Origin of the sequence: Actinomadura chibensis NBRC 106107 (genome assembly GCF_001552135.1) — a bacterium.
In the GTDB taxonomy this organism is placed as follows: Bacteria; Actinomycetota; Actinomycetes; order Streptosporangiales; family Streptosporangiaceae; genus Spirillospora; species Spirillospora chibensis.
Genome location: NZ_BCQP01000056.1, coordinates 1 through 57,671, shown reverse-complemented (window position 1 = coordinate 57,671; position 57,671 = coordinate 1). Strand labels below are relative to the sequence as shown.

General features: G+C 72.3%; 48 protein-coding genes and 1 CRISPR repeat array (1 of these 49 running past the window's edge). Of the genes, 23 read left to right on the top strand and 25 right to left on the bottom strand.

What is annotated here, in order from left to right:
- A protein-coding gene (locus ACH01S_RS30830) for an alpha/beta hydrolase (RefSeq protein WP_169809386.1) crosses the window boundary here: on the bottom strand, window positions 1-567 show its 5' portion. Its footprint begins 258 nt before the window's first position; only the first 567 of its 825 coding nucleotides appear in the window; the start codon lies at window positions 565-567; the stop codon falls past the left edge of the window.
- Between the two features lie 291 nt (window positions 568-858).
- Window positions 859-2,358: an APC family permease gene (locus ACH01S_RS30825; RefSeq protein WP_083981323.1), complete on the bottom strand. Its 1,500-nt coding sequence runs from the start codon at window positions 2,356-2,358 to the stop codon at window positions 859-861.
- A 220-nt stretch (window positions 2,359-2,578) separates the two neighbouring features.
- On the opposite strand from ACH01S_RS30825, the gene ACH01S_RS30820 reads away from it, so the two are divergent.
- Entirely contained in the window at window positions 2,579-3,910 is a 1,332-nt protein-coding gene (locus tag ACH01S_RS30820) for a flavin monoamine oxidase family protein (RefSeq protein WP_067899598.1), read from the top strand.
- A gap of 79 nt (window positions 3,911-3,989) precedes the next feature.
- On the opposite strand, the gene ACH01S_RS30815 is transcribed toward ACH01S_RS30820, so the two are convergent.
- Window positions 3,990-5,642 carry a long-chain fatty acid--CoA ligase gene (locus tag ACH01S_RS30815; protein ID WP_255220355.1) on the bottom strand — a complete coding sequence of 551 codons (1,653 nt, stop codon included), beginning with the start codon at window positions 5,640-5,642 and terminating at the stop codon, window positions 3,990-3,992.
- Window positions 5,643-6,012: 370 nt separating this feature from the next.
- Here ACH01S_RS30815 and ACH01S_RS30810 point away from each other — a divergent pair, with 370 nt between their 5' ends.
- Entirely contained in the window at window positions 6,013-8,355 is a 2,343-nt protein-coding gene (locus tag ACH01S_RS30810) for an ATP-binding protein (protein WP_067899592.1), read from the top strand.
- A 134-nt stretch (window positions 8,356-8,489) separates the two neighbouring features.
- Here the strand turns inward: ACH01S_RS30810 and ACH01S_RS30805 are convergent, their stop codons facing one another.
- The 9 genes from ACH01S_RS30805 to ACH01S_RS46855 form a co-directional block, all read right to left on the bottom strand.
- Window positions 8,490-9,644 carry an aromatic ring-hydroxylating oxygenase subunit alpha gene (locus tag ACH01S_RS30805; RefSeq protein ID WP_067899589.1) on the bottom strand — a complete coding sequence of 385 codons (1,155 nt, stop codon included), beginning with the start codon at window positions 9,642-9,644 and terminating at the stop codon, window positions 8,490-8,492.
- The gene (locus ACH01S_RS30800; protein ID WP_067899586.1) at window positions 9,634-10,734 is read right to left on the bottom strand and encodes an LLM class flavin-dependent oxidoreductase; all 1,101 of its coding nucleotides are present in this window, start codon (window positions 10,732-10,734) and stop codon (window positions 9,634-9,636) included. Before ACH01S_RS30800 ends, ACH01S_RS30805 begins: the two co-directional genes overlap by 11 nt.
- Window positions 10,735-11,067: 333 nt before the next feature.
- Window positions 11,068-11,877, bottom strand: a complete 810-nt coding sequence (locus ACH01S_RS30795) for a GntR family transcriptional regulator (RefSeq protein ID WP_169809385.1) — start codon at window positions 11,875-11,877, stop codon at window positions 11,068-11,070.
- Window positions 11,878-11,922: 45 nt separating this feature from the next.
- Window positions 11,923-13,959: a glycoside hydrolase 5 family protein gene (locus ACH01S_RS30790; RefSeq protein WP_067899584.1), complete on the bottom strand. Its 2,037-nt coding sequence runs from the start codon at window positions 13,957-13,959 to the stop codon at window positions 11,923-11,925.
- 2 nt (window positions 13,960-13,961) lie between these two features.
- Window positions 13,962-15,011: an SIS domain-containing protein gene (locus tag ACH01S_RS30785; RefSeq protein WP_067899582.1), complete on the bottom strand. Its 1,050-nt coding sequence runs from the start codon at window positions 15,009-15,011 to the stop codon at window positions 13,962-13,964.
- 2 nt (window positions 15,012-15,013) lie between these two features.
- A complete protein-coding gene (locus tag ACH01S_RS30780; RefSeq protein ID WP_148344743.1) occupies window positions 15,014-15,850 on the bottom strand; it encodes a carbohydrate ABC transporter permease in 837 nt (278 codons plus the stop codon).
- Window positions 15,847-16,707 (bottom strand): carbohydrate ABC transporter permease, encoded by an 861-nt coding sequence (locus ACH01S_RS30775; protein WP_067899710.1) that lies wholly within the window; start codon window positions 16,705-16,707, stop codon window positions 15,847-15,849. The genes ACH01S_RS30780 and ACH01S_RS30775 overlap by 4 nt, the downstream gene beginning before the upstream one ends.
- Window positions 16,697-17,965: an ABC transporter substrate-binding protein gene (locus ACH01S_RS30770; protein WP_083981319.1), complete on the bottom strand. Its 1,269-nt coding sequence runs from the start codon at window positions 17,963-17,965 to the stop codon at window positions 16,697-16,699. Before ACH01S_RS30770 ends, ACH01S_RS30775 begins: the two co-directional genes overlap by 11 nt.
- Before the next feature lie 1,064 nt (window positions 17,966-19,029).
- A CRISPR array of direct repeats spans window positions 19,030-20,770; the repeat unit is 29 nt; unit sequence GGGACCATCCCCGCGTGCGCGGGGAGCAC.
- A 502-nt stretch (window positions 20,771-21,272) separates the two neighbouring features.
- Entirely contained in the window at window positions 21,273-21,389 is a 117-nt protein-coding gene (locus ACH01S_RS46855) for an AMP-binding enzyme (protein ID WP_370671590.1), read from the bottom strand.
- Window positions 21,390-21,821: 432 nt separating this feature from the next.
- On the opposite strand from ACH01S_RS46855, the gene ACH01S_RS30760 reads away from it, so the two are divergent.
- A complete protein-coding gene (locus ACH01S_RS30760) occupies window positions 21,822-22,340 on the top strand; it encodes a proline dehydrogenase (protein WP_067899563.1) in 519 nt (172 codons plus the stop codon).
- A gap of 201 nt (window positions 22,341-22,541) precedes the next feature.
- Here the strand turns inward: ACH01S_RS30760 and ACH01S_RS46850 are convergent, their stop codons facing one another.
- Complete coding sequence (locus tag ACH01S_RS46850; protein WP_222869224.1) at window positions 22,542-22,895, bottom strand: DUF6247 family protein; 354 nt, start codon at window positions 22,893-22,895, stop codon at window positions 22,542-22,544.
- Window positions 22,896-23,485: 590 nt separating this feature from the next.
- Between ACH01S_RS46850 and ACH01S_RS30755 the strand changes: the two genes are divergently transcribed.
- The 4 genes from ACH01S_RS30755 (at window position 23,486) to ACH01S_RS43915 (ending at window position 27,982) form a co-directional block, all read left to right on the top strand.
- Complete coding sequence (locus ACH01S_RS30755) at window positions 23,486-24,994, top strand: substrate-binding domain-containing protein (protein ID WP_067899550.1); 1,509 nt, start codon at window positions 23,486-23,488, stop codon at window positions 24,992-24,994.
- 738 nt (window positions 24,995-25,732) lie between these two features.
- Window positions 25,733-26,389 carry a class F sortase gene (locus tag ACH01S_RS30750; RefSeq protein WP_067899548.1) on the top strand — a complete coding sequence of 219 codons (657 nt, stop codon included), beginning with the start codon at window positions 25,733-25,735 and terminating at the stop codon, window positions 26,387-26,389.
- A 382-nt stretch (window positions 26,390-26,771) separates the two neighbouring features.
- The gene (locus ACH01S_RS30745) at window positions 26,772-27,815 is read left to right on the top strand and encodes a glycosyltransferase family 2 protein (protein WP_067899546.1); all 1,044 of its coding nucleotides are present in this window, start codon (window positions 26,772-26,774) and stop codon (window positions 27,813-27,815) included.
- Window positions 27,816-27,817: 2 nt separating this feature from the next.
- Entirely contained in the window at window positions 27,818-27,982 is a 165-nt protein-coding gene (locus ACH01S_RS43915; protein WP_157406333.1) for a hypothetical protein, read from the top strand.
- Window positions 27,983-28,165: 183 nt separating this feature from the next.
- Here the strand turns inward: ACH01S_RS43915 and ACH01S_RS30740 are convergent, their stop codons facing one another.
- The 3 genes from ACH01S_RS30740 to ACH01S_RS30730 all read right to left on the bottom strand — a co-directional run bounded on the left by ACH01S_RS30740 (window position 28,166) and on the right by ACH01S_RS30730 (window position 30,969).
- Window positions 28,166-29,614 carry an amidase gene (locus tag ACH01S_RS30740; protein ID WP_067899544.1) on the bottom strand — a complete coding sequence of 483 codons (1,449 nt, stop codon included), beginning with the start codon at window positions 29,612-29,614 and terminating at the stop codon, window positions 28,166-28,168.
- A gap of 63 nt (window positions 29,615-29,677) precedes the next feature.
- Window positions 29,678-30,151, bottom strand: coding sequence for an allene oxide cyclase barrel-like domain-containing protein (locus ACH01S_RS30735; RefSeq protein WP_067899541.1), 474 nt, complete (start codon window positions 30,149-30,151; stop codon window positions 29,678-29,680).
- 32 nt (window positions 30,152-30,183) lie between these two features.
- Window positions 30,184-30,969 carry a 2-keto-4-pentenoate hydratase gene (locus ACH01S_RS30730; protein WP_067899530.1) on the bottom strand — a complete coding sequence of 262 codons (786 nt, stop codon included), beginning with the start codon at window positions 30,967-30,969 and terminating at the stop codon, window positions 30,184-30,186.
- Between the two features lie 172 nt (window positions 30,970-31,141).
- Between ACH01S_RS30730 and ACH01S_RS30725 the strand changes: the two genes are divergently transcribed.
- The 10 genes from ACH01S_RS30725 to ACH01S_RS30680 all read left to right on the top strand — a co-directional run bounded on the left by ACH01S_RS30725 (window position 31,142) and on the right by ACH01S_RS30680 (window position 40,643).
- Window positions 31,142-31,936, top strand: coding sequence for an alpha/beta fold hydrolase (locus ACH01S_RS30725; RefSeq protein WP_067899523.1), 795 nt, complete (start codon window positions 31,142-31,144; stop codon window positions 31,934-31,936).
- Window positions 31,933-32,583 carry a pyroglutamyl-peptidase I gene (locus ACH01S_RS30720; RefSeq protein WP_067899521.1) on the top strand — a complete coding sequence of 217 codons (651 nt, stop codon included), beginning with the start codon at window positions 31,933-31,935 and terminating at the stop codon, window positions 32,581-32,583. The genes ACH01S_RS30725 and ACH01S_RS30720 overlap by 4 nt, the downstream gene beginning before the upstream one ends.
- A 121-nt stretch (window positions 32,584-32,704) precedes the next feature.
- Window positions 32,705-34,006 (top strand): aromatic ring-hydroxylating oxygenase subunit alpha, encoded by a 1,302-nt coding sequence (locus ACH01S_RS30715; RefSeq protein WP_067899519.1) that lies wholly within the window; start codon window positions 32,705-32,707, stop codon window positions 34,004-34,006.
- Window positions 34,003-34,551 carry an aromatic-ring-hydroxylating dioxygenase subunit beta gene (locus tag ACH01S_RS30710; protein ID WP_083981317.1) on the top strand — a complete coding sequence of 183 codons (549 nt, stop codon included), beginning with the start codon at window positions 34,003-34,005 and terminating at the stop codon, window positions 34,549-34,551. The genes ACH01S_RS30715 and ACH01S_RS30710 overlap by 4 nt, the downstream gene beginning before the upstream one ends.
- A gap of 17 nt (window positions 34,552-34,568) precedes the next feature.
- On the top strand, window positions 34,569-35,786 hold the full coding sequence (locus ACH01S_RS30705; protein WP_067899516.1) for an oxidoreductase: 1,218 nt from the start codon (window positions 34,569-34,571) through the stop codon (window positions 35,784-35,786).
- Entirely contained in the window at window positions 35,783-37,186 is a 1,404-nt protein-coding gene (locus ACH01S_RS30700; RefSeq protein ID WP_067899514.1) for an FAD-binding oxidoreductase, read from the top strand. Before ACH01S_RS30705 ends, ACH01S_RS30700 begins: the two co-directional genes overlap by 4 nt.
- Complete coding sequence (locus tag ACH01S_RS30695) at window positions 37,183-38,391, top strand: aromatic ring-hydroxylating oxygenase subunit alpha (protein WP_083981316.1); 1,209 nt, start codon at window positions 37,183-37,185, stop codon at window positions 38,389-38,391. Before ACH01S_RS30700 ends, ACH01S_RS30695 begins: the two co-directional genes overlap by 4 nt.
- Entirely contained in the window at window positions 38,381-38,908 is a 528-nt protein-coding gene (locus ACH01S_RS30690; protein WP_218010455.1) for an aromatic-ring-hydroxylating dioxygenase subunit beta, read from the top strand. The genes ACH01S_RS30695 and ACH01S_RS30690 overlap by 11 nt, the downstream gene beginning before the upstream one ends.
- Before the next feature lie 18 nt (window positions 38,909-38,926).
- Window positions 38,927-39,817 carry a VOC family protein gene (locus ACH01S_RS30685; protein ID WP_067899511.1) on the top strand — a complete coding sequence of 297 codons (891 nt, stop codon included), beginning with the start codon at window positions 38,927-38,929 and terminating at the stop codon, window positions 39,815-39,817.
- A gap of 19 nt (window positions 39,818-39,836) precedes the next feature.
- Window positions 39,837-40,643, top strand: a complete 807-nt coding sequence (locus ACH01S_RS30680; protein ID WP_067899700.1) for an SDR family NAD(P)-dependent oxidoreductase — start codon at window positions 39,837-39,839, stop codon at window positions 40,641-40,643.
- A gap of 74 nt (window positions 40,644-40,717) precedes the next feature.
- Here ACH01S_RS30680 and ACH01S_RS30675 read toward each other — a convergent pair whose 3' ends face one another.
- The 8 genes from ACH01S_RS30675 to ACH01S_RS30640 form a co-directional block, all read right to left on the bottom strand.
- Window positions 40,718-41,068 (bottom strand): bifunctional 3-phenylpropionate/cinnamic acid dioxygenase ferredoxin subunit, encoded by a 351-nt coding sequence (locus tag ACH01S_RS30675; RefSeq protein ID WP_067899508.1) that lies wholly within the window; start codon window positions 41,066-41,068, stop codon window positions 40,718-40,720.
- Window positions 41,065-42,312: an NAD(P)/FAD-dependent oxidoreductase gene (locus ACH01S_RS30670; protein WP_067899506.1), complete on the bottom strand. Its 1,248-nt coding sequence runs from the start codon at window positions 42,310-42,312 to the stop codon at window positions 41,065-41,067. Before ACH01S_RS30670 ends, ACH01S_RS30675 begins: the two co-directional genes overlap by 4 nt.
- Before the next feature lie 13 nt (window positions 42,313-42,325).
- The gene (locus ACH01S_RS30665; protein ID WP_067899504.1) at window positions 42,326-43,501 is read right to left on the bottom strand and encodes an ABC transporter substrate-binding protein; all 1,176 of its coding nucleotides are present in this window, start codon (window positions 43,499-43,501) and stop codon (window positions 42,326-42,328) included.
- A gap of 71 nt (window positions 43,502-43,572) precedes the next feature.
- The gene (locus ACH01S_RS30660; protein ID WP_067899501.1) at window positions 43,573-44,499 is read right to left on the bottom strand and encodes a branched-chain amino acid ABC transporter permease; all 927 of its coding nucleotides are present in this window, start codon (window positions 44,497-44,499) and stop codon (window positions 43,573-43,575) included.
- Window positions 44,496-45,212: an ABC transporter ATP-binding protein gene (locus ACH01S_RS30655; RefSeq protein ID WP_067899498.1), complete on the bottom strand. Its 717-nt coding sequence runs from the start codon at window positions 45,210-45,212 to the stop codon at window positions 44,496-44,498. The genes ACH01S_RS30660 and ACH01S_RS30655 overlap by 4 nt, the downstream gene beginning before the upstream one ends.
- Complete coding sequence (locus tag ACH01S_RS30650) at window positions 45,205-45,957, bottom strand: ABC transporter ATP-binding protein (protein WP_067899496.1); 753 nt, start codon at window positions 45,955-45,957, stop codon at window positions 45,205-45,207. The genes ACH01S_RS30655 and ACH01S_RS30650 overlap by 8 nt, the downstream gene beginning before the upstream one ends.
- On the bottom strand, window positions 45,950-46,813 hold the full coding sequence (locus ACH01S_RS30645; protein ID WP_255220356.1) for a branched-chain amino acid ABC transporter permease: 864 nt from the start codon (window positions 46,811-46,813) through the stop codon (window positions 45,950-45,952). Before ACH01S_RS30645 ends, ACH01S_RS30650 begins: the two co-directional genes overlap by 8 nt.
- Before the next feature lie 289 nt (window positions 46,814-47,102).
- Entirely contained in the window at window positions 47,103-49,487 is a 2,385-nt protein-coding gene (locus ACH01S_RS30640) for an ATP-binding protein (protein ID WP_148344742.1), read from the bottom strand.
- Window positions 49,488-49,766: 279 nt separating this feature from the next.
- On the opposite strand from ACH01S_RS30640, the gene ACH01S_RS30630 reads away from it, so the two are divergent.
- From ACH01S_RS30630 to ACH01S_RS30610, 5 genes are read left to right on the top strand one after another with little or no spacing between them, the layout of a single operon-like run.
- Entirely contained in the window at window positions 49,767-50,627 is an 861-nt protein-coding gene (locus ACH01S_RS30630) for an IclR family transcriptional regulator (RefSeq protein ID WP_083981313.1), read from the top strand.
- Between the two features lie 37 nt (window positions 50,628-50,664).
- Window positions 50,665-51,471 (top strand): aldolase/citrate lyase family protein, encoded by an 807-nt coding sequence (locus ACH01S_RS30625; RefSeq protein WP_067899487.1) that lies wholly within the window; start codon window positions 50,665-50,667, stop codon window positions 51,469-51,471.
- On the top strand, window positions 51,468-52,280 hold the full coding sequence (locus ACH01S_RS30620) for a carbon-nitrogen hydrolase family protein (RefSeq protein ID WP_067899484.1): 813 nt from the start codon (window positions 51,468-51,470) through the stop codon (window positions 52,278-52,280). Before ACH01S_RS30625 ends, ACH01S_RS30620 begins: the two co-directional genes overlap by 4 nt.
- A gap of 2 nt (window positions 52,281-52,282) precedes the next feature.
- Complete coding sequence (locus ACH01S_RS30615) at window positions 52,283-53,197, top strand: VOC family protein (RefSeq protein ID WP_067899481.1); 915 nt, start codon at window positions 52,283-52,285, stop codon at window positions 53,195-53,197.
- Window positions 53,198-53,200: 3 nt separating this feature from the next.
- Window positions 53,201-54,076, top strand: coding sequence for an alpha/beta fold hydrolase (locus tag ACH01S_RS30610; RefSeq protein WP_067899478.1), 876 nt, complete (start codon window positions 53,201-53,203; stop codon window positions 54,074-54,076).
- A gap of 16 nt (window positions 54,077-54,092) precedes the next feature.
- Here the strand turns inward: ACH01S_RS30610 and ACH01S_RS30605 are convergent, their stop codons facing one another.
- Complete coding sequence (locus ACH01S_RS30605; protein ID WP_067899692.1) at window positions 54,093-54,941, bottom strand: universal stress protein; 849 nt, start codon at window positions 54,939-54,941, stop codon at window positions 54,093-54,095.
- A 220-nt stretch (window positions 54,942-55,161) separates the two neighbouring features.
- Between ACH01S_RS30605 and ACH01S_RS30600 the strand changes: the two genes are divergently transcribed.
- Window positions 55,162-57,510 carry a heavy metal translocating P-type ATPase gene (locus ACH01S_RS30600; protein WP_246237173.1) on the top strand — a complete coding sequence of 783 codons (2,349 nt, stop codon included), beginning with the start codon at window positions 55,162-55,164 and terminating at the stop codon, window positions 57,508-57,510.
- The last annotated feature ends 161 nt before the right edge of the window (window positions 57,511-57,671 follow it).

Below are 57,671 nucleotides of genomic sequence, written 5' to 3'. Positions count from 1 at the left end.
GGGGTCGTCGCCCGCGGCTCCGGAGAGGTAGGTCTCCCCGAACCAGCGCAGGCCGCCCGGTGTCAGCATCGGGTCGCCGGTCTGCTTCTCGTCCGGCATGTCCGCGCGCACGCCGACGTCGATCCACGCGGAGAGCCCGACCACCGCGGCCGGCGTGGGCAGCTCGCTGCGCGCCAGCCACGCGGTCACGACGAGGGCCAGGCCGCCCCCGGCGGAATCCCCGATCAGGCTGGTCCTGGCCGGGTCCGCGCCGTTGTCGATCAACCACGCGTACGCGGTGACGCAGTCGTCGCGGGCGGCCGGCGCGACCGCCTCGGGCGCGCGCCGGTAGTCGACGAGAGCGACCCGCGAGCCGGTCGCCGCCGAGACCCGTCCGGCGTACTCGCGGTAGGCGCGCACCGAACCCAGGACGTACCCGCCGCCGTGGACGAACACGACGGTCTTCGCGGGATCGGTTCCGGGGGCCGAGATCAGCTCCACGCCGACGTCGCCGGCGGACTCGGAGGTGACGGTCGTCCCCCCGTCCGGGTCGAACGGCACCAACAATCGATCGTAGTTCTCGCGCATTTGGTCCAGCGTCGGATCGACCGGCGGCGTGGCATTCTGCAATGCCCGGACTATGGCTTCATGTTCCGCACTGGGCATGGGGCTGTTCCTTTCGGCTCCGGTCGGCGCTCGCACCGTTTCTGCGTCCCGCGATCCGAACTCTCACAGCGCCCGCCCGCACGGAGTAACGGGAGGAATCCCCGACCGGGTACCCCATCGGCCGAGCCACGGGCCGTCGTCGTTTGGTGAGGAACACCGAAAGGACCGGGACGAGATCGCTCGTCCCGGTCCTTTCGGATCGACTCCGCGGGTTCACACCTGGCTGCGCCCGATTCGCCGGTACGTCTCGGGCCGGACGGCGCGGAACACCAGCGCGACGACGACCCCCAGCACCGCCGTGCACAGGACGACGGCGACGTAGGCGTTCGAGGTGTTGAGGACATCCAGGTTCAGCAGACCGAAGACCGTCAGCGTCGCCATGAGCAGGGCGGCGAGCACCGGCGCCACGGCGGTCCGCCACAGGCCCGCCTCGCCGCCGGAACGGCGGAAGTAGGCGATGACGGCGACACTGCTCATGGTCAGCAGCAGCAACAGGGCCAGGACCGCCGCCGCCGACAGCACCGTGAAGGGCCGCTCCGGGGCTCCGCCGACGAACGGCACGAACAGCACGGCCAGCAGGGCGGTCGCGAGGACGTTGGCGACGTGGGGCGAGCCGTGCCGCGGGTGGACCGTCCCCACCTTCCGTGCGAGCACGCCGTCCGCGCCCAGGGCGTGGAGATACCTCGCGAGGATGTTCTGCTCGGCGATCACACCGCTCAGGTAGCTCATCACCAGCATCAGCGACACCAGGTCGGCGGCCACCGAGCCGAGGTAGCTCCGGACCGAGTCGGGGAAGAAGCCGGCCGGATCGGAGACGGCGGCGCCGACCACGTTGTCGGGCCCATAGGCGACCGTCGAGGCCCAGTAGGAGAGCACGTAGAAGACCCCGATGGTGATGATCGCCGCGTACGCGGCCCGGGGGACCGTCCGTTCCGGGTCGCGCACCTCGTCGCGGAAGACGGCGGTGGACTCGAAGCCGACGAAGCCGGTGACCGAGAGCAGCAGGGCGATCGGGAGCGACCCCTCCAGCAGGTTCGCGGGGACGAAGGAGTCCAGCGGCCTGCCCTCGGGACCTCCCTTGACGAGCACGACGGCGTTCCAGACCAGGACCACGATCACCTGCACGGCCATCAGCTTGGTCATGATGCCGGCGGAGACGTCGACGCGGAAATGGCCGAGCGCGCAGGTCACGGCGAGCGAGAGGAGCACCAGCGGCTGCCACGGGATCTCGGGCCCGCCGAGCGTGACGACGAACCCGCGCACCACGATCGCCAGGCCCGCGTGGTAGGCGACGCCGAACATCAGGTACGTGAGGTTGGCCAGAAAGGCGGAGCTCAGCCCGAGCGGACGCCCGAGCCCGGCGGTCACGTACGTGTACAGGGCTCCCGGCCTGGGCAGCCGTTCGCTCATGGCCACGTAGCCGACCGTGAACAGGCACAGGCCGGCGGCGACCATCACCACCGCGAGCGGGGCCGCGGGGCCGACGCCGTAGCCGATGACGAAGGCGCCGTAGAGTCCCACGACCGCGAGCGGGCCCGCGTACGAGAGCACCATGATGACGAGGTCGAGGGTCCCGAGGTCGCCCTGCAGACGAGCGCCCGCGGTGCCTCCGGGCGTCCCGGCGTCTCCGGGTGCTCCGGCGTCGCCGGGTGTTCCGGGCCGCGTCCGCGCAGGCCCCTCGGGCGAGGGTGCCGGATTGTTGGTTTCGGACATTGATGCCACCTCTTGCTTCCTGCGTGGCCGGTCGCCTTCCGGTGCTTGCCAACGCCATCCGGATACTTCACGGGGTGCGGCCCGATGGCTCGGGGAGCAATCCCCCTTTCGCTCCCCGAGTGGAGCCGCCGGGCGGCACGGGTGCGCGAACCGGTATTCCTCCCCTATCGACGCGCTCCGGCCCCGCTTACCGTCACCTCACCCAGCCGAAGGAGTAGGAATGACCCACGACCACGACGTGATCGTCATCGGGGCCGGGTTCGCGGGAGCGACGGCGGCGCGCGAATGCGCGTCCAGGGGCCTGCGGACGCTGCTGCTCGAAGCGCGTGACCGCGTCGGAGGACGCACCTGGACCTCGCGCCTTTCCGACGGGGAGGTCGTCGAGATCGGCGGGACGTACGTCCATTGGACCCAGCCGCATGTCTGGTCGGAGATCACCCGGTACGGACTGGAGGAGTCGGTCGTGCCGGCGGCGGTCGCGCCCGAGTGGGCGCTGCTGCCGACGGCCTCCGGTCTGGAGTGGTGCGACATCGAACAGGCCGAAGCGCGCGAGAAGGCGGTGCTCGACCTGTTCCTCGAACCGTCGCGGACGGCCTTCCCGTGCGCCCACAGCCCCCTCGCCGGGGGCGACGCCGTGACCGAGCTGGACAAGCTGACGCTGCGGGACCGGCTCGACCAGCTGAACCTCTCCCCGGACGACCGGGCCCACCTCTCGGCCCTGGTGAGCATCGAGTCGGCCGGGTCGATGGACGAGGGCGCGTTCCTGTCGCTGCTGCGCTGGCGGGCCCTGAGCGGCCACAGTCATGAGGCCATGCAGGAGGCGGTGTTCGGCTTCAAACTCGCGGACGGCACGGTGAGCCTGTTGAACAGGATCCTTGCCGACGGTGGCTCCGAGCTGCTCCTGGGCGAGCCGGTCGTGAGCGTCGCAGCCGATGGTCGGGCGGTACGGGTGACCACGGCGAACGGCCGCGTCCGCAGCGCCTTCGCCGTGGTCGTCGCCACCCCGTCCGGCGGTTGGGCGCACATCGACTTCTCCCCCGGCCTCTCGCCCGAGCGGCTCGGGGCCGCGCGGAACGGCCTGCAGTCGCCCGGCGTGTCCAAGATCGTCGCGGTGGTCAGGGGCGAGCGCCGCCGCGTCCTCGTCCTCCCTCAGGCCGGCCATCCGATCGGCCTGATGTGGACGAGCCACCAGCGTTCGGCCGACGAGCAGGTCCTGGAGATCTTCGGCACGTCCGCCCTGAAGGACGCCGGCGATCCGCGGGAGGTGGAGGCGGCGCTGCGGGACCTGCTTCCCCGGATCGAGCTCGTCGACATGGCCGCGGGCTCCTATCTGGAGGACGACGAGTTCGCCAAGGGCGGCTGGGGCTTCTACAAGCGGGGCCACCTGAGCGGCCTCGCACCGCACGAGACCTTCGCCAGGCCCGAAGGACGCCTGGTGTTCGCCACCTCGGACATCGCCGCCGGCTGGTACAGCTTCATCGACGGGGCGATCGAGTCCGGGCTCCGCGCCGGCCGGCAGGTGCGGGAGATCCTCCGCGACGGCACGGCGTAGCCCCGGCGGCCCTGGACGAGTCGGACGACCTGGTCCAGGGCCGCTCTTCGCCGCTGTTCCGCCGCGCGGCCCGGCCGGTCTAGCCGGAGCGCCGCTGCGGGCCCGGCAGTTCGACGATCAGCAGCTCGCCCCGCTCGCGCGCCAGCCGTAGGCGCTTCTTGTCGTACTTCCCGACGCTGGTCCGTGGCAGCGACTCGACGAACGTCCAGTACTCCGGCACCTGCCAGCGCGGGAGGCGATCGGCGAGGCGGCCGTGCAGGTCCGCCGCCGCGGCACGGGCGCCGTCACGGAGGACGACGCAGGCGAGCGGGCGTTCCCCCCACAGCGGATCGGGGATCGCGACGACCGCGGCCTCGGCCACCTCGCCGCAGGTCAGCAGCACGTTCTCCAGGGCCACCGAGCTGATCCACTCGCCCCCCGACTTGATCACGTCCTTGGTCCGGTCCGAGACGGCCAGATATCCGTCGGAGCTGATCGCGCCGACGTCCCCCGAGCGCAGCCAGCCCTGGTTGAAGCGGTCCGTGCCCGCGGCGCCGTGGTAGGCGCCGGTGACCCAGGGCCCCCGGAACTCGATCTCGCCGGCCACCGCGGATCCGGGCGGCAGGACGGTCCCGTCGGCGGCGGTGATCCGGGCCTCCACCCCGGCGAGGATCCTGCCGGCGCGACCGCGGTAGTCCCAGTACCCGGGCGATCCCGGTTCGCGGTCCCGGGGCGGATGAGCGACCGCGACGACGGGCGAGGTCTCCGTCATGCCGAACGCCTGGATCAGGTCCACCCCGTACTCGTCGTGGTAGCGCCGCATCAGGGTCTCCGGCACGGCCGACCCCCCGGAGAAGATCGCCCGGATGCCGTCCAGGCGGACCTCGCCCCCCTCGTCGGCGTACCGCAGCAGGTCCGCCCAGACCGTCGGCACGCCGGCCGTCACCGAGACGCGCTCGTCCGCGATGAGGGCGGCCAGCACCGGAGCCTGGAGATGGCGGTCGGGCATCACCAGGTCGGCACCGGCCATCAGGGCGGCATGGATCATTCCCCAGGCGTTCGCGTGGAACATCGGCACGACCGCCAGGACCCGGTCGGACGGCCCGATCCCCATCCCGCCGGCGGTGGTCACCGCCATCCCCTGCAGATAGATGGACCGGTGGCTGTACACCACGCCCCTGGGGTCGCCGGTGGTGCCCGACGTGTAACACATCATCGCCCCGGTGTCCTCGTCGACCTCCGGCCAGTCGCCGGGCGGCGGGGCCGCGGCCAGCAGTTCCTCGTAGTCGTGCACGGCCTTGCCGGACGCGGCGAGCGCCTCCAGGGCGGGCGGACCGGCCTCGCCCACGACGACGACGTGCTCGACGGTCCCCATGCGGGGCAGCATCGGCGCCAGCGACCCGGCGAGCGCGGCGTCCGCGATCACCACGCGGTCCCGGGCGTGGGCGACGATGAACTCGATCTGCTCGGGCGGCAGCCGGACGTTGAGGGTGTGCAGGACGGCGCCCATCGAGGGCACCCCGACGTACGCCTCCACGTGCTCGGCGTTGTTCCACTGGAACGTCGCGACACGTTCGTCCCCGGCCACTCCGAGTGCGCGCAGGCCATGGGCGAGCCGTGCCGCCCGGGCCGCCGTCTCCGCGAAGGTCCTGGTGCGGACGCCCTCGCCGGTGCGGGTGACGATGACCCGATCACCGTTCACCGAGGCCGCGTGCCGCAGGATCGAGGACACCGTCAAGGGCCAAGAGCGCATGGTGCTCCGCATGAACGACTCTCCTAGGATCGCGGGCGGGCGGACCGGTCAGAAGATGATCCACGCGGTCGCCGCCCCCGGGCACCGGGAGGACTACCCGACCTGCTCCCCCAAAGCCCGCCGTTCCGGCCGGTCATGGACACGTGGCGGACGGGGATTTCTCCCCTGACCGTCCGGTGACGACGGCGCGAGACTCATCGAAGGCGCACGCGCCGCCGCGGGCACGAAGACTGGTGAGCGACTATTCGGTCGCCCAGAGGGCCCAATCTTCCCCATTTCTACTGTCGATGCCGCAAACTACACTCTTCTCCGTCGGAAAATTCGCTCTCAACGGTCGTATCGGCGATCTCTAGGGCAGAAGGGCCTGCCAGTGGGCAACGTTCCGCGGTCGATCAACACCCTCCCCGCCGACCTGACCCCGTTCATCGGCCGCCGCGACGCGGTGGCCGAGGTCCGGCGGCTGCTCGAGTCGAGCCGGCTCCTCACCCTGACCGGCACCGGCGGAATCGGCAAGACACGGCTGGCCGTCCACACGGCGCGGGAGCGGCACCGGGCGTTCCCCGGGGGCGTCTGGTCCGTCGACCTCAGCACGCTGAGGGATCCGAGCCTCCTCCCGCAGACGGTGTCCGCGGCGATGGGCCTGCCCGACGTGTCCACCACGTCCCGGACGGCGGCGCTGATCGCCTACCTGTCGGACCGGCAGGGACTGCTGGTCCTGGACAACTGCGAGCATCTGGTCGACGACTGCGCCCAGCTCGCCCGCGCCCTGCTCCGGGCGTGTGAGAACCTGCGGATCCTCGCCACGAGCAGGCAGCCGCTCGGCATGGCGGGCGAGCAGATCATCCAGGTCCCACCGCTCACGGTGCCGCCGGAGAGCCCCGGCGAGGAGTCCCCCGGCGTCCTGCTGCGCTACGAGGCGGTCAACCTCTTCGTCACCCGGGCCCAGGCCGTCTTCCCCGGTTTCCAACTGGACGCCGGCAACGCCGCACCCGTCACGCGCCTGTGCCGCGTCCTCGAGGGAATCCCGCTCGCCATCGAACTGGCCGCGGTGCGCATGCGCTCGCTGTCGGTGGAGGAGATCGTCGCTCGGCTCGATGACCGGTTCCAGCTCCTGACCATCGGGCACCGGGCGTCCGACTCCCGCCAGACCTCGCTCGCGGCGATGGTCGAATGGAGCCATGACCTGCTGGAGCCCCTCGACCGCACCCTGTGGGCGAGGCTGACCGTCTTCGCCGGCGGTTTCGACATGGAGGCGGCGGAGGCGGTCTGCTGCGACGACGGCCTCCCCGCGGAGTCGCTGCTCGACCGCCTCCACGGGCTGGTCGAGAGATCGATCCTGATCCGGGACGACGGCGGCACGGGCGCCCGCTACCGCATGCTGGACACGCTGCGCGAGTTCGGGCACGCCCGCCTCCAGGAGTCCGGCGAGCTGGACGCGACCAGGGCGCGGCACCGCGACTGGTGCGCCGCGCTCGCCGCGCGGGCGGTCGACGGGTGGTCCGAGTCGGAGCAGGGCCGTTGGAGCCGACTGCTCCGGTGCGAGCGGCACAACGTCCGGATGGCGATCGAGTACTGCCTGACCACCCCCGACGAGGCCATCACGGGGCTGCACATCGCGGCGAACCTGTGGCCCTATTGGGTGGTCAACGCCGTGAGCGAGGGCAGACGGCACGCGGAGCGCCTGCTGGCCGCCCTGCCGAGAGGCCCCGAGGCGGACGCGGCCAAGGTCCGGGGGCTGTGGCTGGCCGGGTGGCTGGCCTTCTACCAGGGCGACATCGAAGCCGCCCGCCGGCACGGCGAGCAGGCCGGGGCGCTGGCCGAGCACCTCGGCGACGACCGCACCCGCGGATTCACGACCTACGTCCTCGGGCTGATCGCCGCCTGCGACCACGACTACCCCAGGGCCGTGGAGCTGCTGGGCACGGCCCGCGACCAGCTGGAGGCGGTGGGCGACGCGCCGGGACGGTGGCTCAGCACCGCCGACCTGGCGGGGGTGCTTGGAGCGCTGGGCGAGATCGACGCCGGGGTGAGCATGTGCGGGCCCGAGATCGAACGGTCCGCCGAGCGCGGCGCGTACTGGAACCAGTCGTACCTGCTGTGGATCCTCGCCGACCTCAGAAGGCTGCAAGGAGACCTCGACGAGGCGACGCGCCTGCTCAAAGAGATCCTGGAGATCAACCGCGACTTCGGGGACCCGACCGTCATCGGTTCCTGCCTGGAGTCCCTGTCCTGGGTGGCGAGCCGCCGGGAGGACGCGGACGGGACGGCCTGGCTGCTCGGAGCGGCGAACGCGACCTGGGGGAACGCGGGCATCTCCCTCCTGCAGTACGCGGCCTGGGGAGAGGCGCACCAGCACGCGGACGGCTACGCGCGGGCGGCGCTGGGCGAGGCGGCCTTCGACAAGGTCTACGGCCGCGGCGCGCGGATGACGCCGACGGCGGCGATCGACCGCGTCCTCAGGACGGCGGCCGCGGCGTCGCCCCCGTCCCCGTCCTCGAACGGCTCCCGCACCACGGCCACCGTCGAGGAACTCACCCCGCGGGAACTGGAGATCGCGGAACTGATCAGCGAGGGCCTGACGAACAAGCAGATCGCGCAGCGGCTGGTCATCGCGCAGCGCACCGCCGAGGGGCATGTCGAGCGCATCCTGCGCAAGCTCGGCTGCGGTTCCCGGACGCAGGTGGCCACCTGGTGGACGACACGGGCCGGGTGAGAGGCCGGGTGAGAGGCCGGGTGAGAGGCCGGGTGAGAGGCCGCGCGGACCGGTCGCGACGTCCGCGACCGGCCCGCGCCGTCGTCAGGTGAGCGCATGCCCGGCGAAACCCTTCAGCGGAAGGCCGCGGCCGCCTACCAGGTCTCGGCGCCCTCGACCCCCTCCGCCATCCGGTGGACGTACCAGCGGTGGAAGGCCCACACGGGAAGTTCGCGCTGGTTGTAGGGTCCCGGCACGTAGTCGCCCGAGTTCATCGACTCCTGCACGGGCCGGGCGCAGACCGCGTCCTCCCCCTGCACGAGATCCGCGAAGTCCTCCTGCGCCTTCTTGAACTTCTCGTGGTTGGGCGATGTCAAGGCGCCCTGATGCGTCACGTAAGCCCACGTGAACGTCGACTCCTGAGGGCTGTGCGGAATGGTGATGTAGGTCTGGAGACCGTCCGGAGTCTGACTCATGATGAGGTTCGGATACACGGCCCAGAACACGAATTTCTCGGTCGCCCACGGCGGCAGCCCGGGAAGGGCCGGGACGACGGTGTCCTCGGTGAACAGGTTTCCGGCCGCCGGGTCGAAGGGAAGGTGGATCTCCGCGTAGTTGCGGCCGTCACCCGGTGCGCCATAGCTGATGCGCGTTGGAAGCGGGCCCTCCAGCGACGCGCGATGGGTGCCGAGAATGTGGTAGCTCTCGATGCCGTTCTCGAACATGATCTTCCAGTTCCAGTCGCACGAGTAGGGCCGCTCGTACAGCAGGTCCAGGTCCTCGGCGTTCCAGGGCCGGAGCAGTTCACCGAGCGGCGCCAACTGCTCGTGCAGATCGGGCGCGTCCTCCCGGAAGTTGACGAAGACAATGCCCTGCCACACCGCCGTGCGCACCTCGGGAAGCCTGATGCCGCAGTCCTTCAGCTCGGGCATCTCGGGCGCGGTCACGAGCTCGCCCGACAGGTCGTACGCCCACCGGTGGTACCCGCACTGGAAGACCTTCTTGTTGCCCTGGCCCAGTGCCACCTGCATCCCGCGATGCCGGCAGACATTGCTGTAGCAGCGGACGCGTCCCTCGGAGTCGCGCACGAAGAGCAGCGGCCGGCCGGTGAGTTCGACCGCCAGATAGTCCCCCGGCCGGGGGAGCTTGGCGGCGTGGAAGACCGCCACCCACTCGCGCCTGAAGACCCTCTCCATCTCCGCGTCGTAGACGTCCTGGTCGTGGTAGATGCGGCCGGGCAGGCAGCGGGCCTGGTCGAGCGGCTTGATCGTCGCCGCGATCTCGTCCGCGGTCAGCAGGTCAGTGCGCATCGCCGGCCTCCGGGGAGGTGGCCGCGCCCGTCCAGCTCTTCAGCTCGGGCAGGACCTTCTCGGCGAACAGCCGCATGCTGTCGCGTGCGTCCTCGATGTCGATGTCGCCGAAATTCACCGCCACGCCGAGCTCGAAGTCGCCGAGCAGTTCCCGTCGCTTTTCCAGCTGGTCGATGATCCGGGCGGGATCCCCCCAGAGATTCGCGCTCAGGTAACCCTCGAAGGACTGCTCCTCCGAGGTTCCGCGCATGACCTCGGCCATGCTCGCGTAGTGGGCGTAGGAGCCGAGCGTCTCCTTGAAATGGTCGCTCAGCAGCTCGTAATGGCGCAGGACGGAGACGTAGTAGTCGCGGGCGTGGACGCGCGCCAGCTCCTCGCCCCGCTTGTCGTCGCGGTGGCAGATCATGACGTCACCGGTGATCAGGGGCGGGGCCTCCGTCCCGTGGTGCGCGGTGAAGCTCTCGCGGTAGTGGTTCACCTCGTCGACCACGAACTCCCAGGGCGCCGCCGCGAACTTCATCGCGCCGAGACCCAGCCTCGCCGCCATGTCGATCGACGTGGGCGACGTCCCGACCATGTAGGAACGGTCGCGGAAGGACCGGAAGGGCCGCGGCCGGATCTCCGCGCGCGGCTGCGCGTAGTACGGGCCGTCGCCCTCGATGAAGCCGGTTTCCAGGGCTTCCAGCACCATCACCGCGGCCTCGTCGAAACGGTCCCGGGACTCGGCCATGCTCTGCCGGAACGCGTCGAACTCGACGCGTGCCAGACCTCGTCCCAGCCCCAGGACGGCCCGCCCTTCGCTGAGGTGGTCCAGCATCGCCGTCTTCTCCGCCACGCGGACGGGGTCGTTCCACGGCAGAATGAAGGCCGCGGGGAACAGCCCGATCGTGCTCGTCTGCGCCGCGACATAGCTCAGGAACTGCGCATTGTCCGGGCAGAACGCGTAATCCGTGAAGTGGTGTTCAACGGCCATCACCCGGTCGAAGCCCATGGATTCCGCATCGAGCGCCAACCGGAGTTCGTTCTTGTAGATCCGAACATCGTCCGAGGCGCTGTTTCCCGTGAACATGCACAGCAGATTCACCCGCATCTGTTCTCTCCTCCGCTGGAATGGGCGCCCGACAATCCGGACCGACTCTCCGAACTGGGTACCGAGCGAATTTCCCGACGCTGAGAAGTCTCACAGCGCCGCCCGGCCCGAGTAACGGGAGGAATCCCCTACCGGTACCTGAATCCAGCACCCGCGACCGGCGCCACGCGCCCCAGCACCGCCCCGGCCGCAGCCCGAGCAAACTGATGTACCCCGTGTTTCGTGGCATCGGGATACCGGAATCTCAGTGAATTGGGTGCCGTTGGTCGGAGTGGTCGGAAGCGAGCTTGGGGCCATCCCCGCGGGCGCGGAGAGCGCGATCCGGCGGGGCGGTCAGTGGGTTGTGAACTCCGCGTTCGGGAGGACGAGGAGTTCGGCGCGCGCTCCCCGGGCCCTGACGTGGTACCGGGCGCGGTCGCCGCGGACGACGCTGCGGCAGTGCTCGACCGGGTCGTCGTCCTGGTCGAACGCGACGAGTTCGACGAGCAGCGCGGGGCGGCCGCGGCGCTGGTCGAGGAGTTCGGCCGCGCGGGTGGGAAGCGCGATCGGCTCGATGGTCTCCTGCGCGTGCTCCAAGCGGACGCCGTACCGCTGGGAGAGAAGCTCGTACAGCGACTCGTTCGCCAGGTCGAAGTCGAGGAGTCCGGGGAAGCGGTCGGCGGACAGGTGCACCTCTTCGAGGAGCAGCGGGTTGCCGCCGACCAGGCGCAGCCGTTCCAGGAGGTAGGTGTCGGCGCCCTCGGGCAGGCGCAGCGCGTCGGCGATCGCGCGCGGCGCGGGCTCGCGGGTGGCGGCGAGGACCCGGGTGCTCGGATCGAGGCCGCGGGCGCGCATCTCCTCGGTGAAGCTGCCGAGCAGGGCGAGGTTGCGGTCGAGGGGCGGCTCGGTGACGAACGTGCCGCGGCCGCGTTCGCGGACGAGGCGGCGCTCGCGGGCCAGCTCGTCCAGCGCCCGGCGCACCGTGACCAGGCTGCACCCGTAGAAGTCGCACAGCTCCCGTTCGCCGGGGAGGCGGTCGCCCGGACGCAGGCGCCCCGCGGCCAGCGCGTCCCGCAGGTGCCGGTAGACCTGGTAGTGGAGCGGGACCGGGCCGGTGGTCAGCTCGACGTGTCCCTCGCGGAACGGGTCCGGTCGTGTTGTCACGCGCGCCACCGATCGAAGACACCCGGGTCGTTGATTGGAAGTTTATTAGCGGTCTCGGTGCCAGATCATCAAGGCGGTCTCGTACGGCGCCAGGGAAAGTGCCGTGTCGTCGACGGGACGCGGCCCGTCCGGATCGGCGATCCACGCCCGCTCGTGTCCGGGCAGGTGGATTCGCGTCGTCACGTCCGCGCCGGAGTGGTTGGTGACCGTCACGAGCCCGCCGTCCGGTCCGCGCAGCGTTCCGGTGGTCGCGTCGGGGTGGTCGGCGTGGGCGTCCTCGCGGGCGTCGGCGAGGTCGGCGACTCCGGCGTACAGGCCGTGCCAGGCGGCGTGGCGGCGGTGCGCGTCCGGGATGCGGGCGAGCAGCAGTTCGACCGGTTCGGCGCAGACGACGGTGTGCCCGGCGGCGCGGTCGGCGACCACGAGCACGGGTTCCCCGTCGGCGTCGACCGCGATCGTCCGGGCGTCGGCGGTCGCGATCCGCGCCCCGCGGGTCGCGAGGTCGTCCGGCGCTCCGGGCAGTTCGAGGACGTCGCCCGGCCGGAACGGGCCCCAGGGAGCGGTGAAGCGGAACGTGACGGTGCCGCGCGCCGGGGCCCGGTCGACGATGCGGCAGCCCGCGACGGCCTCCATTTCGGGGATCGCCACGTCGGCCGAGAGGGAGACGTAGAGCGTCCCGCCGCGCTGGTGGAACGCGGGTGCGCCGCGCCAGTACGACGTCCGGACGTGCCAGAGCGACGTGGTCGTCGAGGCCAGCGGCGCCGGGAGCAGCAGGAGCCGCGCGTCGTCCGGCCAGGTCCCGTCGAGGCGTTCGCGCGGGAAGCGGACGGCGGTCCCGGCCCGCGCGGCGAGCACGAACGCGTTCAGCCACGCCCGGACCAGCGGCTTCACGTCGGGCTCGGGGTTCCAGGTGCGCTCGGCCGGGACGTACGGGCCGGCCGCCGCGGCGCCGAGGCCGTACCCGGCCGGGTCGTAGGCCCGCGCGTACTCGTACGGGACGACGACGGCGGCGCGCGGCGCGGGCCCGTGCGAGGCGTAGGCGTCGAGATCGACGGCCCTGAGGGTGGCCGCGAGGCGGGCGAGCTCGCGGGCGCGCGGCCGGGGCTCGCCGGCGTGGTCGAGCAGGCCGAACTGCGTCTCGTGCGGCATCCGCACGTACGGGACGCGCCCGTACGCGGCGGGCTCGGCGTCGATCCAGCACCACGCCCAGAAGCCGACCGCGCCGCGGCCGAAGCTCGACCAGCACAGCAGCCGGTCGTAGGCGGCGATGCGCTCGGGGTCGTACTGCGCCGAGGACGCGCCGAACTCGTGCACGGCCACCGGCCGTCCCGCGCCCGCCGCCAGCGCGGTCTCGAACGCGGCCGAGTGCGTCATGCGGGGGTCGAGCAGCCCGTCCGGATAAAGCTCGGGCGAGTAGATCGGGTACGGGTGGACGCAGGCGAAGTCCAGGTCCGGCGCGACGACGTCGGCGCGGAACGGCCCGCCGTCGACCTCCTGCGACGCGGTGCCGACCGTGACCAGGTGCTCGGGGTCGGCCTCGCGCAGCGCGGCGGCGAGGGCGCTCGTCCATGCGCGGGCGTCGTCGTCGGTCGTGCCCGTGACGGCCCAGAACGGCGGCTCGTCGGTCAGGTCCCAGGCGAGGACCGCCGGGTCGCCCCGCCAGCGCCGGGCGAGCATGGCGACGTGCGCGGCCTGCAGTTCGCGCAGTTCCGGATCGGCGTGCGGGTCGCGGTCGCCGCGCCAGGGGACGTCCCAGAACGCGTCGCCGACCTCGCCTCCCACTAGGAGCGCCGGGTGCAGCCGGAGTCCGGCGCGGCGGGCGGCGGCGAGCACCTCGTCGAGGACGGCCAGGTGCTTGTCGTCGTAGCGGCCCGGTTCGGGCTCGACCGCGGCCCAGAGCACGTCGATCCGGGCGGTGTCGAGGCCGAGCCGCGCCATCCGTCCGAACTCCCGCGCGAACGACTCCGGGCCGACGCGCCACGGCCAGTCCGGTCCCTCCGGCGGGACGACGTGCGCGCCGACGGGGACGTGCGCGCGTCCGTCGACCGTGAGGAAGTGCCGCCCGCGGCGGACCGTCGCCATCCCTACTCCTTCGTCGTGACCTTCGACCCGATGGTGAACCGGCCCGGGTCGCGCCCGCCCACGACGGCGAGCGCCCAGGCCAGGAGCTGGAACGGGATCGCGGCGACGGCCGGGGCGAGCAGCGGGTCGACCGCGCCGACCGCGACCGGGGTCACGCCGTACGGCGCGGCGCCCTCCGCGGTGACCAGCAGCACCGGGCCGCCGAGTGCCGCCAGCTCCGCGGCGAGCGCGAGGTCGAGGTCGCGCGTCGCGGGTTCGGTGGCGATGACGGCGGCCGCCAGCTCCGGCCCCGCCAGCTCCAGGGGGCCGTGCCGGAACTCGGCGGCGTCGAGGCATTCGGCGGCGAGCCGCGCGGCCTCCTTCAGGACGAGCGCCGCGAGGTCGGCGGCGGCGCGTCCGGTGCCGCGTCCCACCAGGACGGCGCTGGTCCGGTCGCCCAGCCAGCCCGCCACCGCGTCCGTCAGCGCCGCCTCGCCGGCCAGCACCCGCCGCGCCCGCTCGGCCGCGGTGGCGGTGAGCGCGGCGACCTCCTCGATCACCGCGCAGGATCCGGCTTCCCCGCCGAGCGTGCGGACCAGCGCCGCGAGCGGCGGGAAGGTGGCCGCGAACGTCCCGGTCGAGGGGCCGTGCTCGACCCCGGCCCGGGTGTCGAACGCGATGTCGGCCGCCTCCGCGAGCGGGTTGCCGAGCCCGTTGGTGATCGTGACGAGACGCGTGCGCGGGTCGAGCGCGCCGCTGAGCCGCACCAGCTCGGCGCTGCGCCCGGACTGGCTGATCGCCACCACCACCGTGCCCGGCGCCAGCGCGTCCAGCCGGAAATGCGTCAGCTCGGCGGTGTTCACGGTCGTGGCGAGGACGCCCGCCCGGCCCAGCGTGCTCGCCGCCGCCAGGCAGGCGTGGTAGGACGCGCCCATCCCGGTCAGGACGATCGGCCGCCGCGTCGCCAGCGCGCGCAGCGCGTCCAGCCCCGCCGCCTGCTCCGCCATGGCGGCCGCCGCGCGTTCCAGCGCGGCGGGCTGCGCGGTGATCTCGGTGTGGAAGTCGTCGCTCACGGTCAGCCGTCCTTCACCGCGCCCGCGGTGAGGCCCTCGACGAAGCGGCGCTGCAGCACCGCGAACACGGCGATCATCGGCGCGATCGTGATGACGGCGCCGGCCATCGTGTCGGGCCAGCTCACGTTGTTCTTGCGGGCGAGCAGCGCGAGCCCGACGGGGAGGGTCCGCATGTCCTGCGAGCTTGTGACGATCATCGGCCAAAGAAAGTCGTTCCAGGCGTTCAGGAACGTGAATATCGCCAGCGCCGCCATCGCGGGCCGCGCCATCGGGAACACGATCGAACGCAGGATGCGCAGCTCGGAGGCTCCGTCCAGGCGGGCCGACTCCAGTAACGCGTCCGGGATCGTCTGGAGGTACTGGCGCATCAGGAAGACACCGAACACCTGGATCGCGTTCGGCGCGATCAGTCCGGTGTACGTGTCGACGCCCAGGAGGGGCGACCATTCGTGCAGCGTCACCATCATCCGGTAGAGCGGGATGAGGTTGACCTGGAACGGCACCATCAGCGTCAGCAGCAGCGCGAAGAAGATGACGTTGCGTCCAGGGAACCGCAGCTTCGCGAAGGCGTACGCGGCCGCGGTGCCGAACAGCACATTCGTTGCGACGACCACCACCGTCACGATCAGGCTGTTGGACAGGTACCGTCCGAACGGCTGGTCGGTGAACACGTGCCGGTACGCGTCCAGCGTGACCGGGTGCGGGACCCATTTCGGCGGGGACGCGAACACGTCCGGCGGCGGCTTGAGCGAGGTCGTGACCATCCAGAAGAACGGCCAGGCCATCGTGACCCCGACGCCGCAGAGCACCAGGTAGAGCACCGCCCGCCGCGGGTTCACGCGCGCTCCCTGGACGCCCGGAGCTGCGCGTAGGACAGCGCGGCCAGGATCACGAAGAGGACGTAGGCGACGGCGGAGGCGGCGCCCAGGTCAAGCTCCTGGAACCGCTCGACGAGGTAGTAGACGAGCGTCGTGGTCGACCCGACCGGCCCGCCGCGCGTCATCACGAACATCTGGTCGAACGCCTGGAAGCTGCCGATCAGCCCGAACACGGACACGAACACGATCGACGGCCGCAACCCCGGCAGGGTGACATGGCGGAACCGGGGCCAGAACCCGGCCCCGTCCACGCTCGCCGCGTCGTACAGCTCCTTGGGAATCGACTGGAGCGCCGCCAGGAAGACCACGGTCTCGAAGCCGAACCCCTGCCACACACTCGCCGCCGTGACCGACAGCAGCGAGGTGCCCGGGTCGGCCAGCCAAGCATGCCCGGGTAACCCAAAGAGGCCGAGCGCGCTGTTTAGCACGCCATTCTCGTTGAGGAGCATCTTCCAAACCGTCCCGGTGACGACCAGAGAGGTGGTCACCGGCAAGAAGTACACGGACCTGAAGAACCCGACCATCCGAATCTTCTGGTTGAGCGCCAATGCCGTGACCAGTCCGAGCACGGGCCCGACGCTCATGCCGACCACCGTGAACACCAGCGTGTTCGTGAACGCCTGATGGAAGCGGTGACTCCCGGCCAGGTCCGAATAATTGGCGAGGCCGGTCCATTGCGGTGCGTCCACGCCGTTGTAGTCGGTGAAGCTCCAGTACGCCGACACCGCCATCGGTATGTAGAGGAACGCGACAGCTGCCAGCACCGCCGGCGCGACCAGCCCGTACCCGGCCAGCGCCGACCTCGCCTCAGCCTTCACGGAGCCCGTCCACCTCACGCGCCGCGTCGCCCAACGCGCGATCGGGGGCCTTCTTGCCGAGCAGCGCCGCCGTGACGCCGTCCGAGATGGCCTTGTCCACGTCGGTCCAGTTCTTGACGTACGGGAACGGCCGCGCCGTGGTCATCGCCGCCAGGAAGACCTTGAACGGCGTGTCTCCCCCGAAGTACGGATCCGGCGCGGTCAACTTAGGCCGGTTCAACGCCGCCGTGGTAGCCGGCGCCGCACCGGCCCGCTTCGCCACCAGCAACTGCTGCTCGGGCCGCAACAGGAACTGCGCGAACTTCCAGGCCGCCGCCTTGTGCTTGGACGTCGCCGGAATCGACAGCCCGGTCCCGCCGAGATAACTCCCCTGCTGGACGCCGACGGGCGCCGGAACCACCGCCCACCTGCCCTTCTGCTCGGGCGCGCCGTCCTTGAGGACGCCCATCATGTAGGGGCCGTTGAGGAACATCGCGATCCGCCCGTCCTTGATCCCGGGCATGCCGCTGGTGTCCCCTTGGTCCTCACCCCAGTAGACGCCACCGGACTTCAGCAGATCCCGATAAAAGGTGAGCGCCCCTACACCGACCGGCCCGGCAAAGGCAGACTTCCCGGAACCATTGAGGATCTCCCCGCCGCCCTGGAACAGGAACTGCGCGAAGTGAAAGGTGTCGGGCAGCACCTGGAACCGCTGCTTCCCCGGCGACGGCGCGGTCGCGGCCAGCTTCGCCACGGCCGCCTTGAACTGCTCCCAGTTCCCCGGCACCGCGATGCCGTTCTTCTTGAAGATGTCACGGCGGTAATACAGCGCATAGGCGTCGAAGTCGTAGAGCGCGGTCACGTACCGCCCCTTGTACTTCATCGCGGCCAGGGCGCCCCGTGTGTACTGCCCCTCGACCGCCTCCCCGTTGATCTTCCCGCCGGACAGCTTCGACAGGTCCGCGAGCGTGCCGCCGGCCGCGTACGTCGAGATCCACGTCATGTCGAGCGTGGCCAGATCCGGCGCGGTCCGCGCCGACACCGCGGTCGCGTACTTCTCCCGCATGGTGTCGTAGTCGTACGCCTCGTACTTCACCTTGATCTTCGGATTGGCCCGCTCGAACTCGGCGATGACCGGCTTGATCGGCGTGGACCCGCCGTAGTAGTCCCACACCGTGATCGCCCCCTCGGCCCGCCCGGCCCCGCCACCCCCACAACCCGCCAGCCCGAGCAGCAGCACCGCCAGCCCACCGCCCGATAACCGCGCCCCACGCCCCATGACGCCCCCTGCGATTGATTAGAAGCTTATGAGCTTTAGCGTTCGCGCCTCCCCACCCCCTGTCAACCCCGATGGCCATGACCGGGCACACCCCCGCCCCGACGGCCTCACCAACGTGGCCATCGAGGCAGCCCACACCCACCGAGCACCGACGAATAGCCGCCGCCACGGGCAAACCGCCCCTAGGCACCACGAACGACGCTCCCCGAAACGCGGAGACGGCCCCTGGCGCACGCTGGTTCCCACACCGACCTCGGAACCCCGAACGCGTTCCATCGCGCGGGCCAGAGGTAGCCGGACGCGAGCTTGAGACCATCCCCACGTGCACGGGGAGCGCTACACGATGCTGCTGGTCCGCGCCCGCCGCGCGGGACCACCCCGCGTGCGCGGGGAGCACGGCCGCCGTACCTGTTCCGGCTGATCGAGCAGGGGACCACCCCCGCGTGCGCGGGGAGCGCTTCCGCTGTTCCGCGTGTGGTGACACGACCGTGAGACCACCCCCGCGTGCGCGGGGAGCGCCACGGCGCGGTGGACGCCCGCCAGGACGCCGAGAGACCACCCCCGCGTGCGCGGGGAGCGCCACCGGCAGAGTGCCGAGGTGCACGGCTGGGAGAGACCACCCCCGCGTGCGCGGGGAGCGCGGCGTGGAGGCCCCTTTCACGATCTTCCCGAGAAGACCACCCCCGCGTGCGCGGGGAGCGCTCTTCCTGACCTGGGACTCTATGGAGCGGTCGGGCCGTTCTGAAGCACTTTCGCAGATTCCGAAATTTCGAGCTCGGGTCAGTGGCGACCGTAGCGTCGGCGTCTTGATACCTTGCTGCAGCCCGCAGGCGAGGGCTCGAAAGAAATGGCCGACTGGGTCTTCGGGCGGCGGAGCAGGTTCAGGCCGTCGTGGTCGATGGAGTGCCATTTGCGCTCCGAGCCTAGACACCATGAGCGATGCTCCCCGCGGACGCGGGGACGGTCCCTGGCGCGCGCTGATCCCCATGCGGGGTTCCCGCACACCGACCTCGGCACCCCGAACGCCTTCCATCGCGTGGGCCAGAGGTGGCCGGAACCGAGCTTGGGACCATCCCCACGTGCGCGGGGAGCAGGGTGCGGCGGCCGGTTCCTACGCGGGACCGTAGGTTCCATCCCCGCATGCCTGGGGAGCACTCGAACGCGACAATCCGCCGCTCGATCTCGCCGGGTCCATCCCCGCGTGCGCGGGGAGCACGGGGACGGGGAGCAACGTAGCGACACGTCTACGGGACCATCCCCGCGTGCGCGGGGAGCACTGGCCGTTGTCGGGACACGCCTCGCGGCCGGTGGGACCATCCCCGCGTGCGCGGGGAGCACCCTGTCGGACGCCGGTCATCACAAGCCCATGACGGGACCATCCCCGCGTGCGCGGGGAGCACCCAGCCTCCACCAGCAACTCCGCCGCGCCGCGGGGACCATCCCCGCGTGCGCGGGGAGCACATGACCTTGGCCGATCGGACCTTCGGGTTCGTGGGACCATCCCCGCGTGCGCGGGGAGCACAACGGCGAACCAGAGCAGTACCACGGCGGCCGGGGGACCATCCCGGCGTGCGCGGGGAGCACTAGTCACTGGTTTCGGTGATGCGGCCGGTCTTGGGACCACCCCCGCGTGCGCGGGGAGCACCAGGGCAAGGGCGGCCGGAAGCGCGCCGTGCCGGGACCACCCCCGCGTGCGCGGGGAGCACCGTGAGGGGGCGGTGACTCGGTTGTTGACGGGGTGGACCACCGCCGCGTGCGCGGGGAGCACTCACGACGCTGTTCGTCGTGGACCTCGGGACGGGGACCACCCCCGCGTGCGCGGGGAGCACTCAAGGGTGCTCACGACCGGTCCCGTAGGCCGGGGACCACCCCCGCGTGCGAGGGGAGCACTTGAAGCGGTCGGTCGCCGCACCAGTGCCGTTGGGACCACCCCCGCGTGCGCGGGGAGCACGCCGGGCACGTGTCCCGGCCCGAAGACGACGCGGGACCACCCCCGCGTGCGCGGGGAGCACCGCTCGTGGCGTTCCAGGTGCCGCCACACCTCGGGACCACCCCCGCGTGCGCGGGGAGCACTCCTCCTCGAAGAAGTGACCCTTGCCGGGGACGGGACCACCCCCGCGTGCGCGGGGAGCACCATCTAAGGATGGCTGGCGGTCTCTGGTTCCGGGGACCACCCCCGCGTGCGCGGGGAGCACCCAGATAGCCGTCACGGGGTCTTCTCCGGGTGGGGACCATCCCCGCGTGCGCGGGGAGCACTCCAGCGCGGCCGCCCAGTCGAAGGGCTCCCGGGGACCATCCCCGCGTGCGCGGGGAGCACGATCATGACCCTCAAAAACCGCTGACCTACGCGGGACCATCCCCGCGTGCGCGGGGAGCACTCCAGCGCGGCCGCCCAGTCGAAGGGCTCCCGGGGACCATCCCCGCGTGCGCGGGGAGCACCTGTCCCCTTGTGAAATTGGGACGTTCCCACAGGGACCATCCCCGCGTGCGCGGGGAGCACCTGTTGGCGGCCCCGCCGTCCTGCTCGCTGGTGGGACCATCCCCGCGTGCGCGGGGAGCACGACGCGGCCTTCACCACGTACGCGGCGGTCATGGGACCATCCCCGCGTGCGCGGGGAGCACGAGGGCGGACCACCACCCCGCACACGGTGGTCGGGACCATCCCCGCGTGCGCGGGGAGCACGCCGGGGCGGCCGACAGGTCCTGGACGCGGATGGGACCATCCCCGCGTGCGCGGGGAGCACACGACCAGCCACCACAGCCCGGCGCGGTCCCAGGGACCATCCCCGCGTGCGCGGGGAGCACCTCTTCCTGACCTGGGACTCTATGGAGCGGTTGGGCCGTTCTGAAGCACTTTCGCAGATTCCGACATTTCGGGCTCGGGTCAGTGGCGGCCGTAGCATCGGCGTCTTGATGCCTTGCTCCAGCCCGCAGAAGGGGGCTCGGAAGAAATGGTCGACTGGGTCTTCGGGTGGTGGAGCAGGTTCGGGCCGTCGTGGTCGATGGAGTGCCATTTGCGGTCGCGGGTTTCGAAGGTGGAGTCTTGCTCGTCGTTGGTGGTGTAGCAGGGCGCGGCCAACCGACCAAAGGCTAGATGGCCTCCTAAGAGGTGTGGGCGGGTAGGCGAATGACGGCGAGGCCGGTTCCGGTGGACAGTCAGGTGCGCAGGTCGGAGCGTTCGATGTTCTTGGACGCCTTGTAGGTGAGCGCGCGGACGATACACCAGCCGGTTCAGGCGGGCCCATTCGCCGATGCGGTCGTCCACCAGATTCCGCAGTTCGTGGGCCGGGTTCGCCGGGTCGCGGTTCTAGTCGCGCGGGACGACGAATGCGACGGGCACCTGGGTGTAGAACGCGTCGGGCACGGCAACGACGGCGTAGCGTTCGACGGACGGGTGGTGGCCTAGGGCGTGTTCGACGTCGATGCCTGAGAGGCTGTCGCCACCGGCTATGAGAATGTACGTATCTCATATGTGGCTGGGTGGAGCGAGCACAAGTCGTGGCCCCGCAACTCCAGCCCCGCGGGCCGGAGGGCTCGCCCGCGCGAAGCTGCCTGTCGCATCATCTAGAAGGGGCAGCCGATCTTGGGCGTGGCTGGATGTGTGGGCGGTTGCCGCTCTGGTCAGGGACCTGTGAGGACGGTCGTCCACAACTCTGATCTTGGTGCGGAGCAGGTGGTCTGCCGAATTGGGCTGTTTGATTAAGGGGCGCCTAGGTGTGCGGCGTGGGTACCGGTCGTCGGACGGCCGCGTCGCGACGTGTCCGCTGGCCCCGTCCCGTCCGCTCGTGGTAGGAGCGCGGCGCTGCCCAAGAAGTGCGTCTCACGAAATTCTTGCTCGTGACGCCACAATGTGGCCATGGACGCAGGACTCGCTGCCCTGCTTGGTGCCGCCGTTGGCTCCCTCACCACTCTAGGGGCAGCTGTCGTGAACGGCAGGACGCAAGCACGAACCCAACACGTCCAGTGGCGCCGTCAGCATCGACGCGACGCCTATGCCGCCTACCTCAGTGCTCTCCATGACCGCGATATCGCCATGGACTCGATCCTCAACGCCTTGCAGGCGGCTCCTCTGGATTTGCCCGCACTGGACGAGGCAGTGCAACACTTCATCGCCCGGGCGCGTGATGTCCACCGCGCTACAGAAGTCGTCATCCTCGAAGGCCCTCCCTCCATCGTCGAAGCAACTGACCGCATCGACGAGGAGTCCAGCGGCCTATCCGAGGTCATGCGGCGCATGGTGAAGGACGCCCACGCAGGAGACACCAGTGAGAGAGCGGAACACTCCGCTACGGCCTCAGCGCGAGAGCGACGGCTCTACCAGGCAGTTAGTGAGTTCCGCATCCAAGCCCGCAGCGTCCTGGGCAACACCGACTGACAGTTCATGCGGGTCGCTTGCGGGCTGGGCTGGAATAGTGCGGGGCCACCCCCGACTCTGAGCTGTCGAGAATGGCGGCGGAGTGCAGGTCTCGTGGGTTAGGACGGACAGTGGCCACGCCGCCCGCTAGCCGTCCAGAGGATGTCGAAGATGCGGAGCGTGTCGGCCTCCTCGGCCATCAGGAGGGTCAGCGTGCCTTCGCTAATCGATTCGAACAAGGCGTGCCGGATTGCTGTTTGATCTGGCCGTTCCGGTACCGTGTCCCATGGAGTTTCTAAAAGTTGGGGAGGCTAGAGTGCGCATCCGTGCAAGGCGTCGAAAGGGGTAGGTCACACCCGGCCTTCCCAGGTCGGCGGGGTGTCGCGCACGAAGGTCTCTTCGCGGCCCTGTAGGGCGTCCTGGACAGCTTCGGCCGGAGGCGATGGCCCGCAGAGGCCACTGCCGCAGCAGGCTTTGAACCTGCTCGAAGCACGCCAGGTCGTGAGCCGCGTCGAGCGCCTCGTCATACTCGGCCCGGAACCGGTCACGATGCGAGGGTGGGAGCGCATCGGAGATCGCGCCGGATCCTCATCCAGACCACGCGGCGCGGTCGGTTCCTCGGGCTGGGCGGTCATGGTGTCCAAGCTGCTTGTGGGGCACATCGATTGAGGGTCCACAACGGCAGGACGCGGCCACGAGGAAGATCCAAATGCGCGGAACGATCTTGCTCCCGGCGGTGGTTGCTCGGGAGTGCGCGCAGGTTCGGTGAGGGCGCCGCCCGACTGGAGCGCAACATGCCAGCGACCTGCCCAAGAAGGGTCTGGTCGGAACTCCCGTCAAATGGGCGGCCCAATCGGAAGCGAACGACTCCTCCTCTCCTGGCGAACGACCTCCCCCTGCCACCTCCGTTTCCGAGAGTTGGTGTCACCTCCGAACCGCTCTGCGCGGCAAGGAGAGCAGGGTGCGTCTTCAGTGGAACCGGCCAAGTCATTGAATCTGTCCATTATGGACGGCAAGTGGCGACCGGAATTTCGCGCAGATGAATCAGCCTCCACTCGTGGGTTAACGGCGGATGACGTCGAAATATGCAAGCCTTTTGCTGAACGGTTCGCGGTAGTTTGAGCGTCTCATTGTGGCCGGTTCCTCCGCGTTCAGGGAGAGGGCTCATGCGAGGCGATGCGTTCGACGTGCTGACCAGCTTGAATTCGGCGCTTGACAGCAGGGGGCTGTTGACCGGGCTGACGGTCGGTGTGGTGACGTTCGTCTGCGGCCTGGTGTACGGCAGGTTCCGCAAGCGCCGACTGATCAGCTGGGCCGTGCTGTACGACGAGCCGATCAACCGGACGTTCCAGGACGACGGCCCGGACATGTGGGAGATCTCCTCTCAGGGACAGGAGATCGACAAGGGGAGCCTGGTCGTCCTGGACATCGCCAGCGCCGGCCGGGACGACATCGTGGAGCAAGACTTCGCCCTACCGCTGTCCTTCCAGTTCCCCGGGCGTGAGGTCGTCCATTTCAAGGTCCGCGACTCAGAGCACGTGCGGAGAAAGACCATCGACGCCCCCGACGACGCGATGCAGCCGCCCGACGACCGGTCGAAGATCGTCCTGCCTCTCTTCTCGCTGAACCGGGGCGTCGGCTTCAAACTGCTGGTCCTCCTCAAGGAAACGGCCTCGGGGACCGATACACCCAATGACCGCAACTACCAGGTCGTCGATGGCGGCACCGTTCGGGGCGGCGAGATCCAGCGGCGCAAACCCCACGACCGTCGCTACTGGTTCCGGGTGATCGCGGTGGGCACCGTCCTTTTGCTGCTGTTCGGCCTCACCGGTGGCATCTATCTGGCCAACCGGGTCGTCACCCCCGCCCCCGAGTGCGCGATCGGCGCGTTGACCGTCCAGGGCTCGACCGCCTTCGCGCCGATCGCCAACACCGTGGCCAACGACTACGAGAACGCCTGCACCGGCGCGTCGATCACGATCTCCGCCGTGGGAAGCGGCGCCGGGCTGGACGACCTGCGCCGGCGTCCGGTCCCGGGAGTGATCGCCATGACCGACGGCGAGGAGGACGGGAACACGCCGGGGCTGAGCGTCCGCCCGGTGGGGCTGGTGATCTTCGCCGTGGTGGCCAACAAGAACCTCAGGCTGTCCGACCTGACCACCGCACAACTCCGCGACCTGTTCCGCAACAGCCCGTCCTCGGCCAATGGCAGCTTCATCGTGGTCGGACGCGACAACCGCTCGGGCACCCGACGAACGTTCGAGCAGACCGTCCTCGGCACGCGAAGCACCGACTTTCCGGCCTCGGCCCCTTGCCCGACCGACTCCCAGAGCGCACCGGCCGCCTGCACGATGAACACCACCATGGACCTGCTCACCTACATCGACCGCACCCCGAACGCCATCGGATACGCCGAAGCCGACGCGCTCACCTATTTCCCGAACGTCAGAACCCTCCGCATCGACGGCGTCCCGGCCACACGCTCGGCCACCCTGAAGGGCTCCTACCATTTCGTCGCGACCGAGTACCTCTACACCGCGGGACGGCCGCGCGGCCTGACCGCCGACTATCTGCAATTCCTCACCAGCGACCCGATGACCGCGCGGCTGCGCGACCACAGCTACGTCGGCTGCTCGGAACTGTCCGGCACCGCCCTCGCCGGTCAATGCACCTGACCGAGCACCATTGCGGTTCGAGCGGTGCGGAACGCCCGCCCCGGCGGGCCGTCCGAGCAGCACGACCGCGTCATCACTGAGCGACTGGCGCCATCAGAGCGGCCGCCACGAATGCGAATCCGGGCACGGCGGCCATCGACATCGCCGCCGCACGCATCCGCCATTCCCACCGGCCAAAGCAAATGGTCTCTTAAGGGCTGGGTTCGCCGGGGTGACCTCGATTCCGGAAAAGGCTGTCGCCGCCGACGTCGGCGCGCCCCGGCAGCCGTTGCCCCGGCGGCAAGGCCGACCCGGCGCCTGGCCCCCTGTTTGAGGGTGTTTCGGACGCAGATGACGGACCACTCGATTTGACCTTGACCTGCGACGACGAGGTTGCGGACGACGGAGCGGCCACTTCCGGCCAGCGCCGCCTGTAGCCCTACCCGGGCGCCCGTTCGTCGTCGCCGCGCTCCCGGACGGCCCCGCCCTCCACCCGAAAGAACTACGTCTTCGCAGGTCAGAGCCCATGAGCAAGCCCTGCCAGGCGACCGCTTTGGTCCAGCGCCGCACGGCAGTGGCCACCTCGTCAAATGAGCCATTACCAACGATCATGACTGGCGAACCGCACAAGTCACATGCCGTTCATCTGCGGCTTTACTCACACAAAGAATGAATCTTCGACCGAGGCATTACCGTTCCCATCTGCGCCGTAATACGAGGCGCCATCACCATCGGTCGAGCGTGGGGGGAGTACGTCCCGTGGTGCATCGTGGCCCGCGCACGCGCGTCCTCGCGGCCGCCGCCGTCGGGCTGTCCGGCCTGGTCGTGGCGGCCTTCCTGATCGTCCAGGCGTTCCGGGGGCAGCAGGCCGCCGCTCCGCCCATGCCCGACGACGCCGCGTCCAGGCCCCCCGCACACCCCGCGTCGTCGTCCCTGGCGTTGCCGCCTTCGGTGCCGTTGCGTCTCGACGTCCCGCGGATCGCCGTCCGGACACCGCTGATGAAGCTGGCCAAGAACCCGGACCAGACCGTCGAGACACCACCGCTCCCCCGTGCCCGGGAAGCGGGCTGGTACCGGCTCGGCGCCGCTCCCGGCAGCCGCGGGGCGGCCGTGATCATCGGGCATGTGGACACGGCCGACGGCCCCGCGGTCTTCTACCGCCTGGGCGCCCTCCGCCCCGGCGACCGCGCGAGCGTCCTGCGCGCCGACGGCCGCACCGCCGAGTTCCGGATCGACTCGGTCGAACGCGTCGGCAAGGACCGGTTCCCCACCCAGCGGGTGTACGGCGACCCCGGCTACGCGGCGATCCGGCTGATCACCTGCGGCGGGCGCTTCGACCGCGGCAGCGGCCACTACACCGACAACGTCATCGCCTTCGGCCACCTGGCTCGGGTCACCGGCACGGGGGCCCGCTGACATGCGTCCCGACTCCGAGCACGGCAGGACCGTCCCGCCGCGTCCCACCGGCCACCACCTGGGACACCACCGGCTCTCCCAGCGCGACACGCCCGGCCATCGGGCGGTCCCGGCCGCATGGGACCCCGGCGCCTCGCCGACCGTCACCGTCCCCGACCGGGTGATACCGCGCCACCGCCCGGCGCCCCCGCAACCGGTCGCGCCGCGTCCACCCGCCCCTCCCCGCCGACCGGCCCCCGCACCACCGCCCCGCCGACCGGCCGCCACGCAACCACCCCGCAGACCGGCTGCCACGCCACCGCCTCGCCCGCGCCCGGCGGCACCGACCCGATCCCACCCCCGGGACGGCAAACGCGACCTGCCGCCCGTCCACGCGGACGCGATGCGCGTGACGGTCCTCATCCCGGCGCACAACGAGGCGAAGCAGATCACCGAGACGATCGCCTCCCTCCGCAGACAGGAACGCCCGCCGGACCACATCATCGTGATCGCGGACAACTGCACCGACGCCACCGCCGCGTTCGCCCAGCTCTGCGGCGTCGAGATCGTCGGGACGCGCGGGAACCGGCACAAGAAGGCGGGCGCGCTGAACCAGGTCCTGGACCGGCTGCTGCCGATCTTCGGCCCGGACGACGCGATCATGGTGATGGACGCCGACTCCGCCCTCGACCCCGGGTTCATCCGGCACGGCGTCGACTACCTCGCCTCCGGCCGCTACGCCGCGGTCGGCGGGACGTTCACCGGCAAACCGGGCGGCGGCACGGTGGGGATGTTCCAGCGCAACGAGTACGCCCGCTACGCGCGGGACGTCCGGCGGCTCCAGGGCAAGGCGCTCGTCCTGACCGGCACGGCCACCATCTTCCGCGCCGCCACCCTGCAGAAGGTGGTCGCCGCTCGCCGCGAACGCCGCCTCCCCGGCCTCCCCCACGTCTACGACGTCCGGGTGCTGACCGAGGACAACGAGCTCACCCTCGCCATCCTGCATCTCGGGTTCCGCATCCTGTGCCCGAAGGAGTGCACCCTCACCACCGAGGTCATGCCGACCTGGCGCGAGCTGGCCCAGCAGCGGCTGCGCTGGAAGCGCGGCGCCCTGGAGAACCTCGTCGACTACGGCTGGACGCCGATCACCCGCCCCTACTGGGGACGGCAGCTCCTCTCCCTGATCGGCATCCTGGTGATCACCGCCTACCTGTTCTCGCTCGCCTACTCGGCGATCTGGCTCGGCGGGATCCAGATCAGCCCGATCTGGGCCGCCGTCACGGTCATCTTCATGGTCGAGCGGGTGGTCACCGTCCGGCAGCGCGGCCCGCTCCAGATGGCCCTCGCCGGCACCATCGTCGTCGAAATGATCTTCGACGTCTTCCTCCAGATCGTCCAGGCACGCGCCTTCTGGCAGGCCGCCTGGCGCAAAGAAAGGAAATGGTAGGCATGTACAACAATCCCCCTATCGGTGGCGTGGCCGCGGGCTTCGGTGGCGCGGCGGCCGCCTCGCCCTGGCTCGGCCTCCAGGCCCTCTGGCTCGGGCTGGCCCTCTTCACCGTCGTCTCCGCCGCCCTGGCGGTGAAGCGGATCCTCCCCGCCCGCAGGCACTGACCCGGACGGACCGCGTCCACGGCCGACACGCGTCGGCCGCTGAAGACGGCTTCCGAGCGTTCGGTCCTGCGGCCTCACACCAGGCCGCAGGACCGTCCCATGGGGAACGCGCACTCATGGGCGGAAGGTCGCCGTAAGCGGCGATCGTGCCGATGTCGCGGTAGGCGCCGCCCGCGCCCCGGCTCAGAATCCCGGCGGGCGGCGGAACCCGCCGAGCACTTCCGCGAGGCACTGCGCGAACCGGACCGCGGTGCGGTCGTGCAGGTAGGGCGCGATCACCTGGACGCCGACCGGGAGCCCGTCCCCGGTCGTCCCGATGGGCGCCACCGCCGCGGGCAGATGGTTGACCGACGACGGCGCCACCCACGTGAGCATCTCGCCATACGCCCGGTCGGCGCCGTTGACCCGCAGGGTCCGGACGGACCAGCCGGGGTCGGGACGGTGGTCGTGGGGAATGGCGGCCGTAGGGCTCACCGGGCACAGGAGCACGTCGACGTCGCGGAAGAACTCGGCCCAGCGTCGGCGGGAGTGTTGCCTGCGTTCGTCGAGAGCGTGCCAGTCGCGGAAGCGGACGGTCATGTCCGACGCGAACCCGCCCGCGGCGCCTTCCGCCGCGGCGAGCTTCACCAGCGCGGCATACGACTCGTCCGGCTCGATGAGGCCGCTCTGCGCCATCAGCAGCGGCCGGTAGACGGCCACCGTCTCCTCGAGGCCGACCGGCCCCGCGCCCTCGGTCACGACGGCGCCTTCCGCCCGCACCGCCTCCAGCGCCGCCTGCATGATCGCGACCAGTTCGCCGTCGACGGGGCAGAACGGGTCGTCGAGCCATGCCGCGACCCGGAACTCCCGCAGCGTGCTCGCCCTCGGGGCGGGCAGGTCCAGGCGCCATGCCGGGGCGTTCTCACGGCTTGCTCCCGCGAGGACGTCCAGCCCCAGGGCGAGGTCGTCGGCATGCCTGCCGAGCGGGCCGAGCACGGCCATGTCGAATTCCGCCAGCGTCCCGGGCGCGTGTCCGGAGACGCTCCCGTACCTCGGCACGATCCCGAACGACGGGCGCAGCCCGTAGACGCCGCAGAAGTGCGCGGGCACGCGGATCGAGCCCGCCGTGTCGCCGCCGAGCTCCAGGCCGGTCAGCCCGGCGGCGAGGGCCGCGGCGGACCCGCCGGACGAACCGCCGGGCCCGCGCGCCGGGTCCCACGGGTTGTTGGTGGTCCCGTAGATCTCGTTGTAGGTCTGCCAGTCCCGGGCGTCGGCCGGCAGGTTCGACTTGCCGAACACGATCGCGCCCGCGTCCTTGAGCCGCGTGACCGCCTCGGCGTCGACGGCCGAGACGTGGTGCCCCCAGCGGGCCGAACCCCCGGTGGTCCGCATGCCCGCGACCTCGATGCTGTCCTTGACCGTGACGGGGACGCCGTGCAGCGGGCCGAGCGGTTCGCCGCGGGAGACCGCGCGGTCGGCCGCCAGCGCGGCGGCTCGCGCTCCTTCCTCGTCCCGGGCGACGATGGCGTTCACCCGCGGATCGAACCGCTCCACCCGGGCGAGGTAGAGGTCGAGCAGCTCGACGCTCGACACCTCCTTCGCCGCGACGGCGGCGGCGAGTTCGCCCGCGGAACGGAAGGGCAGATCGGTCATGCGAGTCTCCATGAGGTCCTGGACCGGTACGGCGCGGCGGTCGCGGGTGGGGGGATCCGAAGCTCAGCCGGCCAGGACGCGCAGTCGATATGCCTCGTGGGGCGTCTGGATATCGGTCGCCACCAGTTCGCCGCGGGCGTCGCGGTAGTCGCCGGTGCCGCCGGTGACGGCCATGGTCAGGGGGCCGGTCCCGCGGACCCACAGGGCCTGGACGGTGAGCGCGCCACGCGGGAGCCGGAGCGATATCACGCAGCTGGTGGTGATCTTCGCGCCGTCGACCCTGACGATCTCGCATGAGCCGCCGTCCTCGCCGTCGGCGTCCCCGGACAGGGTGTCGGAGAAGACGTACCGGTCGCCGACGCTCGCGCCCGGCGCGCCGAGGTCGACGAACGCGTACTGGTCGTTGCGCACGTTCAGGTCGAGCACGCGGCTCCTGCCGGTGTCGCCCGCCTGCGCGGACGTCGTCCAGACGGCCATGGTCCCGCCGATCGCCACGACCGAGGCCGCGACGGCTCCCTTTGCGATGAGTGATCTCATGACCTTCTCCTTCGAGTGGGGGGATCCTGTGCTCAGCCGGTCACGGTGACCGTTCCGAGGTGCGTGAAATGGGCCGCCATGGTGCGGCCCTCGGTCAGCGGGATCGCGTCGGTCAGCCCACCGGTCAGGACGATCCAGCCCGCTTCGATGGCGTGGTTCCGTTCGGCCAGCGAGTTCGCGGCCATCGCGAGGGCCTCGGCGGGGTTCCCCTGGACGGCCGCGCCGGTCGCGGTGGCGGCGATCTGGCCGTTCACCTCCAGGTTGCACGCCTCCAAGGGGAGGTGGAGGTCGGCGGCCGAGGCGGAACGCGGACCGGTGACGTAGTAGGCGGAGGACGCGTTGTCGGCGACGACGTCCGGCAGGGTGAAGCGGAAGTCGCGGTAGCGGCTGTCGATGATCTCCAGGCCGCCGTAGACGCGGTCGACGGCGGCGAGCGCGGAGGCCGCGGTGACCCCGGGACCCGCCAGTCGGCGGCCCATGACGAAGACGATCTCGGGTTCGACCCGGGGATGGATGAGGCGTCCGCGCGGGAGCGGGCCGCCCGCCGGGAGCGCCATCGCGTCGGTGAGCCACGCGGTGATCGGCCGGTCCACGTTCATCTGCCGCTGCTTCGCCCGGGAGGTGAGGCCGAGTTTGACCCCGACGAGCTGCTCGCCTCGCTCGATCCGGCGGCAGAGGGTCTCGTCCTGGATCCGGTAGGCCGTGGCGAGGTCGAGGTCCGGCAGGTCGTCGGTGAGCGGCGCGCGGTCGGTCACGGTGTCCTCGGCGCGCAGCAGCCGGGTCGCCTGCTCGTCGACGCCGCTTCGAACTGGTTCCACGTTCGGCCTCCTGTCAGCTCTCCGGAACGGTGGTCCCGGACGGCCGGACGGGCCAGCCCGCCTTTCCGGCGGGCGGAACGAAACGGCGATGTGCCGTCCCACGGAACGACCGCGTTGCGGCGGACCGGCGCGGTGCTGATCATCCCGTTGCCGAACGAGCGGAGGACGAGCGATGGCGACCATCGGTGCCGGGGATGCGACGATCTACTACGAGGACCTGGGGGAAGGCGACCCGATCCTGCTGATCCACGGGGCGGCGGCCTCCGGGCGGTGGTTCGGCGAGCTGCCCGCGCGGTTGGCCGCCGGACGGCGGGTGATCATGCCGGACCTCCGCGGCCTGGGGCGCAGCGGGCGGGTCGCGCCGCTGCGGCGGCCCGAGGTGTGGGTCGAGGACATGTGGCGCGTCCTCGACGCCGCGGGCGCCGACCGCGTCGACGTGGCCGGGGTGTCGCTGGGCTCGCGCATCGCCGGGCGGCTGGCGCTGGAGCGGCCGGAGCGGGTCCGCTCGCTGATCGTGGACGCGCCCATCACCGGGCTCAGCGCGCACGGCAACTCCGCGCTCAAGAACGTCTTCGCCGTGGTCGACGACGACGGCGAGCAGGCGCGGGAGTGGCGGTACCTGCACGGCGACGACTGGCGCGACGCCGTGGCCTTCTACGGCGAGACCCGGAGCGAGCCGCGGTTCCAGGAGTACTACACGCTGCGGCCGCACCTGCCCGAGATCACGGTGCCGACGCTGGTGTGCCGGGGGGACCTCGACGACTCGGTCCATCCCGTCGACGACGCGTTCGTCTGGCACAAGGAGTCGCCCGACACCGAGCTGTTCATCGCGCCGGGGCTGACCCAGTCGTCGGTCATGAAGGAGCGTCCGGACGATTTCCTCGCGGCGCTCGACGGTTTCCTCCGGCGCAGGAGCCGCGGCTCCGAGGGCCTGGGGGGCGTCCCCCAGAAAGACAGAGTGTCGTGAGCGTCGTGGTCGTCACGGGATTCGGGCCGTACGCGGAGGAGGCCGACAATCCCAGCGGCGCCATCGCGGACCGGCTGGACGGGCGGCGGGCCGAGGGCGTCACCGTGCGAGGGCTGGTGCTGCCGGTCACCACCCGGGGCGTGGAGAGCGCGATCGCCGCCGGGGTCGAGCGGTTCCGGCCGGACGCGCTCGTCCTGACCGGGGTCGCTCCGGGACGCGCCGCGCCCGCGCTCGAAAGGGTCGCGATCAATGTGCGGGATTTCCCCCTCCCCGACAACGACGGGGAGGAACCGGTGGACGAACCCGTCCACGCGGACGGCCCCGACGGCTATCTCAGCACATTGCCCATCAAGGCGATTCTGGCCCGTTGGAAGGCCGCGGGCATTCCCGGATACGTGTCGAACACCGCCGGGACGTTCCTGTGCAATCAGGCGTTCTATGTCGCGCGGCATCTCACCCGGAACACCTCCGCGCCGGTGGGGCTCGTGCATATTCCGGCCACTCCGGCGCGCGCCGTCCTGAGCGGCCGGCCACCGGTGCCGTCCATGGACCTGGAAACGCTGGAGCGGGCCGTCCTCCTGGCGGCGGTGGTGGCCGTCAGGCACGCCGGGGACGACCTGCGCCTCCCCGCCGGAGCGATCAGTTGAGCGGCTCCGCGGCGGACGTTTTCCGCGCATTGTTCCTCGGGCCAGAACACCGCGCTGGACGGCGCCGAAAGGCCCGCGTTCGATGACACGTGCCGGAACGCAAAGACAAGGAAGGTGGCCGATGGCCGTCGACGCGGAGTACCTGACATCGCTGGTGAACTGGAAAGAGGGCCTCATCAGCCCCGAGATCTTCATCGATCCGGAGATCTACCGGCTGGAGCAGGAGAAGATCTTCGGCAGGTCCTGGCTTTTCCTGGCCCACGAAAGCATGATTCCCGAGCCGAACGACTTCTTCGCCACGTACATGGGCGGGGACCCGGTCCTCGTGGCGCGGCAGCCGGACGGCGACGTCAAGGCGTTTCTCAACGTGTGCCGGCACCGCGGAATGAAGGTCTGCCGCGCCGAATCCGGCAACACCCGCACGTTCATGTGCACCTACCACGGATGGACCTACGACAGCGCGGGCGAACTCGTCGGAGTGCCGAACATCGACGACGCCTACTACGACGAACTGTCACTGAAGGAGAACGGCCTGGTCCAGGTCGCCCGGGTCGACAGTTACAAGGGCCTGATCTTCGGGAACTTCGACCCGGCCGCGCCGCCCCTGGACGATTATCTGGGCGACCTGAAATACTACATCGACGGCTGGGTCGACCACACCGAGAACGGCATCGAGGTGCTGCCCGGGGTCGTCAAATGGACCATCAACGCGAACTGGAAACTGGCCGCCGAGCAGTTCGTGGGCGACACCTACCACGCCCCGACCAGCCACGCCTCGTCGCTGCTGATGTTCGGGCCCGCGTTCGCGGGCAAGGACGGCGGGCACGTGGCGATGCGCGAGGGCCACGGCGAAAGCTTCCTGTTCGAACGCCTGACGCGCTTCGAGGACGACCCGCTCGGCCAGTACAACGAGGCCAAGCGCCGGAAGGCGCGGGAAAGGGTGGGCGCGCGGGCGGAGTTCGTCGCCAACTTCACGGCGTTCCCGACGTTCTCCGGGCTGCCCGGCTCGGCCAACATCCGCGTCTGGCACCCCAAGGGCCCGAACAAGTTCGAGATCTGGTCGTTCACCGTGGTGGACAAGGACGCGCCCGAGGCCGCCAAGCGGGCCCAGCAGGTCTCGGCGTCCTTCACCGAGGGCCCGGCGGGGGTCGTGGAGACCGACGACGGCGAGAACTGGGGCCTGATCGGGCAGATCCTCGAACACGGCCACCAGGCCAGGAAGATGGCCTGGAACTACGAGATGGGACGCGGCCACACCCGCGAGCACGAGGAGTTCCCCGGCGAGTACGGCGACTCCTTCTTCGGCGAGGACGGCCAGCGCGCCTTCTACCGGCGGTGGCTGGAGTTCATGACCAGCGACGCCTGGCCCGCCATCCCCGACCAGCCCGGGGCTTCGTCGGGCGCCGCCGGGGGTGCGCGATGAGCCTCGACCATGTGTCCGACGTGCGGAGCGCGACCGACGCGATGCTGCTCCAGTACCGGGTCGAGCAATTCCTCTACAACGAGGCGCAACTGCTCGACACCTGGCTGTGGGACGAATGGCTGGAGCTGTTCGCCGACGACGTCCGCTACTGGATGCCGCTCCGCAAGAACAGGCTGCGGCGCCAGCGGACGGCGGACGAGGCGCCGGACGGCGTCCAGATGGCCCTCATCGACGACGACCACGCGGCGCTGAAGACCCGGGTCGGGCAGATGCGGTCCGGGCGGCACTGGGCCGAGGACCCGCCGTCCCGCTGCCGCCACCTGGTCACGAACGTCCGCGTCACGCCCACGGAAGCGGGGCCCGAGCTTCGGGTGCGGTCCAACTTCGTCGTGTACCGCAACCGCCTCGAAACCGAGGTGGACATCTGGGCGGGCGAACGCCAGGACGTGCTCCGCCCGTCCGGCGGCTCCTTCCGGATCGCCGCGCGCACGATCCTGCTCGACCAGAACGTCGTGCTGTCCAAGAACCTCAGCGTGTTCTTCTGAGTCCACCGAGGAGCGAGATGGGCACCACGTCGCCGTGGCTACCGCTGCGGCTGAAATCGGGGGCGGAGCTGCCGAACCGCTTCGTCCTGGCGCCGATGACGACCGACTCCGCCGAGCCCGGCGGGACGGTCAGCGAGGCGGAGCTGAGGTATCTCGAACGCCGATGCGCCAACCCGTTCGCCATGACGATCACCTCGTGCGCGTACGTCGCCGACGACGGCAGATCCTGGCAGGGCATCGGCGCCGCGGACGAGGCGCACGTCGACAGCCTGCGGGCCGTCGCGGCGGCCATGCGCGGCGGCGGCGGACTCCCCGTCCTCCAGCTCTACGACGGCGGCCGCATCGCCGACCCGGGGCTGGTCGGCGGGGAGAGGCTGCGCGCCCCCTCCGCCGTGCCGTCGCTGCGCCCGGGCGCGCTCACCCCCCGCGAACTGGCCGGACCGGAGGTCTCCGGACTCCTCGGCCGGTTCGTGGACGCCGCGCGGCGCGGCGAACGGGCGGGCTTCGCGGGCATCGAACTGCACGGCGCCAACCACTACCTCATCCACCAGTTCTTCTCCCCCCGCGCCAACCGGCGGGACGACCGCTGGGGCGGCGACCGGGAGCGCCGCATGCGGTTCCCCCTGGAGCTCACGGCGGCGGTCCGCGCCGCGCTCGGCCCGCGGACGGTGCTCGGCTTCCGCGTCAACCCGTACGAGTCCGAGCCCGGCGGCTTCACCCTCGGAGACGCGGCGGAGCTCAGCTCCCGGCTGGCCGGGACGGGCGTCGACTACGTCCACATCTCGATGGACGACTTCCGCAGGCGCTCGCCGCAGCGCGAGGACCGCGACTGGACGACGGGGGGCGGCGCCGTCCGGGAGGAGCGCAACCCGATCACCGCCATCGCGGCCGCCGTCGCCGGGCGCTGCGCGGTGATCGCCAGCGGCGGCGTCAGGTCCGCGGACGACGCGCGGGCGGCGCTGGCGGCGGGGGCCGACCTCGTGGCCGTGGGACGCGCCGTGGTCATCGACCCCGAGTGGCTCGGCACCGTCCGCGACGGCGGCGGGCGGCCCCCGCGGAGCCGTCTCCCGGCGGACCGCGACGAGATCGAGTCCGCGCTCACCCTGCCGTCGCGGATGGTGACCTACCTGCTCAGCAGGCCCAACTGGGTGCCGCGGGAGTCCACCGGACGCGAACCGACCGGACGCGAGACCGGCGGACAGCGCATCAACCAACGCAAGGAGGAGGCCGTATGAACCCCGACGACCAGGCCGAGAAGGAGTTGCGCGCCGCCGTGGCGGGCGCGGTGGCGAGGCCCGGCGAGCCGGGCTACGACGAGGCGGTGGCCATCTGGAACGGGTCCATCACCCGCCGCCCCTCGATCGTCGTCCGGTGCACCGGCCCCGGCGACGTGGCCGCGGCGCTGCGGTACGCGCGCAGCGCGGGGCTTGAGGTGTCCGTGCGCGGCGGAGGGCACGGGTTCTCCGGCTTCGCGCTCACCGAGGGCGGCCTGATGATCGACCTGACGCCGCTGAAGTCGGTGTCCGTCGACCCCGCGGCCCGTACCGCCGTCGCGGGCGGCGGCGTGACCTGGGGTGAGCTGGACGCCGCCACGCAGGCGCACGGCCTGGCGGTGCCCGGCGGCATGATCACCCACACCGGCATCGCCGGGCTCACGCTCGGCGGCGGCCTCGGCTGGCTGTGCACGCTCGCCGGGCTGACCTGCGACAACCTCATCGGCGCCGAGGTCGTGACGGCCGACGGCGCGCTGCACCGGGTCGGCCCGGACTCCGAGCCCGAGCTGCTGTGGGCGCTGAAGGGCGGCGGCGGCAACTTCGGCGTCGTGACGGCCTTCACCTACCGCCTCATCCCGGTCGGCCCGCTGGTCCACCTCGCCACGTTCCTCTGGCGGCCCGAGCAGGGGGCGGAGGCCCTGCGGGCCGCCCGCGACCTCATCCCCGGCCTTCCCGCCGACTGCGGCTCCTTCATCGCCGGGACGAACGCGCCCGACGCGCCGTTCGTCCCCGCGGACCTGCGGAACAGGCCCGGATGGCTGCTGGCCGTCGTCGGCTTCGGCGACGCCGAGAGCCACGCCCGCGCCGTCGCGCCCGTCCGCGAGGCGCTGCCCCCGGCGGCCGAGCACATCGAGGCGATCCCCTACACCCGGCTGCAGAGCATGTTCGACCACACCGGGCCGTGGGGCGCGTTCTCCTACGAGAAGGCCGCGCACTTCGACGAGCTGACCGACGAGGTCATCGACGTCATGGTCGAGCACCAGCCGCGCAAGACGGCGCACCTGTCGTTCACCCCGATCCTCGTCATGGCGGGCGCCTACCACGACGTCCCGGAGGACGCGACGGCCTTCAGCGGCGGCCGCTCCGGCCGGTACGTCGTCAACGTCACGGCCGTGTGCCCCGACCGGGAGACCTTCGATCTCGACCGGGTGTGGGTGCGCAACTACTGGGAGGCGCTCGCGCCGCACGCGGTCGGCAAGGGCAGCTACATCAACTTCATGTCCGAGTACGAGGAGGACCGCGTCCGCGCCGCCTACGGCGCGGCCAAGTACGACCGGCTCGCCGCGGTGAAGGCCCAGTACGACCCGGACAACGTCTTCCACCTCAACGCCAACATCAAGCCCGCGCGGGACTCGCGGTGACGCCGGCCACGGCCCCGGGCGCGGCCGGGAACGCCGAAGGCGGCTACGAGGCCGTGCGCGCGAAGGTCGCGGCGCGGTTCACGAATCCCCTGGACCTGCCCAAGGAGATCTTCGCCGACGAGGTCGTCTACCAGGAGGAGCTGCGGCGGATCTTCAACGGGCCGTTCTGGCATCCGGTGGCGCACCGCGCCGAGCTGCGCGAACCGGGCGCGTTCAAGACGACCTGGCTCGGCGGCGTCCCGCTGCTCGTGACCCTCGGCGAGGACGGCGAGGTCCGCGCGTTCGTCAACACCTGCACGCACCGCGGCACCCTGCTCGAACAGCGCGCCACCGGCGTCGCCGCCGAGTTCGAGTGCCCGTACCACCGCTGGCTGTTCGACAACCAGGGGTGCTTCCGCGGCGCGCCGGGCCAGCGCGACTTCCGCGCTGACTTCGACGCGGGCGACTACGCGCTCCGCGCGCTGCGGGTCGCCGAGCTCGCCGGGCTCGTCTTCGTCACCCGCGACCCGGCGGCGCCGTCCCTGGAGGCGTTCCTGGCCGAGGCGGCGAGCCCGCTGCGCGACTGCATGCTCGACGACGGGCGGCTCACCCTGCTCGGCTACCAGAAGGTGGTCTACCGCACCAACTGGAAGACCTATTTCGACAACGACTTCTACCACGCCCCACTGCTGCACACCGGCTTCCGCCTGCTCGGCTGGCAGGGCGGAAGCGGCAAGGTCATCACCACCCGGCCCGTCGGGCACCTGTGCGTGGAGTACCAGAGCAGGCCGTACGTCGACAACGGATACCTCGCCGACACGAGCGTGGTGGAGTTCCGGGGCGACGACGACCGGGCCCGGGTGGTGGCGCTGCGCCCGGTGACGGTCGTCACCAAGCACCTGGACACCATCAACGTCCGCTTCGCCCGGCCGCTGGGCGTCGACCGCACCGAAGTGCACTACGCGTTCTTCGGGCATCAGGACGACAGCCCCGAATACGCCGCGCACCGGGTGCGCCAGGCGTCCAACCTGCTCGGCCCGAGCGGCTTCATCACCATCGAGGACGCCGCCGTCTTCAACCGCGTCCAGAAGACCGCGGGCGACGACGGCTACCAGCGGTTCGTCAAGGGCGCCGACCGGCCGCCCGAGCAGGCGACCCAGAACGACGAACTGGCCAACACCATCGGGTGGGCCTACTACCGGGAGGTGATGGGCTTTGACCACTGAAACGACCACCACCGGCGTGCCCACCGGCGGCGGGCGGCCCGCCGTCCGCCCCGACCACCTCGCGATGCTGGACGAGCTGTACGCCGCGTACGCCGAGACCGTGGACGAGCGCCGGTGGGAACGGTGGCCGGACCTGTTCACCGAGGACTGCGCCTACGCCGTCCACAGCCTGGAGAACGCCGAGCACGGGCTGCCTCTCGCGTACATGCTCGACGACTGCCGCGCCCGGCTGCTGGACCGCGTCAAGTTCGTCACCGAGGTGTGGGCGGGCACCGTCGAGCCGTACCGGACCCGTCACGTGATCCAGCGCACCCGCGCGGCGGCGGCCGGCGAGGGCGCCTACCGGGTGCGCGCGAACGTGCTGGTCACCTACACCGAGGCCGACGGACCGCCCGCGATCCTGACCAGCGGCCACTACGACGACGTGGTCAGGCTGACCGACGCCGGGCCGCTCTTCGCGGAGAAGCGCGTCTACCTCGACGGCACGCCGACGCGCTACCTCATCTACCCGCTCTAGCCGAGAAAGAAGCCATCGATGAGCGCTGTCAACCAACTCTCCTACGTCGTCGGCGAGACAACCGACCTGAGGGGGTGGAGACGCTACGGCACCGAGGTCCTGGGCCACGAGGTCGTCGCCGACGGCGACGACCGGCTGCTGTACCTGCGGTCCGACGAGCGTCACCATCGCCTGGCCGTCCGCGCCGGGCACACCGACGACGTCGCCTACGTCGGCTGGGAGGTGGCCGACCGCGCGGCGCTGGACGCCGCGGCGGCCGCCCTGGAGCGCCACGGCGTGACGGTCGTCGCCGGGAAGCCCGAGGAGGCCGCGGACCGCCGCGTCCTGGACTTCGTCCATTTCGTCTGCCCGCACTCGGGCGTGCGCATGGAGCTCGTCGTCGGCCACGAGTCGCTGCACGGGCCGAGGTTCCGCCCGACCCGCGACCTGGCCGGGTTCCGCACCGGCGAGCTGGGCATGGGGCACGTCGTGCTGTACGCGCCGGACGTCAAGGCCGCCGCGGACTTCTACGTCAAGGCGCTCGGGTTCGGCGTGACCGACTTCGCCAGCATCCCCGGGGCGGGCCTGTTCGCGGCCTTCCTGCACTGCAACCCCCGGCACCACTCGCTGGCGTTCATGCACATCCCCGGCGCGCCCCGCCGGATCCAGCACGTCATGTTCGAGACCGTGACCATGGACGATGTCGGCTACAGCCACGACGTGTGCCTGGACAGGCGGATCACGAGCACCGCGCCGGGACGCCACCACAACGACCGCACGTTCTCCTTCTACTTCCGCAACCCGTCCGGCTGGCACTTCGAGTACGGGTGGGCGCCGCGCACCATCGACCCCGAGACCTGGGACACCGAGCACTACCTGCTCCAGCCGGGGTTCGCATGGGGCCATCAGGGCCTCATGGAGATGGTCTGAGACCGGAGCCGGAATGGAGATGGGTGGAGCAGACGGCCGGGGAGCGCGCTTCTCCGGCCGCACCTGCGTCGTCACCGCGGGCGGCGCCGGGATCGGAGCGGCGATCGCCCGCGAGTGGTGCCGGGACGGCGGACGCGCGCTGATCGCCGACATCGACGCCGCGGCGGCGCGGCGGGTGGCCGAGTCCGTCCGCGCGGGCGGCGGCGAGGCCGGCTGGCTCGCCGCCGACGTCAACCGGCCCGAGGCGGCCGAGGCCATCGTCACGGCCGCGCTCGACGCGTTCGGCAGCGTCGACACGCTCTTCAACGTCGCCGGGGTCAACCTCCTCAAGAGCGTCGACGAGATGGAGGATCCCGACTGGTACCGGATCATCGACACCAACCTCACCTCGGTCTACCGCTGTTCGAAGCAGGTACTGCCGGAGCTGCGCCGCAACGGCGGCGGCGTCATCGTCAACGTCGCGTCGACGGCGGGGATCATGGCCGAGAACCGGTGCGCCGCCTACAGCGCGGGCAAGGGCGGCGTCGTCCTGCTCACCCGCAACATGGCGATGGACTACGCGCGCGACAACATCCGGGTGAACGCCCTGTGCCCGGGGAGCACGATGACGCCGCGCATCCGCTCCTACCTGCGGGAGTTCCCGGCGCACGAGAAGATGATCGACACGCTCAACCCGATGGGGCGGTTCGCCTGGCCTGAGGAGATCGCCAGGCCCGCGCTCTTCCTCGCCTCCGACGACGCCTCGTTCGTCACCGGGGCGTCCCTGGTGGTGGACGGCGGGATGACCGCCGGAATCCACTTCCCCATTTTCGAAGAAGGGCGCTGACCCCAAATCGAAAGGCCCCGGCCGAACGGCCGGGGCCTTTCGCGTTGGCGGGCGGTTTCAGCGGGCGGGCGGTTTCAGCGGGCGGGTGCGCCGGGAGGCGGGACGGACACGTACAGGTCGCCGTCGACGACGCGGACCGCGTAGGTGGCGAGCGGGACCGAGGCGGGCGGCGCCTTGACGGCGCCGGTCCGGACGCAGAACCGCGCGAGGTGCCAGCCGCACTCGATCTCGCCGTCCTCCAGGTAGCCGTCCTCGGACAGCGAGGAGAGGCCGTGGGTGCACAGGTCGGCGGTGGCGTAGAACTCGCCGTCGAGGTTGTAGACGGCGATGGGCGGGTTGGTGGGGACGCGCCGGATCTCGCCGGGCGGCAACTCGCTCGCGGCGCAGGCGCGGACGAGCTCGGAGGTGGTGTCCTGGCTGGTCATCGTGCTTCTTTCGGTGTGATCGTGTGACGGACGTCGACGCCGGCGTCGGCGAGCAGGCGCGGATCGGGACGCGCGCGCCCGGCGATGAGCCGGGTGGCGGCCCGCACGTCCCGCGGCCGGTTGACGCCGATCGCCGCGACCAGGACGCCGTCGCGCAGGTAGCAGGCCGTGAACCGCATCTCGTCGGGCTCGCCGCGCCATACGACCGCGTCGGTGGGCCGGGGGTGGCCGGACATCTGGATGTTGAGGTCGTACTGGTCGGACCAGAACCAGGGCACCGGCGCGTAGGGCTCGGCCTTGCCGAGCATGGAGCGGGCGGCCGCGATGCCCTGGTCCTGCGCGTTCTGGAAGTGCTCCAGCCGGACCGACTCGCCGAGCACCGGGTTGGGGTGGCGCGCGACGTCCCCGGCCGCGTAGACGTCCGGGTGCGAGGTGACGCAGCGGGCGTCGACCCGCACGCCGTCGCCGACGTCGAGGCCGCCGCGGGCGGCCAGCTCGTCGTTCGGCCGGACGCCGATCCCGACGACCACGAGATCGGCGTCGATCGCCTCCCCGCCGGTGGTGACGACCCGGCGCACCCGGCGGCCCGCGGCGTCGCCCTCGATGCGCTCCACGCCCGTCCGGGTGAGCACGCGGACGCCGCGCTCGCGGTGCAGCCGGGTCAGCGGCGCGGCGATGCCGGGGCCGAGGACGCGCCGCATCGGCAGGTCGTCCAGCTCGATCATGGTCACCGGGTTGCCCAGCGCGCGGGCGGACGCGGCCAGCTCCGCCCCGATGAAGCCGCCGCCGACCAGGACGAGGGCGCCGCCCGCCAGGAGCGCGGCGCGGATCGCCGCCGCGTCGTCCAGCGTCCGCAGATGGTGGACGCCTTCGAGGTCGGCCCCCGGGACGGGCAGGGGGCGGGGCCGCGTGCCGGTGGCGAGCAGCACCTTGTCGGCGGGGATCGTCCCGCCGCCCGCCAGCTCGACCCGGCGCCGCGCCGGGTCCAGCCGGGCGACGCCCGTCCCGAGCAGCAGGTCGATGTCGTTGTCGCGGTAGAAGGACTCGGGGAACACCCGGGCGTCGGCGGGCTGCTTGGTGCCGAGGATCAGCTCCTTGGACAGCGGCGGCCGCTCGTAGGGCGGATGCGGCTCGGCGTCGACGAGGACGACGCGCCCGTCGAAGCCCTCGGCCCTGAGCGTCCCGGCGGCGCGGCCGCCCGCGAGGCCCGCGCCGACGATCACATAGGTCGGCGTGGTCGCCATCGGCGTCGCCTCCTCACTTCGCGAGGTATTCGAGGTGGAACCGGCCGTCGCCGCCGAAGCGGAGCATGCCGGGCACGTAGCCGAGGCCCTGGTGGTCGGACCCGGTGTAGGCGTAGTCGCCGAGCACTCCGACGAACTTGGTCCGCTCGATGTGCGCCGCGATCTCCTTGCCGGTCCCGGCCCCGGCCTTCAGCGCGTCGAGGACCTGCCCGGCGGCGTCGAACGCCGCCGCCTCGGAGTGCCCGGTCGGCTTCCCGTACTCGGCCTGCCAGGCGGCGCGGAACTTCAGGATCAGGTCCCGGTTCGGGACGGACGCGGGGATCTCGGCGTCGGGCAGGTTGACCCAGTGGACGCCCGCCACCATGCCGCCCGCCACCATGGAGCCCTTGACGAGGTCGAGCACCGAGTGCACCACCGCCCCGTGCCCGACGACCAGGGGCATCTTCATGCCGAGCGCGTTCATGCCCTGGGCGATCGGCAGCAGGTTCGCGCCGGACGCGCCCGCGATGACGACGTCGGGCCTGCCCTCCCGCAGCCGGATCAGCTGGGTCTGCGCGTTGGTGGCGCCGGACTGGAAGGTCTCCACCCCGGTCAGCGTCATCTTGGGGTCGCGGGCCACGAGATCCCGGGCGATCTTCTCCATCGCGTCGCCGGTGGCGTCGGCGGTGCGGACGAGGGCGATCCGCGTCATGCCCTTGTGGGCGAAGTAGGGGGTGAGGAAGACGTGGTAGTCGTCCAGCGAGCCCTGCGCCCAGAAGATCAGCGGCTTGACCCGGGTCGCGATCGGCGAGAGGCAGAACTGCGCGACGCCCTTGGGCTCCAGGACCGCGTTCACCGCGGCGCACCCGGCGCCCGTGGCGGTGCCGAGCACGGCGGGGACGTCCTTGCGGCGGGCGAACTCGCGGGCGGCCGCGGCGGCGACGGCGGGCTGCGACTCCGAGTCGCGCACGACGAGCCGGACGGTCCGCCCGCGGACGCCGCCCGCCTGGTTGACCTGCTTGACGGCCAGCTTGATCGCGTCGAGCTCGGGCAGCCCGAGCGCCGCGAGCGGGCCGGTCCGCTCGATGATCACACCGAGGTCGACGGGTCCGTCGCCGCCGCCGGCGGACGCCGCGCATCCGGCGGCGAGCAGCACGGCCGCCGCCGGTGCGGTGAGCGTGACGGCTAGGTCACGATGTGTGATGGTCATGGCGATCTCCAAGGCATGCCGGGGCCGGGGTCGGGTGAGAGGTCGGGTGTGGAGTCGGGAGGGCCGCCGGGTCAGGGACCGGCGGCCTCGGTGACGGGCGTCCGGTCGCCCCTGCGCACGAGGCCCCGGACGCCGGAGAGCGGGCGGTGTCCCGGGCGCCGCTGCCGCATGGTGAGCAGGGCGGCGATCACCGACCCGTACAGCACCGCGTTCTGCCAGGACGTGGCGCCGTAGCCGCCCGCGTAACTGGTGATGAGGCCGAGGAGGACGCTCCCGGCGGCGGCGGGCAGGTAGCGCCAGCGGCCCACGACGGCGCCGATGAAGCCGAAGATGCCGAGCGGCAGGACCTCGTGGGGGCTGACCGCGATGAGCGGGGCCAGCAGGATCCCGCCGACGCCGCCGAACAGGGCCGCGACGCCGAACGCGGCGAGCCGCATCCGGCGCGGGTCGATCCCGACGACCTGCGCGGCGGTGGCGCTCTCCGCGCAGGCCCGCAGCGCCTTGCCGAGGAGGGTCCGGTGGAACAGCAGCCACGCGGCGCCGAACATCGCGGCCGTGCCCGTCCAGAGCAGCATGGCGTGGGGGACGGCGGTGGCCCCCATGATCCGCACCGGGCCGGTCGGCAGGAACGCCGCCGCCGTCCGCGCGTCCACGCCCCACAGGTACCGGAGCGTCTCGGCGATCACCAGGGCCGACCCGAGGGACATGACGATCGGGCCGGCCTCGCCGCGGGCCGTCCGCCGGTTGAGGATCACCCCGTACAGGGCGAGCCCCAGCGCGAGGCACACGGCGAGCGCCCCGGCCACGGCCAGCGGGACGGGCCAGCCGAGGTCGTCGGCGAGGGCGATGTAGGTCATCGCGGACACCACCACGAAGGCGCCCTGGGCCAGGTTGTAGATCCTGGCGACCTGGAACAGCACCGTCCAGCCGAGGGAGATCAGGGCGTACACCGCGCCCAGGCTGAGCCCGGCGAACGTGAGCTGGAGCAGGGTCGTCATACGACGCCTCCGAGGTAGGAGGCGACGACCCGCGGGTCGTCGCGGACGGCGGCGACGGGGCCGGACAGCGCCGTCCGGCCGTTCTCCAGGACGATCGCGGTGTCGGCGACCTGGAGGGATCCGGTCACGCTCTGCTCGACGAGCAGCACGCCGACGCCGCCGTCGGCGAGGTCCCGCGTCCGGTCGAGGATGGTCCGCGCCAGCAGCGGCGACAGCGCCAGTGTCGGCTCGTCCAGGACGAGGAGCCGGGGCCTCGCCATCAGCGCCCGGCCGAGGGCGAGCATCTGCTGCTCGCCCCCGGACAGGTCCCCGGCCGGTCGCCGCAGCAGCGCCGCGAGCTGAGGGAACAGGTCCAGGACCCGGTCCAGGTCGGCGCGCCGTTCCGCGGCCGTCCGCCGGTACCCGCCGAGCGTGAGGTTGTCGCGGACGGGGAGTTCGGTGAACAGGTGGCGGCCCTCGGGCACCATGACCACGCCGAGCGGGACGCGGCGGTGCGCGGGCAGCCGGGTGATGTCCTCGCCGTCGAGGCGGACCGTCCCGCGGGCGGGGGCCAGCAGGCCCGCCGCCACGCGGGCGGCGGTGCTCTTGCCCGCGCCGTTGGCGCCCAGCAGGCAGGTCACCCGGCCCGCGGTCACCGTCAGGTCGATGCCGTGGAGGACGGTCGCGCCGTCGTACCCGGCGTGGACGCCGCGCAGCTCAAGTCGACTAGACACCGATGTACGCCTCGATGACGGCGGGGTCGGCCCGGACGTCGTCCGGGGCCCCTCGCGTGAGCACGGATCCGCGGACGAGCACGATCACGTCGGTCACCAGCTCCATCAGGAACCCCAGGTGGTGTTCGATGACGAGCCCGCTCACCCGGTGCTCGGCGAAGTAGCGCCGCAGGTCGGCGAGCAGCGCGTCGCGTTCGGCATCGGTCAGCCCGGCCGCGGGCTCGTCCAGCAGCAGCAGGTCCGGGCGGGACGCCAGCGCGCGGGCCACCGCCACGAGCCGCTGCTGCCCGGCGGTCAGGTCGCCGACGTCGGCCATGGCCAGGTGGTGCGCGCCCACGGCGGCGAGGGCCTCCTCGGCGCGGTCCCGGATGCGGGTCTCGTCGCGGCGGAAGCCGGGCGCGCGGACCATCGCGCGGAGCATCCCGCAGGAGCCGAGCCGGTGCGCGCCGGTCATCACGTTGTCGAGGACGGTGTGCCCGTGGAACAGCCGGGCGTGCTGGTAGGTACGGGCGACGCCGTGCGCCGCGATCCGCTCGCCGGACAGCCGGTCGAGCCGCGCGCCCCGCCAGCGGACCGCGCCGGAGGCGGGCCGCACCGTCCCCGCGACACAGTTGACCAGGGTGGACTTGCCGGCCCCGTTGGGCCCGATCAGGCCCACCACGGCCCCCTCCTCGACGCGGGCGGTGACCGAGCGGACGGCGTGCACGCCCCGGAAGCGCACGCTGAGGTCGTCGATCTCAAGCATGTCCGGGCCTCCTCGACACGCGCCGCACGGCGGCGGCGGCCCGCTCCGCCAGGCCCGCGAGGCCCGCCGGGGACAGCGCGTACACGGCCATCAGGGCCAGCGCGGTGAGCAGCGGCGTGGACAGCGCGCCGCCGAGCTCGGGCAGCGACAGCAGGAACGCCAGGGCGACGAGCGTGCCGAAGACGCTCCGGGACCCGCCGAGCAGGACCGCGACGAACAAGGTGATCGAATGGTCGACGCCGAAGTCGGCGGGCGAGACGAACTGCGAGTAGTGCGCGTACAGGCTGCCCGACAGCGCGGCCATCGCCGCGGCCAGCACCCACATCGCGGTCTTGTAGCGCAGCGCCGGGACGCCCTGGGCGCGGGCCGCGTCCTCGTCGGCCTGGACGGCGCGGGCGGCGCGCCCGAACCGCGACGCGGCCAGGTTGCGGGCGAGCAGCATGCACAGCCCGACGAGGCTCCAGCCCGCCACGAAGAACGCGGTCTCGTCGTCGAGCGTCACGCCGAACGCGCCGAGCGGCGGGATGCCGGAGATCCCGTCGTTGCCCTTCGTGACGGAGGTCAGCGTGACCTCCAGGTGCAGGACGAGGTGGCCGAGCGCGAGCGTCGCGAGCGCCAGGTACCAGCCGCGCAGCCGCAGGATCGGCGCGGTCGCCAGCGCGACCGCCACCGCGATCGCGATCCCGGCGAGCACGCCCAGCAGGGGATGCCCGCCGTGCTGGACGGTGACGACGGCGCTCGCGTACGCGCCGACGCTCACCAGCCCGGCCTGGCCGAAGGTGAACTGCCCGCCCAGCCCGGCGAGCAGGGAGACGCCGACGGCGGCGACGCCCCAGATGCCCGCGAGCGTGAGCAGGTTCAGGTAGGCGGTCGACGCGAGGGCCGCCGGCGCGACGGCGACGAACAGCGCCAGCGCGGCGAACTGCCACCACGCGGCGGCCCCGGACGGCAGCGCCCGGACGGGTGCGTTGTGGGGTCTCAGAACCGCTCACCCCCTTCCGTTCCTGGCAGCGCGGGCGAACGACCGGCGCTGCGATGTGGTTGCAGCGACAGTCGGCGCTGGGCGGCGGAACCGCAACCGAGGTTTTCCGGCGGGCGGAACGTTGTCCGCCGCCGGTGCCGCGATCGACCGTCCCGCGTCCGGTTCAGGTGGCCCGCGGGGTCTCGGGCGGACCGGCGGCGGCCCCCGCGGCGGCGCGGTTCGCGGTGTGCCAGGCGGCGATCTGGGCGCGCGAGGTGAAGCCGAGCTTGGTCAGGATGTGCTCGACGTGGCCCTCGGCGGTGCGCGGCGCGATGACGAGCGCGGCCGCGACCTGCTTGTTGGTCATGCCCTGGGCGACGAGGCCCGCCACCTCCCGTTCGCGCGGCGTCAGCTCCGGTCCGGCGCCGCCCGCGGGCCGCGCCGGCGCCGCCTTGCGGGTCTCCTCCAGCGCGTACGCGACGAACGCGTCATGGCCGCACCGGCCGCCCCTGGCGAACGCGCGGTCGAACGCGTCGTCGCCCAGCGCGCGGCGGGCGGCGGCCCGGCAGTCCCGGGTGTGGACGGCGAGGTAGCCGTGCCCGGCGAGCGGCGTGCCCGTCCGCTGCCAGAGCTGCCGGAGGCCGCCGAGCAGGAACGCGGCGCGCTCGGCGCGGCCCTCGGCGGCGGCCGCCCAGGCCAGCACCTCCAGCCCGTAGGCGGCCCCGAGCTGGTCGTCGTCGGCCCAGTGCAGCCTGATGCTGTGCCGCGCCTCCCGGTCGGCCCTGTCCCGCTCCCCCGCCTGCCACATGATCACGCTGAGCGCCCAGCGGCCGTAGGCGTCCAGGCGGCGCGAGCTGTGCCGCTCGGCCAGCGCCTGGAAGTCCTCGGCCAGCTCGCAGGCGCGCGCGACGTCGCCGAGCTGGGACACCGCGAGGGCCAGCCGGACGAGGGTGATCGCGAGGCCGACCCGGTCGCCCGCGGCGGTGTGCGCGGCGCGGGCCTCCTCCAGCAGTTCCGCGGCCCGGACCATGTCGCCCTCGTCCATCGCCAGGTGCGCGGTGAACTGGGCGACGTCGCCGAGGACCGACGCGTCCCCGAGCCGCGTCCCGAGCGCGCGGGCCTCGGCCAGCAGCGCCGCCGCCTCCGCGCGGTCCTCGTGGATCGCGGCCAGCCAGCCCGCGGCGACCAGGGCCCGCGCCCGGTCGGGGGTCGGGTCGGGATGGACCACCAGGAGCCGCTCCAGCCAGCGCCGCCCCTCCGCGACGAGCCCCACCGCGCGCCAGCCGAACCACAGCGACGTCGCCAGCCGCAGCCCCTCCCGGCCTCGGTCGGTCCCGGGCGCGGAGCCGGGGCCCGCGCTGAAGTCCAGGGCGGCGCGCAGGTTGGGGAACTCGGCCTGGAGCCGGTGGACGGCCGCGACCTCCTCGGCGGTGAACCACTGCCCCGCGATCTGCTCCGCCAGCCGCTGGTAGTGCTCGCGGTGGCGGCGGCGCAGCGGCTCCTCCTCGCCGGACTCGGCGAGCCGCCGCCGGCCGTAGTCGCGGATCATGTCGAGCAGCCGGTAGCGGGGGCCGTCGCCGCCGCCGCCCACCCGCGCCACGATCGACTTGTCGACCAGGGCGGAGAGCACCTCGGCGACGCGTTCGCGGTCCAGCCCGTCGCCGGAGCAGACGTCCTCCGCCGCGTGCAGGCCGAACCCGCCGGTGAACACCGAGACCCGCGCCCACAGCCGCCGCTCGTCGGGCGAGCAGAGGGCGTGGCTCCAGTCGAACAGCGCCTCCAGCGTCTGCTGGCGGGCCTCGCCGACCGCCGTGCCGGTGCGCAGCAGGCCGTACCGCTCGTCCAGCCGCTCGACGATCTGCTGCGGCGACAGCGCCCGCATCTTCACCGCCGCCAGCTCGATGCCGAGCGGCAGGCCCTCCAGCCGCGCGCACAGCCGCGCCACCGCGGCGGCGTTGTCCTCGTCCAGGACGAAGCCGGGCGCCGCGGCGGCGGCCCGCTCGACGAACAGGTTCACGGCCTCGAACCGCGCCAGGTCGGCGGGCGCCGTGGCCGTCTCGTCGCCCGCGGGCGCCGACAGCGGGGCCACGGCGACGACGTGCTCGCCGGGGAGGCCGAGCGGCTGGCGGCTCGTCGCCAGCACGCGCACCCCGGGGGACGTGCGCAGCAGCGCGTTGGCCAGTTCGGCGGACGCCTCCAGCAGGTGCTCGCAGTTGTCCAGCACCATCAGGAGCCGCCGGTCGGCGACGTGCTCGGACAGGGTGTCCACGTGCCACGCGGCGGACCTGTCGTGGATGCCGAGCGCGGCGGCGGCCGCCTGGGCGATCAGCGCGGGATCGCGCAGCGCGGCCAGCTCGACCAGCCAGACGCCGTCGGGGAAGGAGCGGCGCAGGTCGGCGGCCACCCGCTGGGCGAGCCGGGTCTTGCCCACCCCGCCGACCCCGATGAGCGTCACCAGCCGCGCCTGGGACACCAGCCGTCTGATCGCCGCCGCCTCCTGGCGGCGGCCGACGAACGTGGTCAGCTCAAGGGGCAGATTTCCGTCGGAGCGTCTGGATGTTCCCGCCAACGTGCCGTCCCAGGCCTCGATGACCAGCTACACCTGCTGAAACTAGGCGCGAGCGGTCGCATGAGTCAATGAGTTCCCGCCCGGGGCGGCTCCGGCGGAACGGCGACACCCCTTCCCGTCGCTCACAATCCGTCGACTACGTATGAGCCCAGCGTGAATAGGTATGTGGCGACGTGGTTCCCACGCGTCGCCGGACGGGGGCGCCGGACCAGAGTCGAGCCGTACGCGCCGTACAGGTCCGCACGGATCCGTACATCGAGGACCGGAAGGAGGAGCCCCATGCCGCCCTCGACCACCGACATCGCGGAACGCACCCGAACCCCGGCCCCGCCCCTCGTCGCGCCCCCGCGCGGACCGGCGCACGCCCACCCGCCGCGGGACGGCGTCGAGGCGGATCTGCGGGCGTCGGGATCGGTCGGCAAGGCGCTCGCCCTGCTCGGCGCCTTCAGCCCCGAGGACCGCTCGCTCGGGGTATCGGAGGTGGCGCGGCGGGCCGACATGCCGAAGTCGACCGTCTACCGGCTGCTGGCGGTCCTGGTGGACGGCGGGCTGATCACCAAGTCGGGCACCAAGTACTCGCCCGGCCCGCTGCTGACCGAGTTGGCCGCGCTGGCGAACCGCCAGGACCTGCGGCGGCTGCGCGAGGCGGCGCTGCCCTACCTGCTGGACCTGTACGAGCACACGCACCAGACGGTGCACCTGGCCGTCCTCGAAGGCATCCACGTCCGCTACGTCGAGAAGATCTACGGGCACGGCCAGGTCGGCTGCCCGTCCCGCGTCGGCGGGCACGCCCCGGCCGCGTCCACCGCGCTCGGCAAGGCGATCCTCGCCTTCAGCGACGCCGAGACCGTGGCGAGCGCGAGCCGGAGCCTGCGCCCCCTCACGCCGTACTCGATCGGCACCCCCCGCGGGCTCGCGCTGGAACTGCGGGCCATCCGCGAACGGCGCGTGTCCTATGACCGGCAGGAGAACACGCTGGGGCTGACCTGTGTGGGCGCCCCCGTCCTCGGCTGGCGCGGCCGGGTCGTCGCCGCGGTGTCGGTGGCCGGGCCGGTCCACCGGTTCCGCCCCGACGCCTGCGCGACGGCCGTCCGCAACGCCGCCGCCGGGATCGGCGCGCAGGCCCGGCACCTTTTCTGACTCCGCACACACCACCCGAACCCCAGAGGAGGCCAGCGTGCCCGACCTTCAGACCGGCGCCATCCCCGACCGAGCGTTCGCGGCGTGGCTCTCCACGCCGAACGTGGCGGCCGCCGAGATGGCCGCCCAGGCGGGCTACGGCGCGGCGGTCCTCGACATCGAACACGGCGCGTTCGACCTCGCCGCCCTCGACCGCTTCGTGCCGTTCCTGCGCGCCCTCGGCCTGGAGGTGCTCGCCAAGGTGCTCGCGCCCGAGCGGGCGCCCGTCCAGCAGGCCCTGGACTTCGGCGCGGACGCGGTCGTCATCCCCCACGTCCGCGGGGTCGAGCACGCCCGCGAGGTGACCGCGTACGCCAAGTTCCCGCCGCTCGGCGACCGGAGTTTCGCGGGCGGCCGGACCACCTCCTACGGCGGCCACGACGACCCGTGGGTGCGCCGGCAGGACCGCGGGACCCGCTGCCTGCCCATGATCGAGGACGCGACCGCGCTGGACGAGGTGGCCGAGATCCTCGGGCTGCCGACCGTCGACGGCGTCTTCGTCGGTCCGTCGGACCTCTCGCTGCGCCGGGGGCGCGGCGCGTACCGGCGGCTCGACGGCGACTTCGCCGACCTGGCCCGGATCGCCGAGGCGGCCCGCGCGGCGGCCAAGCCCTGGCTGCTGCCCGCCTGGACCGAGCCGGAACAGGCGTTCGCGCTGGAGCACGGGGCCGACCAGATCGTCCTGACCATGGAGTTCAGCGCCATGGGCGAGGGGCTCCGGGCGGCGCTGGACCGGGCGCGGCGGCTCGCGTCCGGCGCGGAGCACCCGCCCGTGCCCGCGCCGCCCGCCGGGGCGGGGGCATGAGCGTGCGGATGGCCGTCGGGCAGTTCCTCCCGGGCGAGGACAAGGCGGCCAACCTCGCCGTGATCGGTGAGCTCGTCCGGTCGGCGAGCCGCGAGGGCACGAGGCTGCTCGTCCTGCCCGAGTACGCCTCGTTCGCGACGGCCGGGCTCGACCGCCGCATCGTCGAGGCCGCCGAGCCGGTCGACGGGCCGTTCGTCACGCGGGTCGCCGCGCTCGCCCGGGAGCACGGGCTGGCCGTGGTCGTCGGCGTCAACGAGGAGATCCCCGGAGCGGACCGGATCCACAACACCCTGGTCCTGATCGGTCCCGGCGGGGACGTCCAGGGCGTCTACCGCAAGCTGCACCTGTACGACGCCTTCGGCGTCCGGGAGTCGGCGTGGATGGTGCCCGGGGAGCTGTCGGCGCCCGCGCTGATGGCCGTGGACGGCGTCACCGTCGCGGCTCAGACGTGCTACGACCTCCGGTTCCCCGAGGTGACGCGGTCGCTGGTCGGCGCGGGCGCCGACGCCGTCCTCGTGGCGGCGCAGTGGGCGCCGGGGCCGCAGAAGGAGGGGCACTGGACGACGCTCCTGCGCGCCCGCGCCATCGAGAACACCGCCTATGTCGCGGCGGCCGCCCAGGGCCCGCCGCTGGGCTGCGGACACAGCATGATCATCGATCCGAAGGGCGTGCTGGTCGCCGGGCTCGGGGAGCGCACCGGCGTCGCGTGCGGCTCGGTCGACCCGCGGCGGATCGCCGCCGTCCGGAGCGAGAACCCGGTGCTGGCGGCGCGCCGGTTCGATGTGGTGCCAGGTCGAAGGGAGAGCTGACGATGAGCGAGGTCAAGGCACTCGGCTACCTCGGGTTCCACGCCCCCGACGTCGCCGCTTGGCGGACGTGGGCGACGGGACTCCTCGGCATGCAGGTCGCCGAACCGCCCCCGGGCACCCCGGCGGGCGCCCTGTTCCTGCGCATGGACGAGCGGGGCTGGCGGCTGGCCGTCGAGCCCGGCGAGAGCGGGCGCCTGGCGTACACCGGCTGGGAGGTGGCCGACCCCGCCGCGCTCGAACGCCTCGGCAACCACCTCGCCGACGCCGACGTCAAGGTCGTCGAGGACCCGGCGCTCGCCCGGCGCCGGCGGGTCGAACGGCTCATCAGGTGCGCCGACCCGGACGGCAACGAGCTTGAGTTCTTCTGCGGCGCGTTCATCCCGGAGCAGCCGTTCGTGTCGCCGCTCGGGACCGGCTTCGTCACCGGCGACCTCGGGCTCGGCCACATCCTGCAGAACGTCGCGAACGCGGACGCGGCCCGGCGGTTCTACCTCGACGTGCTCGGCTTCCGGCTCAGCGACGTCATCGAGTTCGGCCCGAACCGGGTGCATTTCCTCCGGGTGAACCGCAGGCACCACAGCCTGGCGTTCGTCGAGGTCGCGGAGAAGCCGCCCTCCCTCGGGCACTTCATGGTCGAGGTGGACGATCTCGACACGGTGGGCAGGGCCCTGGACCGGGTCAACGCGGGAATGGCGCGGCTCACCGAGACCCTGGGCAAGCACACCAACGACCACATGGTGTCGTTCTACATGATGAATCCGTCCGGCTCCCAGACCGAGTACGGCTGCGCCGGACGCCTCGTCGACGAGGCCACCTGGAAGACCAACGTCTACAGCGCGACCGCGTACTGGGGGCACAAGGTCCCGGGAAGCGAGTACTCGACCGGCGGGCCCGTCTCCCCGCGCACCGGGGACTGACCGGTGCGCGCCCTCCTCGGCGACCCCGCCACCAGCCGGACGCTCGACGTCGACGGAGCACGGGTCCACTACCACGACGTCGGCCGCGGGCCCGCGCTGATCATGCAGCAGGCGTTCGGCCCGCTCCCCGGGACGACCGCGTGGCTCACCTACCACAAGGTCGTGGACCGCTTCGCCGCCCGCTACCGCTGCGTCCTCATGGACTACCCCAACTTCGGGCGCAGCGAGCCGAGGGTGTTCGACGAGCCCGTCCACGACCTCTACGCCAGGAACACCTTCGCCGTGATGGACGCCCTCGGTCTCCCGTCCGCCCCGGTCATGGGCGTCTCCACCGGGGGCACGGTGGCGCTCACCATGGCCCTGACCGCGCCCGAACGCGTGGACGCCCTCGTCATCGGCTCCTGCGAGGCGTCCACCGGCGGCGACCCGTACCTGCTGGCGCCGTTCCCGAGCGAGGTCCACCGGCTCTTCGAGGACTGCCAGTCCAACCCGGCGGACCCGGATCGGATCAGGCGCCTGCTCACCTCGATCGTCTTCGACCCGGCATCGGTGACGGACGAACTCGTCACGGCCATGCACCGGCTCCGGGTGGCCGAGCCGGAGCACTCCCTCGCCTGGGCCCGGTCGCGCAGCGTCCCCCACACCAACCTCGCCGCGCTGACGGCTCTCGCCGACATCCCGACCCTTCTCCTCCATGGACGCCACGATCGGATGGTGCCTCTCGAACAGGCGCTGCGGCTGCTCGGCCACCTGCCGTCCGCGGACCTGGTCGTCCTCAACGAATGCGGCCACTGGCCGACCGTCGAACGCCCCGACACCTACGTCCGCGCGGCTTCGAGCTTCCTCGGCGGCCTCCCCACCCGCCGGACGGGGACCTGAGTCCCGCGGGCCGTCGTCAGGGGACGGGGACGACGGCGACCGGGCACTGCCCGTTGTGGATGACGCCGTGGCTGATCGACCCGAGCCGGGGGGCGTTCCAGCGGCGGTCGCGGGCGCCGACCACCACCAGGCGGGCGTTGCGCGAGGCGTTGGACAGCGCCGTCACCGGGTGTTCGAGGACGATCTCGTCCACGACGTCGACCCGGGGATACTTGGCCCGCAGGGGCCGGTACGCGGCGATGACCTGGTTGCGCAGGTCCAGCTCGATCTGCTCGGCGTCGATGACCAGCCCGGCCTCCACGAGCGTGCCGAAGCTCTGCCAGGCGTGGACGACCCGGAGCCGCGCGCCGCGGACGGACGCGGCGTCGAAGGCGTAGTCCAGGACGGCATCGGCCTCGCGGGCCAGGTCGATGCCGACGACGACCTCGCCGCGGTCGGCGGCGTCGCCGCGCACGACCACGACCGGGGCGGCCGAGTGCCCCGCCAGGCGCAGGCTCACCGAGCCGAGCAGGAGTCCGGCGAACCCGCCGCGGCCGCGGCTGCCCACCACCACCTCGAACGCCTTCTCCGACTGGTCCCGCAGGACCCGCGGCGCCTCCTCGACGACCAGGTCGGTCGTCGTCGCCAGCCCCGGCCACCGCTCCAGGACGCGCTCCCTGGCGGCGGCCAGGGCCCGCTTCCCGGCGGCGGCCAGGTACTCGGGCGTCTCGGGCGGCACGAACACCGACGCCTTGTAGGGCCAGCTCTCCACGGCGTGGACGATGTGGAGCGGACGCTCCCGCAGCACGGCCTCCGCGGCGGCCCATCGCAGGGCGCGGTCCGCCTCGTCGGAACCGTCGATGCCGACGACGATCGGCTCAGACATCATGTCCTCCTCCGTTGCTGGCGTCGTCCCGGTGCGGCCGGACGCTCCAACCCACGTCGACGCGCACGGCCGCCCGCTTCCACACTCCATCGCGCCGGCGGCGCCGCCCAAGGGACGAAAGTCATCTCCGCGGGGCCCTTTCGCCCCCGCGCCGAAAGAGCCGATCGGCCGTCCTGCGCCGCCCTCCCGGCCCTGGATGACCAGGTCGGGAGGGGGAAGGGTGAGACGGGAACCCGGAACCGGCGAGGTGGAGATGAACACCCGGAACGCGCTCGTCCGGCACGGCCACGACATGCTCTTCGCCGTGACCGGCGCCGGCCTGGCGGCGGGCGCGGTCGCCCGCTGGACGGTGGGCCCGGACGTCGGCGACGCCGTCTGGCTGCTGGTGACCGTGCTCGCCCTCGGCCCGGCGGTGTGGTGGGTCGTGGACGGCCTGCGGCACCGCAGGTTCGGCAGCGACGTGATCGCGATGCTCGCGCTGGCCGGGACGCTCGCGGTCGGCGAGGCGTTCGCGGGCGCCGTGATCGCCGTGATGCTCACCGGCGGCCGGCTGCTGGAGGAACGGGCGGGCCGGCGCGCCCGCCGCGACCTCGGCGCGCTGCTGTCGCTCGCGCCCCGCGTCGCGCACCGCCGCACCGCCGACGGCCTGGACACCGTCGACGTCGCCGAGGTGCGGCCGGGCGACCGGCTGCTGGTCCGCTCCGGCGAGACCGTGCCGGTGGACGGGCAGGTCGAGCACGGGTCCGCCGTCCTGGACGAGTCCACGCTCACCGGGGAGCCCCTGCCGGTGGAGCGTCCCGCCGGGGAGTCGGTCCGCGCCGGGACGGTCAACTCCGGCGGCCCGTTCGGGCTGCGCGCGACCAACGACGCCCGGTCCAGCACCTATGCGGGGATCGTCCGGCTGGCGGAGGAGGCCGCCGCCGAGAACTCGCCGTTCGTCCGGCTGGCCGACCGGTACTCGGCGTTCTTCCTGCCGCTCACGCTGCTGCTCGCCGGAGCGGCGTGGCTCGCGGCCGGGGACCCGGTGCGGGCGGTCGCGGTGCTCGTCGTCGCCACCCCGTGCCCGTTGATCATCGCGGCGCCGATCGCGTTCGTGTCCGGCCTGTCGCGCTGCGCGCGGCGCGGTGTCGTGGTGAAGGGCGGCGGCGCGCTGGAGCGGCTCGCCGGGGCCCGGGTGCTGCTGTTCGACAAGACCGGCACCGTCACCACCGGGCGTCCCTCGCTCGCCGAGGTCGTCCCCGCCGAGCCGCCGCCGCCGGGCGACCCGCTGGCGCTCGCCGCCTCGCTCGACCAGGTGTCCCCGCACGTGCTGGCCTCCGCCATCGTGCGCGGCGCCGCCGAGCGCGAACTGCGGCTCACCGAGCCGTCCGACGTCACCGAGGTCCCCGGCCAGGGCGTGCGGGGCACCGTGAACGGCCACCGGGTCAGCGTCGGCAAGGCGAGCTGGGCCGGGGACGCCGACCCCGCCTGGCTGGACCGGGTGCGGAGACGGGCCGCGGCGCGCGGCGCGATCACCGTGTTCGTCGGCGTGGACGGGCGGGTCGCGGCCGTGCTCCTGCTCCGCGACCGCGTCCGCCCGGACGCGGCGCGGACGTTCCGGCTGCTCCACCGCGCGGGCATCGTCCGCACCGTCATGCTGACCGGCGACCGCGCGGAGGTCGCCGGACCGATCGCCGAGCTGGTCGGCGCGGACGCCGTCCATCCCGGGCTGACCCCGGCCGGGAAGGTCGAGGTCGCCCGCGCGGAGAGCGCCCGGGCGGCGACCGTGATGGTCGGCGACGGGGTCAACGACGCGCCCGCGCTCGCGGCGGCCGGGGTCGGCGTCGCGCTCGGCGCCCGCGGCGCGACCGCGTCGTCGGAGGCGGCCGACGTGGTGATCACCGTGGACCGGCTGGAGCGGCTGGCCGAGACCCTGGCGATCGCCCGGCGCACCCGGTCGGTCGCCCGGCAGAGCGTCCTCGCGGGCATGGGCCTGTCCGTGGCCGCGATGGTCGCCGCGGCGTTCGGGCTGCTGGTCCCGGCGGCGGGCGCGCTGCTCCAGGAGGGCATCGACATCGCGGCGATCCTGTCCGCGCTGCGGGTCCTCGGCCCGGGCCGCGACCGGGCGCCGCGCCTGCGCGGCGACGAGGCCGAGCTGGTCCGGCGGCTGGACGAGGAGCACCGGACGCTGTGGCCGCGGATCGAGCGGCTGCCCGCGCTCGCCGACGAGATCGCCGCCCCGCCCGGCCGCGAGCGCGACGCGGCGGTGGCCGCGCTCACGGGCTTCCTGTCCGACCTGACCGACCACGAGCGCAAGGACGAACGGCTGCTCTACCCCGCCGTGGCACGGGCCGTGGGCGGCTCCGACCCGACCGACCCGATGAGCCGGGGGCACGCGGAGATCGCCGAGCTGACCCGGCGGATCGAGGCCCTCCTCGCCGAGCTCGGGGCGGACCCCGCGTCGGCGGAGAGCGCCGACGAGCTGCGCCGGACCGTCCAGGGGTTCTACGCCGTCCTCCGGCTGCACTTCGCCCAGGAGGAGGAGAGCTACTTCGTCCTCGCCGAGGCCCACGACCCGGCCGGGCGGTGACGGTCCCGCCCTACGGCTTCGGCCTCTCGGTACCCGGTTCCGCGTCGGCTCCCGCGTCCGGACTGGGCAGGACGACCCGGAAGGTCGTGTGTCCGTTGGTGATGAGTTCGGCGTGGCCGTGGTGGGCGGTGGCGACCGCTTGGACGATGGCCAGGCCGAGA

Bases quoted from the DNA above. Each gene is read 5' to 3' on its own strand.
- ACH01S_RS30825 (WP_083981323.1), bottom strand. From the start codon at position 2,358: ATGTCCGAAACCAACAATCCGGCACCCTCGCCCGAGGGGCCTGCGCGG.
- ACH01S_RS30820 (WP_067899598.1), top strand. From the start codon at position 2,579: ATGACCCACGACCACGACGTGATCGTCATCGGGGCCGGGTTCGCGGGA.
- ACH01S_RS30815 (WP_255220355.1), bottom strand. From the start codon at position 5,642: ATGCGCTCTTGGCCCTTGACGGTGTCCTCGATCCTGCGGCACGCGGCC.
- ACH01S_RS30805 (WP_067899589.1), bottom strand. From the start codon at position 9,644: ATGCGCACTGACCTGCTGACCGCGGACGAGATCGCGGCGACGATCAAG.
- ACH01S_RS30800 (WP_067899586.1), bottom strand. From the start codon at position 10,734: ATGCGGGTGAATCTGCTGTGCATGTTCACGGGAAACAGCGCCTCGGAC.
- ACH01S_RS30790 (WP_067899584.1), bottom strand. From the start codon at position 13,959: ATGGCGACGGTCCGCCGCGGGCGGCACTTCCTCACGGTCGACGGACGC.
- ACH01S_RS30770 (WP_083981319.1), bottom strand. From the start codon at position 17,965: ATGGGGCGTGGGGCGCGGTTATCGGGCGGTGGGCTGGCGGTGCTGCTG.
- ACH01S_RS30760 (WP_067899563.1), top strand. From the start codon at position 21,822: ATGGACGCAGGACTCGCTGCCCTGCTTGGTGCCGCCGTTGGCTCCCTC.
- ACH01S_RS30755 (WP_067899550.1), top strand. From the start codon at position 23,486: ATGCGAGGCGATGCGTTCGACGTGCTGACCAGCTTGAATTCGGCGCTT.
- ACH01S_RS30745 (WP_067899546.1), top strand. From the start codon at position 26,772: ATGCGCGTGACGGTCCTCATCCCGGCGCACAACGAGGCGAAGCAGATC.
- ACH01S_RS43915 (WP_157406333.1), top strand. From the start codon at position 27,818: ATGTACAACAATCCCCCTATCGGTGGCGTGGCCGCGGGCTTCGGTGGC.
- ACH01S_RS30740 (WP_067899544.1), bottom strand. From the start codon at position 29,614: ATGACCGATCTGCCCTTCCGTTCCGCGGGCGAACTCGCCGCCGCCGTC.
- ACH01S_RS30735 (WP_067899541.1), bottom strand. From the start codon at position 30,151: ATGAGATCACTCATCGCAAAGGGAGCCGTCGCGGCCTCGGTCGTGGCG.
- ACH01S_RS30725 (WP_067899523.1), top strand. From the start codon at position 31,142: ATGGCGACCATCGGTGCCGGGGATGCGACGATCTACTACGAGGACCTG.
- ACH01S_RS30715 (WP_067899519.1), top strand. From the start codon at position 32,705: ATGGCCGTCGACGCGGAGTACCTGACATCGCTGGTGAACTGGAAAGAG.
- ACH01S_RS30710 (WP_083981317.1), top strand. From the start codon at position 34,003: ATGAGCCTCGACCATGTGTCCGACGTGCGGAGCGCGACCGACGCGATG.
- ACH01S_RS30705 (WP_067899516.1), top strand. From the start codon at position 34,569: ATGGGCACCACGTCGCCGTGGCTACCGCTGCGGCTGAAATCGGGGGCG.
- ACH01S_RS30700 (WP_067899514.1), top strand. From the start codon at position 35,783: ATGAACCCCGACGACCAGGCCGAGAAGGAGTTGCGCGCCGCCGTGGCG.
- ACH01S_RS30685 (WP_067899511.1), top strand. From the start codon at position 38,927: ATGAGCGCTGTCAACCAACTCTCCTACGTCGTCGGCGAGACAACCGAC.
- ACH01S_RS30680 (WP_067899700.1), top strand. From the start codon at position 39,837: ATGGGTGGAGCAGACGGCCGGGGAGCGCGCTTCTCCGGCCGCACCTGC.
- ACH01S_RS30675 (WP_067899508.1), bottom strand. From the start codon at position 41,068: ATGACCAGCCAGGACACCACCTCCGAGCTCGTCCGCGCCTGCGCCGCG.
- ACH01S_RS30670 (WP_067899506.1), bottom strand. From the start codon at position 42,312: ATGGCGACCACGCCGACCTATGTGATCGTCGGCGCGGGCCTCGCGGGC.
- ACH01S_RS30665 (WP_067899504.1), bottom strand. From the start codon at position 43,501: ATGACCATCACACATCGTGACCTAGCCGTCACGCTCACCGCACCGGCG.
- ACH01S_RS30660 (WP_067899501.1), bottom strand. From the start codon at position 44,499: ATGACGACCCTGCTCCAGCTCACGTTCGCCGGGCTCAGCCTGGGCGCG.
- ACH01S_RS30650 (WP_067899496.1), bottom strand. From the start codon at position 45,957: ATGCTTGAGATCGACGACCTCAGCGTGCGCTTCCGGGGCGTGCACGCC.
- ACH01S_RS30630 (WP_083981313.1), top strand. From the start codon at position 49,767: ATGCCGCCCTCGACCACCGACATCGCGGAACGCACCCGAACCCCGGCC.
- ACH01S_RS30620 (WP_067899484.1), top strand. From the start codon at position 51,468: ATGAGCGTGCGGATGGCCGTCGGGCAGTTCCTCCCGGGCGAGGACAAG.
- ACH01S_RS30615 (WP_067899481.1), top strand. From the start codon at position 52,283: ATGAGCGAGGTCAAGGCACTCGGCTACCTCGGGTTCCACGCCCCCGAC.
- ACH01S_RS30605 (WP_067899692.1), bottom strand. From the start codon at position 54,941: ATGTCTGAGCCGATCGTCGTCGGCATCGACGGTTCCGACGAGGCGGAC.